Source organism: Plantactinospora sp. B24E8 (genome assembly GCF_039871735.1).
GTDB lineage: Bacteria > Actinomycetota > Actinomycetes > Mycobacteriales > Micromonosporaceae > Plantactinospora.
Genome location: NZ_JBDPMH010000002.1, coordinates 1 through 57,671, shown reverse-complemented (window position 1 = coordinate 57,671; position 57,671 = coordinate 1). Strand labels below are relative to the sequence as shown.

Annotated in this window: 55 protein-coding genes (1 of these 55 running past the window's edge); 10 read left to right on the top strand and 45 right to left on the bottom strand. The window is 70.0% G+C overall.

The window, feature by feature from the left end:
- The 7 genes from ABGB21_RS04255 to ABGB21_RS04225 all read left to right on the top strand — a co-directional run.
- Positions 1–1,259, top strand: partial view of an FAD-dependent oxidoreductase gene (locus tag ABGB21_RS04255; protein ID WP_347653209.1) — the 3' portion only. It extends 430 nt beyond the left edge of the window; only the last 1,259 of its 1,689 coding nucleotides appear in the window; its start codon lies off the left edge, out of view; the stop codon is at positions 1,257–1,259.
- A gap of 94 nt (positions 1,260–1,353) precedes the next feature.
- Positions 1,354–2,952 carry an FAD-dependent oxidoreductase gene (locus ABGB21_RS04250; RefSeq protein ID WP_347653210.1) on the top strand — a complete coding sequence of 533 codons (1,599 nt, stop codon included), beginning with the start codon at positions 1,354–1,356 and terminating at the stop codon, positions 2,950–2,952.
- Between the two features lie 10 nt (positions 2,953–2,962).
- Positions 2,963–6,643: a hypothetical protein gene (locus tag ABGB21_RS04245; protein ID WP_347676417.1), complete on the top strand. Its 3,681-nt coding sequence runs from the start codon at positions 2,963–2,965 to the stop codon at positions 6,641–6,643.
- Positions 6,625–8,238 (top strand): extracellular solute-binding protein, encoded by a 1,614-nt coding sequence (locus tag ABGB21_RS04240; protein ID WP_347676415.1) that lies wholly within the window; start codon positions 6,625–6,627, stop codon positions 8,236–8,238. The genes ABGB21_RS04245 and ABGB21_RS04240 overlap by 19 nt, the downstream gene beginning before the upstream one ends.
- A gap of 44 nt (positions 8,239–8,282) precedes the next feature.
- Positions 8,283–9,374, top strand: a complete 1,092-nt coding sequence (locus ABGB21_RS04235; RefSeq protein ID WP_347676413.1) for an ABC transporter permease subunit — start codon at positions 8,283–8,285, stop codon at positions 9,372–9,374.
- Entirely contained in the window at positions 9,368–10,300 is a 933-nt protein-coding gene (locus ABGB21_RS04230) for a carbohydrate ABC transporter permease (RefSeq protein WP_347676411.1), read from the top strand. Before ABGB21_RS04235 ends, ABGB21_RS04230 begins: the two co-directional genes overlap by 7 nt.
- 147 nt (positions 10,301–10,447) lie before the next feature.
- Positions 10,448–12,664 (top strand): ubiquitin-activating E1 FCCH domain-containing protein, encoded by a 2,217-nt coding sequence (locus ABGB21_RS04225; RefSeq protein ID WP_347653215.1) that lies wholly within the window; start codon positions 10,448–10,450, stop codon positions 12,662–12,664.
- Positions 12,665–12,731: 67 nt separating this feature from the next.
- On the opposite strand, the gene ABGB21_RS04220 is transcribed toward ABGB21_RS04225, so the two are convergent.
- The 6 genes from ABGB21_RS04220 to ABGB21_RS04195 form a co-directional block, all read right to left on the bottom strand.
- On the bottom strand, positions 12,732–12,947 hold the full coding sequence (locus ABGB21_RS04220; protein WP_347653216.1) for a LuxR C-terminal-related transcriptional regulator: 216 nt from the start codon (positions 12,945–12,947) through the stop codon (positions 12,732–12,734).
- 109 nt (positions 12,948–13,056) lie between these two features.
- Complete coding sequence (rhaS, locus tag ABGB21_RS04215; protein WP_347676409.1) at positions 13,057–14,115, bottom strand: rhamnose ABC transporter substrate-binding protein; 1,059 nt, start codon at positions 14,113–14,115, stop codon at positions 13,057–13,059.
- 125 nt (positions 14,116–14,240) lie between these two features.
- Positions 14,241–15,299 carry an ABC transporter permease gene (locus tag ABGB21_RS04210; protein ID WP_347676407.1) on the bottom strand — a complete coding sequence of 353 codons (1,059 nt, stop codon included), beginning with the start codon at positions 15,297–15,299 and terminating at the stop codon, positions 14,241–14,243.
- Positions 15,289–16,350 carry an ABC transporter permease gene (locus ABGB21_RS04205; protein WP_347676405.1) on the bottom strand — a complete coding sequence of 354 codons (1,062 nt, stop codon included), beginning with the start codon at positions 16,348–16,350 and terminating at the stop codon, positions 15,289–15,291. The genes ABGB21_RS04210 and ABGB21_RS04205 overlap by 11 nt, the downstream gene beginning before the upstream one ends.
- Positions 16,347–17,903 carry a sugar ABC transporter ATP-binding protein gene (locus ABGB21_RS04200; RefSeq protein ID WP_347676403.1) on the bottom strand — a complete coding sequence of 519 codons (1,557 nt, stop codon included), beginning with the start codon at positions 17,901–17,903 and terminating at the stop codon, positions 16,347–16,349. Before ABGB21_RS04200 ends, ABGB21_RS04205 begins: the two co-directional genes overlap by 4 nt.
- Before the next feature lie 257 nt (positions 17,904–18,160).
- A complete protein-coding gene (locus ABGB21_RS04195) occupies positions 18,161–20,950 on the bottom strand; it encodes a family 78 glycoside hydrolase catalytic domain (RefSeq protein ID WP_347653221.1) in 2,790 nt (929 codons plus the stop codon).
- A gap of 133 nt (positions 20,951–21,083) precedes the next feature.
- On the opposite strand from ABGB21_RS04195, the gene ABGB21_RS04190 reads away from it, so the two are divergent.
- Positions 21,084–21,671, top strand: coding sequence for a hypothetical protein (locus ABGB21_RS04190; protein ID WP_347653222.1), 588 nt, complete (start codon positions 21,084–21,086; stop codon positions 21,669–21,671).
- 31 nt (positions 21,672–21,702) lie between these two features.
- On the opposite strand, the gene ABGB21_RS04185 is transcribed toward ABGB21_RS04190, so the two are convergent.
- Complete coding sequence (locus ABGB21_RS04185; RefSeq protein ID WP_347653223.1) at positions 21,703–22,989, bottom strand: endo-1,4-beta-xylanase; 1,287 nt, start codon at positions 22,987–22,989, stop codon at positions 21,703–21,705.
- Positions 22,990–23,169: 180 nt separating this feature from the next.
- Here ABGB21_RS04185 and ABGB21_RS04180 point away from each other — a divergent pair, with 180 nt between their 5' ends.
- Complete coding sequence (locus tag ABGB21_RS04180; protein WP_347653224.1) at positions 23,170–26,238, top strand: S8 family peptidase; 3,069 nt, start codon at positions 23,170–23,172, stop codon at positions 26,236–26,238.
- A 97-nt stretch (positions 26,239–26,335) separates the two neighbouring features.
- Here ABGB21_RS04180 and rpsD read toward each other — a convergent pair whose 3' ends face one another.
- From rpsD to rpsL, 34 genes are all read right to left on the bottom strand, one after another.
- Positions 26,336–26,962, bottom strand: a complete 627-nt coding sequence (rpsD, locus tag ABGB21_RS04175; protein ID WP_347676401.1) for a 30S ribosomal protein S4 — start codon at positions 26,960–26,962, stop codon at positions 26,336–26,338.
- 16 nt (positions 26,963–26,978) lie between these two features.
- On the bottom strand, positions 26,979–27,386 hold the full coding sequence (rpsK, locus tag ABGB21_RS04170) for a 30S ribosomal protein S11 (RefSeq protein WP_030329919.1): 408 nt from the start codon (positions 27,384–27,386) through the stop codon (positions 26,979–26,981).
- A 208-nt stretch (positions 27,387–27,594) separates the two neighbouring features.
- Complete coding sequence (rpsM, locus tag ABGB21_RS04165) at positions 27,595–27,975, bottom strand: 30S ribosomal protein S13 (RefSeq protein ID WP_347653294.1); 381 nt, start codon at positions 27,973–27,975, stop codon at positions 27,595–27,597.
- 232 nt (positions 27,976–28,207) lie between these two features.
- Complete coding sequence (rpmJ, locus tag ABGB21_RS04160) at positions 28,208–28,321, bottom strand: 50S ribosomal protein L36 (RefSeq protein ID WP_012184307.1); 114 nt, start codon at positions 28,319–28,321, stop codon at positions 28,208–28,210.
- Positions 28,322–28,441: 120 nt separating this feature from the next.
- A complete protein-coding gene (gene infA, locus ABGB21_RS04155) occupies positions 28,442–28,663 on the bottom strand; it encodes a translation initiation factor IF-1 (RefSeq protein ID WP_123554963.1) in 222 nt (73 codons plus the stop codon).
- Positions 28,664–28,878: 215 nt separating this feature from the next.
- Complete coding sequence (locus tag ABGB21_RS04150; RefSeq protein WP_347676399.1) at positions 28,879–29,445, bottom strand: DUF1707 domain-containing protein; 567 nt, start codon at positions 29,443–29,445, stop codon at positions 28,879–28,881.
- A 130-nt stretch (positions 29,446–29,575) separates the two neighbouring features.
- Positions 29,576–30,430: a type I methionyl aminopeptidase gene (gene map, locus ABGB21_RS04145; RefSeq protein ID WP_347676397.1), complete on the bottom strand. Its 855-nt coding sequence runs from the start codon at positions 30,428–30,430 to the stop codon at positions 29,576–29,578.
- 9 nt (positions 30,431–30,439) lie between these two features.
- A complete protein-coding gene (locus ABGB21_RS04140) occupies positions 30,440–31,093 on the bottom strand; it encodes an adenylate kinase (protein ID WP_331215504.1) in 654 nt (217 codons plus the stop codon).
- Positions 31,094–32,425, bottom strand: a complete 1,332-nt coding sequence (gene secY / locus ABGB21_RS04135) for a preprotein translocase subunit SecY (RefSeq protein WP_347653291.1) — start codon at positions 32,423–32,425, stop codon at positions 31,094–31,096.
- Positions 32,426–32,659: 234 nt separating this feature from the next.
- A complete protein-coding gene (gene rplO / locus ABGB21_RS04130) occupies positions 32,660–33,103 on the bottom strand; it encodes a 50S ribosomal protein L15 (protein ID WP_347653290.1) in 444 nt (147 codons plus the stop codon).
- The gene (gene rpmD, locus ABGB21_RS04125; protein ID WP_331215502.1) at positions 33,103–33,285 is read right to left on the bottom strand and encodes a 50S ribosomal protein L30; all 183 of its coding nucleotides are present in this window, start codon (positions 33,283–33,285) and stop codon (positions 33,103–33,105) included. The genes rplO and rpmD overlap by 1 nt, the downstream gene beginning before the upstream one ends.
- Positions 33,285–33,899 carry a 30S ribosomal protein S5 gene (gene rpsE, locus ABGB21_RS04120; RefSeq protein WP_331215501.1) on the bottom strand — a complete coding sequence of 205 codons (615 nt, stop codon included), beginning with the start codon at positions 33,897–33,899 and terminating at the stop codon, positions 33,285–33,287. Before rpsE ends, rpmD begins: the two co-directional genes overlap by 1 nt.
- Before the next feature lie 30 nt (positions 33,900–33,929).
- Positions 33,930–34,319 (bottom strand): 50S ribosomal protein L18, encoded by a 390-nt coding sequence (gene rplR / locus ABGB21_RS04115; protein ID WP_347653289.1) that lies wholly within the window; start codon positions 34,317–34,319, stop codon positions 33,930–33,932.
- A gap of 64 nt (positions 34,320–34,383) precedes the next feature.
- Entirely contained in the window at positions 34,384–34,926 is a 543-nt protein-coding gene (gene rplF, locus ABGB21_RS04110; protein WP_347653288.1) for a 50S ribosomal protein L6, read from the bottom strand.
- Between the two features lie 13 nt (positions 34,927–34,939).
- Positions 34,940–35,347: a 30S ribosomal protein S8 gene (gene rpsH / locus ABGB21_RS04105; RefSeq protein WP_347653287.1), complete on the bottom strand. Its 408-nt coding sequence runs from the start codon at positions 35,345–35,347 to the stop codon at positions 34,940–34,942.
- Between the two features lie 139 nt (positions 35,348–35,486).
- The gene (locus ABGB21_RS04100; RefSeq protein WP_007073023.1) at positions 35,487–35,672 is read right to left on the bottom strand and encodes a type Z 30S ribosomal protein S14; all 186 of its coding nucleotides are present in this window, start codon (positions 35,670–35,672) and stop codon (positions 35,487–35,489) included.
- A gap of 4 nt (positions 35,673–35,676) precedes the next feature.
- Positions 35,677–36,243, bottom strand: coding sequence for a 50S ribosomal protein L5 (rplE, locus tag ABGB21_RS04095; protein WP_347653286.1), 567 nt, complete (start codon positions 36,241–36,243; stop codon positions 35,677–35,679).
- Positions 36,243–36,557 (bottom strand): 50S ribosomal protein L24, encoded by a 315-nt coding sequence (gene rplX / locus ABGB21_RS04090; protein WP_347653285.1) that lies wholly within the window; start codon positions 36,555–36,557, stop codon positions 36,243–36,245. The genes rplE and rplX overlap by 1 nt, the downstream gene beginning before the upstream one ends.
- A 2-nt stretch (positions 36,558–36,559) precedes the next feature.
- Positions 36,560–36,928 (bottom strand): 50S ribosomal protein L14, encoded by a 369-nt coding sequence (gene rplN, locus ABGB21_RS04085; RefSeq protein WP_007073026.1) that lies wholly within the window; start codon positions 36,926–36,928, stop codon positions 36,560–36,562.
- Positions 36,929–37,042: 114 nt separating this feature from the next.
- Positions 37,043–37,324, bottom strand: coding sequence for a 30S ribosomal protein S17 (gene rpsQ, locus ABGB21_RS04080; protein ID WP_347653284.1), 282 nt, complete (start codon positions 37,322–37,324; stop codon positions 37,043–37,045).
- Complete coding sequence (gene rpmC / locus ABGB21_RS04075) at positions 37,321–37,557, bottom strand: 50S ribosomal protein L29 (protein WP_331215496.1); 237 nt, start codon at positions 37,555–37,557, stop codon at positions 37,321–37,323. The genes rpsQ and rpmC overlap by 4 nt, the downstream gene beginning before the upstream one ends.
- A complete protein-coding gene (rplP, locus tag ABGB21_RS04070; RefSeq protein ID WP_347653283.1) occupies positions 37,557–37,982 on the bottom strand; it encodes a 50S ribosomal protein L16 in 426 nt (141 codons plus the stop codon). Before rplP ends, rpmC begins: the two co-directional genes overlap by 1 nt.
- 3 nt (positions 37,983–37,985) lie before the next feature.
- Positions 37,986–38,855: a 30S ribosomal protein S3 gene (gene rpsC, locus ABGB21_RS04065; protein ID WP_347653282.1), complete on the bottom strand. Its 870-nt coding sequence runs from the start codon at positions 38,853–38,855 to the stop codon at positions 37,986–37,988.
- Entirely contained in the window at positions 38,855–39,334 is a 480-nt protein-coding gene (gene rplV / locus ABGB21_RS04060) for a 50S ribosomal protein L22 (protein WP_347653281.1), read from the bottom strand. Before rplV ends, rpsC begins: the two co-directional genes overlap by 1 nt.
- Positions 39,335–39,371: 37 nt before the next feature.
- Positions 39,372–39,653 carry a 30S ribosomal protein S19 gene (gene rpsS, locus ABGB21_RS04055; RefSeq protein WP_091290357.1) on the bottom strand — a complete coding sequence of 94 codons (282 nt, stop codon included), beginning with the start codon at positions 39,651–39,653 and terminating at the stop codon, positions 39,372–39,374.
- Between the two features lie 12 nt (positions 39,654–39,665).
- Positions 39,666–40,505 (bottom strand): 50S ribosomal protein L2, encoded by an 840-nt coding sequence (gene rplB / locus ABGB21_RS04050; RefSeq protein ID WP_347653280.1) that lies wholly within the window; start codon positions 40,503–40,505, stop codon positions 39,666–39,668.
- 12 nt (positions 40,506–40,517) lie between these two features.
- Positions 40,518–40,820 carry a 50S ribosomal protein L23 gene (gene rplW / locus ABGB21_RS04045; RefSeq protein ID WP_347653279.1) on the bottom strand — a complete coding sequence of 101 codons (303 nt, stop codon included), beginning with the start codon at positions 40,818–40,820 and terminating at the stop codon, positions 40,518–40,520.
- The gene (gene rplD / locus ABGB21_RS04040) at positions 40,817–41,470 is read right to left on the bottom strand and encodes a 50S ribosomal protein L4 (protein WP_347653278.1); all 654 of its coding nucleotides are present in this window, start codon (positions 41,468–41,470) and stop codon (positions 40,817–40,819) included. Before rplD ends, rplW begins: the two co-directional genes overlap by 4 nt.
- On the bottom strand, positions 41,467–42,132 hold the full coding sequence (rplC, locus tag ABGB21_RS04035) for a 50S ribosomal protein L3 (RefSeq protein ID WP_347653277.1): 666 nt from the start codon (positions 42,130–42,132) through the stop codon (positions 41,467–41,469). The genes rplD and rplC overlap by 4 nt, the downstream gene beginning before the upstream one ends.
- Positions 42,133–42,143: 11 nt before the next feature.
- Positions 42,144–42,452: a 30S ribosomal protein S10 gene (gene rpsJ / locus ABGB21_RS04030; protein ID WP_007073037.1), complete on the bottom strand. Its 309-nt coding sequence runs from the start codon at positions 42,450–42,452 to the stop codon at positions 42,144–42,146.
- Between the two features lie 342 nt (positions 42,453–42,794).
- Positions 42,795–43,988: an elongation factor Tu gene (gene tuf / locus ABGB21_RS04025; protein ID WP_347653276.1), complete on the bottom strand. Its 1,194-nt coding sequence runs from the start codon at positions 43,986–43,988 to the stop codon at positions 42,795–42,797.
- A gap of 227 nt (positions 43,989–44,215) precedes the next feature.
- The gene (fusA, locus tag ABGB21_RS04020) at positions 44,216–46,321 is read right to left on the bottom strand and encodes an elongation factor G (RefSeq protein WP_347653275.1); all 2,106 of its coding nucleotides are present in this window, start codon (positions 46,319–46,321) and stop codon (positions 44,216–44,218) included.
- An 89-nt stretch (positions 46,322–46,410) separates the two neighbouring features.
- Complete coding sequence (rpsG, locus tag ABGB21_RS04015) at positions 46,411–46,881, bottom strand: 30S ribosomal protein S7 (RefSeq protein ID WP_347653274.1); 471 nt, start codon at positions 46,879–46,881, stop codon at positions 46,411–46,413.
- Position 46,882: 1 nt separating this feature from the next.
- Positions 46,883–47,257, bottom strand: a complete 375-nt coding sequence (rpsL, locus tag ABGB21_RS04010; protein WP_101368150.1) for a 30S ribosomal protein S12 — start codon at positions 47,255–47,257, stop codon at positions 46,883–46,885.
- A gap of 429 nt (positions 47,258–47,686) precedes the next feature.
- Here rpsL and ABGB21_RS04005 point away from each other — a divergent pair, with 429 nt between their 5' ends.
- Entirely contained in the window at positions 47,687–47,854 is a 168-nt protein-coding gene (locus tag ABGB21_RS04005; protein ID WP_347653273.1) for a hypothetical protein, read from the top strand.
- 45 nt (positions 47,855–47,899) lie between these two features.
- On the opposite strand, the gene ABGB21_RS04000 is transcribed toward ABGB21_RS04005, so the two are convergent.
- The 4 genes from ABGB21_RS04000 to ABGB21_RS03985 form a co-directional block, all read right to left on the bottom strand.
- Positions 47,900–48,865 (bottom strand): hypothetical protein, encoded by a 966-nt coding sequence (locus ABGB21_RS04000; RefSeq protein ID WP_347653272.1) that lies wholly within the window; start codon positions 48,863–48,865, stop codon positions 47,900–47,902.
- A 259-nt stretch (positions 48,866–49,124) separates the two neighbouring features.
- On the bottom strand, positions 49,125–49,478 hold the full coding sequence (locus ABGB21_RS03995; protein WP_347653413.1) for a hypothetical protein: 354 nt from the start codon (positions 49,476–49,478) through the stop codon (positions 49,125–49,127).
- A gap of 99 nt (positions 49,479–49,577) precedes the next feature.
- Positions 49,578–53,474 carry a DNA-directed RNA polymerase subunit beta' gene (locus ABGB21_RS03990; protein WP_347653271.1) on the bottom strand — a complete coding sequence of 1,299 codons (3,897 nt, stop codon included), beginning with the start codon at positions 53,472–53,474 and terminating at the stop codon, positions 49,578–49,580.
- A gap of 127 nt (positions 53,475–53,601) precedes the next feature.
- Positions 53,602–57,033 carry a DNA-directed RNA polymerase subunit beta gene (locus tag ABGB21_RS03985; RefSeq protein WP_347653270.1) on the bottom strand — a complete coding sequence of 1,144 codons (3,432 nt, stop codon included), beginning with the start codon at positions 57,031–57,033 and terminating at the stop codon, positions 53,602–53,604.
- Positions 57,034–57,671: the final 638 nt, after the last annotated feature.

Below are 57,671 nucleotides of genomic sequence, written 5' to 3'. Positions count from 1 at the left end.
ACGACGACCACGTCCGGGCCGTGACGTTGGCCGACCGCCGCACCGGCGGCGAGCGCACGGTCAGTGCCCCGTTTGTCGTCGACGCCACCGAACTGGGCGACCTGCTGGAACTCGCCGATGTGGAACACGTCGTCGGAGCCGAGGCGCAGGACGAGACCGGTGAGCCGTACGCCGCCCCGGTCGCCGACCCGTTCGACCAGCAGGCGATCACCTGGTGCTTCCCGCTGGAGTACCGGCCCGGCGAGGAGCACGTGGTCGACCGTCCGGCGTCGTACGACCACTGGAAGACCCACGTCGACCCGTTCTGGCCCGGCCCGCAGCTCTCCTGGGAGAAGATCGACATCCACACCATGAAGGGCCGGACCAACCGGATCTTCGAGGGCGACATGGACGCGGTACGGCTCCCGGACCTGTGGCACTTCCGGCGGATCCGGGCCCGTACCCAGTTCGACCCCGAACTGGTGGACACCGACATCAGTCTGGTGAACTGGCCGAACATCGACTACTGGGAAGCGCCGCTGGTCGGCCCCGGCGTCGACGAGGCCGCCCGGGATCTGGCCCTGCGCCGGTGCCGGGAGCTGTCGCTGTCGTACCTGCACTGGATGCAGACCGAGGCGCCCAGACCGGACGGCGGCCACGGCTACCCGGGCCTGCGGCTGCGGCCCGACCTCACCGGCACCGACGACGGGCTGGCGAAGACCGCGTACATCCGGGAGTCGCGGCGGATCCGGGCCCGGTTCACCGTGGTCGAGCAGCACGTCGCGGTGGTCGACCGGCCCGAGGGCGAGGGCGCGGTCCAGTTCGCCGACTCGGTCGGGATCGGCCACTACAACATCGACCTGCACCCGAGCACCGCCGGCATCAACTACGTCAACCTGGAGTGCTACCCGTTCCAGATCCCGCTCGGCGCACTCGTCCCGGTCCGGGTACGCAACCTGCTGCCGGCGAACAAGAACATCGGCACCACCCACATCACCAACGGGTGCTACCGGCTGCATCCGGTCGAGTGGAGCATCGGCGAGGCGGTCGGCGCACTGGCCGCGCTCTGCCTGAGCGGGGGGACCGAGCCACACGCGGTCGCCGATTCCCCGGAGCGGACCGGGGACCTGCAGCGACTGCTGACCGGCGCCCTCGGCATCCCGACCGCCTGGCCCGACGACATCCGGCGGACCCGCCCGTCCCAGGCCGCCAAGGGCGCCACCCCGGTGCTGGCCAAGCCACTGCCCCGGCCGCCGAGGAACCTGACCCGCACCAGCTGAGCCGCCCTGCCCCACAGGTCGGAGAGAGGCCCTTCCACAACAGAAGACGACCGGCAGGGTCCCTTCCTCACACCCCACCCCGAAAGGAACTCGGATGTCCTCCGCTGCGCCCGGTGCCGAAAGCAACGAGCACGCCGTCCGCGACGGGAACGAGTACGCCGTGCGCGACGACGGGTACGACGCCGTCGACGACGGGTACGACGTGATCATCTACGGTGCGACGCTCGCCGGGATCATGGCGGCGCTCCGGCTACGGTTGCGTGGTCTGCGCTCCCTGATCCTGGAGCCGACCGGTCACGTCGGCGGCATCGTCGCCGGAGGTCTGGTCAAGACCGACACCCCGAACATCGCGGCCGCCCTGGCCGGGCTCACCTACCAGCGCTTCTTCGTCGGCATCGGCGCCGAGTACGGCCTCGACGGCCCGGAGTACCGGTTCGAACCGAAGGTGGCCGAGCGGGTCGCCTGGCAGTTGCTGGACGAGGCGAAGGCGACCGTACTGCTGCACCACCGGATCCATGGGCCGGACGACGTCGACGTGACCGGCCGACGGATCCGGGGCGTCCGGACCACCGACGGATGGCGGCGGGCCCGGTTCTTCGTCGACGCGTCGTACGAGGGCGACCTGATGGCGGCGGCCGGAGTGCCGTACACGTTCGGCCGGGAACCCCGCTCCCGCTACGACGAGCCGTTCGCCGGCTTCCAGCCGGTGCAGGCGTACCGGAAGGGGCCGTTCACCCCGAACGACCGCTACCCGGTCCGCTCGGTGCCGGACCAGCAGGCCGGCGACGGGGACGCCAAGACGCAGGCGTACAACTTCCGGGGCGTGCTGTCGACGAACCCGGACCGGATCCCGTTCCCGAAGCCGGACGACTACGACCCGGGCCGCTACCACTACCTGGGTCAGCTGCTGCGCCAGCGCAACCTGCCCGGGCTCTCCTCGATCGTCACCCACACCGCGCTGCTGCCGAACGGCAAGTACCAGACGAACCAGGCGTTGTTCATCGGCTTCGACCTGCCCGGCGCCTCCTGGGACTACCCGGACGGCTCCTGGCGGCGCCGCGAGGAGGTGATCGCCGAGCACGTCCGCTGGCACCAGGGCATGCTGCACTGGCTGGCGAACGACCCGTCGCTGCCAGAGAGCTTCCGGGCCGACGCCCGGACCTTCGGCCTGCCGCCGGACGAGTTCGTGGACAGTCCGTACGGCCAGGGCTTCCCGCACGCCCTCTACATCCGGGAGGCCCGCCGGATGATCGGGGCGAAGGTCCTCACCCAGCACGACCTGCTCAAGCCGAACAACACCAAGCCGACCGCGGTCAGCTGCTGGAAGTACGGCATGGACAGCCACCTCGTGCAGTACTACCCCGAGGGCGACGACGTCATCGTCGGCGAGGGCACGCTCAGCGGCGACGAGACCAATCCGCCGGTGGACCTCTACCAGATGCCGGCCGAGGTCCTCTTCCCGGCGGCGGGCGGGATCGAGAACATCACCGTCGCGATCTGCTTCTCGGCCAGCCACGTCGGTTACACCTCACCCCGGATGGAGCCGAACTACGGCATGCTCGGCGAGGCGTGCGGGGAACTCGCCGCGCAGTCGCTGGCCACCGGCCGGCCGGTGCAGGAGTACGACTATCCGACGCTTGCCGCCGCGCTGCGCGAGCACGGGGCCGTCCTCAGCCTGCCCGAGCTGGACTGAGGTGACCGACGTGGCACCGCAGACCGAGCTGGCCGGAACGACAACCGAAACCGATGTGGCCGGGACGGCGGCCCGGACCGAACTGGCCGGGACGGCGGCGCTGGCCGAGGTCAGGGCCGGGGCGCTGCCGGTGGCTCTCGCCACTCCCGGTGTCGACCTGCCGGCCTTCCAGCCGGGGCCGTTGAACGCCTCCACCGGCTGGCGGCCGCACCGCGTCGAGCTGCCGGTGCGGATCGCTCCCGGTGCCGCGCCGGAACACGGCTACCTGCTGCGGCTGGAGTTCGCCGCCGGGCACGGCCCCTGCCCGGACCTGGAGATCGAACTCGACGGGCGGCACCGGGGACTGTTCCATCCGGCGGTCCGACGCGACGACCGTACCGAGGTGTACCGGCACGGGCCGATCGCCGGGGACGTACGGCTGGAGGTGCCACTGCCGGTCGACTGGCTGCCGCCCGGTGAGCACGTGATCGCGGTGACCACCACCCTGGACGAGGCGGCGGCGGTCGGCCCGGTACGACCGCCCGACGGCGAACGCCGCCGGCACCGGGAGCAGTTCGGCAACCACTTCGGCAGCGGCCTCACCTGGCACCGGCTCACCCTGGACGCGGCACCCACTCCCCCGACGGTGCCGCTACCGTCGGCGATGCCGTCGACACCGGCGGCGCCGGCGGCCGGGGCGCTGGCCGTCGACCTCGTCGCGACACCGCTCTTCCTGGACGGGCCGGACGGGCCGCGGGAACTCGTCGAGTTGACGGTTTCGGTTCCGGCCGGCACGCCGGCCTGGCCCCGCCGGGCCGTGGTCCGGCTGGACGGCCGGAGGTTTCCGGTCGAACTGGCCCGCCCGGACCGCCGGTTCGGGCAGGTACGGGTCCGGTTCGCCGTGCCGGAGTTCCCCGCGCACAGCACCGCCGAGGTGCTGGTGGACGACACTCCGGTCCGGACGATCCGACTGTCGCCGGCCCGGAGGTGGACCCTGCACTTCATTCCGCACGTCCACCTCGACGTCGGCTACACCGACGTGCAGGGCAAGGTCCTCGAACTGCACAGCCGGAACCTGGACCGGGCGCTGGACGCGCTGGACCGGGACCCGGGATTCGCCTTCTCGGTCGACGGCTCGCTCGTCGTCGACCAGTACCTGGCGACCCGGTCGCCGGAGCGGGCCGAGCGGCTGCTCGCCGCGCTGCGCTCCGGCCGGCTGGCGGTGAACGCCTTCCACAGCCTCTTCCTGTCCGGGGTGACCAGCCTGGAGGAGACCTACCGGGCGGCGTACCAGGCGGCCCGGCTGCGAGACCGGTACGGCGTACCGGTGAGCTACGCCAACCTCACCGACGTGCCGTCGTACAGCGCGGCGGTTCCGTCGATGCTGCGGGCGTTGGGCATCGACGCGTTCGTCGGGATCGAGAACCACCACCGGGGCGGCAACGCCGACAGCGACGCCCAGCACCTGGCCAGCCCGGTGATGTGGGAGGGGACGGACGGGTTCCGGGTGCTGACCCACTTCTCCGACACGTACTCCCAGCTGCGGTTCATGCTCGGTGACCCGCAGACGGTCGTCGGTGGCGCGCACGCGTTCTGTCGGCTGCTGGCCCGGTACGACCGCCCCGACTACCTGCCCGCCGACCTCGCGGTGATCGGCACCCACGCCGACAACGAGGACCTGGCCGACGGCGACGCCGGCTTCGCGGCACGGTGGAACGCGGTCTACGCGTACCCCCGGATCGTGGTCTCGACGATGGCCGACTACCTGGCTGCCGTCCGGCCGTTGGCGGACCGGCTGCCGGTGTGGCGCGGTGACGGCGGCAGCTACTGGGAGGACGGTGTCGGGACCGGCGCCGCCGTGGTCGCCGAGCACCGTCGGGTGCAGAGCGCGCTGCCGGCGGCGGAGGGGCTGGCGGCGCTGGTCTCCTGGACCGACGACCGCTACCGACCGAACCGGACGGCGCTGGACGCCGCCTGGGAGGGCGCGCTGTACGGCTGTGAGCACACCTGGACCTGGGCGCACGGTACGGCCCACCCGCACGGCCACCAGGTCGAGGACCAACTCGACTGGAAACGGGACCAGGTGCACCACGCACACCGCGGCGCCCTGGACGAGCTCCGGCGGGCGTCGAGCCAGCTCGGCGAACTGGTCAGCACGTCCGGTCCGACCCTGCTGGTGCACAACCCACTCGGCTGGACCCGGGACATCGAGGTCGAGGTCGAGACCCTGCGGGGCGTCCCGTCCGGGGCCGACGGTGCGGAACTGCCCGCCGAGGTGCTGACCGACTGCAACGGTCTGCGGACCGTCCGGCTGACCGTGCCCGGGGTACCCGGCTTCGGCTACCGGGCCGTACCGGTCGGCGAACCCCGGACCCTGGCCCCGGGCGCCGAGGACGGGGCCGGAGCCGGGGCCGGAGCCGGCGACGGCGGCACGGCCGGCACCGGCGACGGTGACGCGGATCCGCAGGGCTGGCGGCCGGTGCCGGCGACGCTGGAGACCGCACGATGGCGGCTCACCCTGGACCCGGCGACCGGGGCGGTGACCGGGCTGCGCCACCGGCCGACCGGCCGGGAGCTGCTGGAGCGCTCCGGACCCCACCTCGGCCAGGTTCTGCACGTGGTCAACGGGCCGGAGTCGCTGACCCGGGGCGAGCACCTCGCGCACAGCGGCGTACCGCACCAGCACGACCCGTACCCACGCAGCACGCTGCTCGGCCGCCGCCCGGTCGCGGACCCGCCGGAGCTGACCGTCGTGCCGGCGCGGATGCGGGCGGTCGGGCTGCGCCGGACGTACGACGGCTGGCGGCTGCGGACCGTCGGCACGGCGCCGAGCCTGCCCCGGATCGAGGTCGACGTGCTGCTACGCGACGACAGTGACCGGGTCGACGTCCTGGTGGAGTTCGAGAAGCGGAAGGTGCTCGCCAAGGAGGCGGTCTACGTCGCCTTCCCGTTCGCCGCCGCCGAACCGACCATCCGTTACGACCGGCAGCAGGGCTGGATCGACCCCGCCCGCGACCACGCGCCGGGAGCCTGCCACGACTGGTTCACCACCCAGTACGGCGTGGTGGTCTCCGACCGGCCGGACGGTCCCGCCGTCTGCTGGACCTCGGCCGACGCCCCGCTGTTCACGGTCGGCGACATCGTCCGCGGTTCCTGGTTCGAGCGGTTCGCCCCGGCCTCCGGCGCCCTCTACTCGTGGGTGCTGAACAACTACTGGCCGACCAACACCCCGCCGGAGCAGGACGGGACGCTGCGCCTGCGGTACGCCTTCACCCCGCTGGCCGCCTTCGACCCGGTAACCGCCGGCCGGTTCGGCCGCGAGGTACGGGCGGCGGACACCGTCTCCGAGGTGACCCGGCTGGACAAGTTCGACGTCGCGCCCCGACCGCTGCCCGGAGCCGGCCATGCACTGGTCGACCTGGGGCTGCCGGCCTCGGTGCACGCCACCGTCGCCACCCCCCGGGACGGTGCGGGGCTGCTGGTCCGGCTGCAGGACCTGTCCGGACAGCCCGGCCGGTTCCGGCTGCGGCATCCGGCCGGACCGGGTGGACGGGCCGTACTCTGCCACGCCGACGAACGCGAGATCACCGAGCGGGAGGTGGACGAAGCCGGCGAGGTCGTGGTGGAACTCGATGCCTGGCAGGTCGTCTCGCTGATCCTGCGCCAACCCGAACACCGAGGGGAGAGTGGAAGATGCGTAACACCGTCATAAACCGGCGCCGGTTCCTGACCCTGACCGGAGGTGCCGCCCTGGCCGCCGGCACCGGTCTGCTGACCGGGTGCGGATCCTCGTCGACGCCGACCGGGCGGGGCGGCGCGGGCAGCGTCACCCTGCCGGACTACATCCCGTCCCAGCTCGTCAAGCCGGACCTGCCGCCGACCGCCGAGGGCGTGATGGCCGGCTACTACCAGTATCCGAGGAACCTGGTCACCGGGGTCACCGGCAAACCCGGCGAAGGGCTCGGCGACGTCTCGGTCCTCACCAACATGTTCAACCCGGTACCACCGGCGGTCGGCGCCAACCGCTACTGGCAGGAGCTGAACAACCGGCTCGGCGCCAACCTGAACATCACCATGACCCCGTCCGCCGACTACCTGAACAAGCTCTCCACCGTCATCGCCAGTGGCGACCTGCCGGACATGATGCTGATCTCCGCGCGGCTCGCCCGCCGGGCCGACGTACTGACCCGGCTCTGCGCCGACCTGTCGGAGTTCGTCTCCGGTTCGGCCGTCGCCAGGTTCCCGTTCCTGGCCAACATTCCGCGCGACCCGTGGTTGGCCACCGCGTACGGGGGCGGCATCTACGCGGTGCCGATCCCCCGGGCGATCGTGGGGCGGATCATGTTCGCCCGGGCGGACCTCCTCCGGCAGCGTGGGCTCAACCCGGCACCGGCGAGTTACGCCGAGTTCCTGGAACTGGCCCGGGGCCTGACCGACGCCCGGCAGAACCGGTGGGCGTTCGCCAGCGCCAAGGGCGTGATCATCCTGGTCAGCGACATGCTCGGGGTACCGAACGTGTGGCAGGAGCAGGGTGGGAAGTTCGTCGCCGAGGTGGAGTCGCCACAGCGTAAGGAGGCGGTCGCCCGGGTCGCCGAGATGTACCAGGCCGGGCTCTTCCACCCGGACACGATCGGTGGTCGGCTGCAGCTACGGGACCTGTTCGGCAACGGGACCGTCGCACTGAACTCGGACGGCTACGCGGCCTGGGACGTCCTGGCCGACACGTACAAGGTGGAGGTCGGCGGGATCGTCGCCCCGGGTTACGACGCCGGCACCCGACCGGTACACCGCTCCGGTGCCCCGTCCTTCGCGTTGACCGCGTTCAGGAAGGCCGACAAGGGACGGATCGAGAAGCTGCTGGCGATCTGTGACTGGCTCGCCGCACCGCTCGGGACCAGCGAGTACATGTTCCGCAAGTTCGGCGTCGAGGGCACGCACTGGAACTGGCAGGGTGACGTGCCGGTCCGTACCGACCTCGGCAACGTCGAGGCGAAGCTGCCGCTGGAGTACATCAGCGAGTCCCCGCACGTGCTCGGTCCGGCCGACCGGACCCGGGTGGACGCGCAGCGGGCGTTCCAGGAGAAGGCGATCCCCCACCTGCTGCGCAACCCGGCCGAGGGGCTCTATTCGGAGACCTCGTTGAGCAAGTCGGGCGAGCTGACGAAGATCATCGACACGGCGGAACTCGACATCGTCTTCGGCCGCAAGCCGATCAGTGCCTGGGACGACGCCGTCCGGCAGTGGCGGGCGGCCGGCGGCGACCAGATCCGTGGCGAGTACGAGAAGGCTTTCGCCGAGCAGCAGTGAGGGCGCGGGCGCCGCGACCCATCGGAGAGATCGGAGGTACGAGGATGGCTTCCAGCGGAACGCCCGGGTCGGCCGGCGAGGCGACCCGGGCCGCACCCGCCGCCGTCACCACCGGCCCGGACGTCGGTGAACCTCCGGTGCCCGGGACGGACGCGGCGCCCGTACCCGCCCGACCCGAGGTCGGGGCGGCGGAGGTACGACCCGGTCCGCCGCGACCGCGTCGGCTGTCCCACTGGCAGCGACTCAGGCGCGACCGCTTCCTGCTGCTGCTCAGTGTGCCCGGGGTGGCGCTGGTCCTGCTCTTCCAGTACGTGCCGCTGCTGGGCAACGTGATCGCGTTCAAGGACTACCAGCCGTACCTGACGATCTGGGAGTCGCCCTGGGTCGGGTTCCAGAACTTCGACGTGATCTTCAATGGTGACCCGGCGTTCCTCAACGCCCTCAAGAACACCCTGATCATCTCGTTCCTGCAGATCGTCGTGGTGTTCCCGGTGCCGATCGCGCTCGCCCTGCTGCTCAACAGCCTGCTCAGCGAGCGGATCAAACGGGTGGTCCAGTCGATCCTGTACCTGCCGCACTTCATGTCCTGGGTCATCATCGTCGCGCTGTTCCAGCACATGCTCGGCAACGCCGGCATCTACAACAACTGGGCGCGGCAGCACGGCTTCCCGCTGCTGAACATCATCGGCGACCCGGACCTGTTCTTCACGCTGATCACCTCGCAGGTGATCTGGAAGGACGCCGGCTGGGGCACCATCATCTTCCTGGCCGCGATCTCCCGGGTCGACCTGGAGCTGTACGAGGCCGTGGCGGTGGACGGCGGCGGCCGACTGCGCCAACTGTGGCACGTCACACTGCCGGCGATCCGGTCGGTCATCGTGCTGCTGCTCATCCTCAAGCTGGGCGACGTGCTCAGCGTCGGCTTCGAGCAGATCATCCTGCAACAGGGGCCGGTGGGCCTGGAACGCTCCGAGGTGCTGGACACCTACGTCTACAACTACGGCATCGTCGGCGGCAACTGGGGAGTGTCGGCCGCGGTGGGGCTGGTCAAGGGCCTGATCGGCGCGATCCTCGTGCTGGGCGCCAACAAGGTGGCGCATCTGTTCGGGGAGAGAGGAATCTACGCGAAATGGTGACCGCGACCGGATCCCGACCGACCCCGACCCGGCCCCCGGTACGCCGGCCCCGCACCGTCAACGGCGCACCCGTGCCGAACGTGGCGGTACGCGGCCTGAAGGGCGTCGTCCTGTTCCTCTGCTGTGCCGTGGTGGTGCTGCCGTTCGTGGCGGTCATCTCCACCTCGCTGGCCGGCCAGGAGCAGATCACCGCCGCCGGCGGTTACGTGCTCTGGCCGCAGCATCCGTCGTTCGACGCGTACGCGGCGATCTTCCGGGGTGGTGTGGTCACCCGGGCGACCCTGGTCTCGATCGGCATCACCCTGGTCGGCTCGCTGCTGTCGGTGACGGTGGTGGCGCTGCTGGCGTACTCACTGTCCCGACCGGGCAGTTGGGGCCACCGGCCGATCCTGGTGCTGGTGCTGCTCACCATGCTGTTCAACGCCGGCATGATCCCGAACTACCTGCTGGTCAAGGAACTCGGCCTGATCGACTCGTACTGGGCGCTGATCCTGCCCGGCCTGGCCTCGGCCTTCCAGGTCATCATCATGCGGGCCTTCTTCCTGGAGGTCCCCCGGGAGATCGTCGACGCGGCCCGGATCGACGGCGCGAGTGAGCTGCAGATCCTCACCCGGATCATGATCCCGCTCTCCAGGGCGGTGATCGCGGTCATCGCGCTGTTCAACGCGGTCGCCTACTGGAGCGCGTTCTTCAACGCCGTCCTCTACATCAACTCGACCGAGAAGTGGCCGCTGCAACTGGTGCTCCGGACGTACGTCGTGGACAACACCCAGGTCGGCACGGATCTGCCGGGTGAGGTCGTACCACCACAGCAGTCGTTGCAGATGGCCATCCTCGTCGTGTCGCTGGTGCCGATCTGCCTGGTCTACCCGTTGCTCCAGCGGCACTTCGCCAAGGGCATGGTGATCGGCGCGGTGAAGGGCTGACCGCCCGCACCACACCGGCACCGGCCACCGGCACCACCCGTTCCACAGCTCCACCGCTCGGCACGGTCATCCGTCCCACCACCCCGCCCTGGCACCGGCCGCACCGCCGCTGCCGTGCCGGAGGCTGCCCGAGAGCAGGAGTAACCGATGGACAGCACCTCCCGCCGGTCGTCGTCCGACCGGCCGCACGACCGCTACCCGGACGACCGGTCACCCGGTCGCCATCCGGACGCGTCGTCACCCGACCGCCACCCGGACGACCGGTCACCCGACCGCCACCCGGACGCCCCGTCGCGCCGCCGGGCCCTGGCCGCGCTCGGGCTGGCCGGGATGGCGGTCGGCGCGTCGACGCTCACCCCCGGCACCGCCCAGGCCAGGCCGGCGACCGACCACCGCCGACGAGCCGCCGAGCTGCCCTCGGTGACGTCCGTCGCCGACCTGCGCGGCACCGCCGGCACCAGCCACGGCGAGCAGGTGTACCTGCGCGGCTACCACGCCGACCGGCCGGGACTCGGCGGTGGTGTCCTGTACTGGGACGCCACCGCCACCGAGGCGGACAACGGCGGCACGATCCTCGCGGTCACCGGCCAGGCCACCGGACGGTGGCGGCGACCCGTCGGGTCCCGGGTCGACCTGGCCTGGTTCGGCTGGACCGGCGACGGTACGGAGAACGACTCCCCCAGGGTCCAGGCCGCGGTCGACGCACTGCCGACCGGCGGCACCGTCGAGGCCGGTCCGGGCAGGGTACGACTGGAACAGACCATCCGGGTCACCCGGGTACCGGTCATCTTCCAGGGGGCCGGGGTCTCCGACAACGACGAGTACTCCACCCAGTACATCGTCGCCACCGGCGCGGCGGACGGCTTCCGGCTCGCCGGCGTACGCGGCGGCGGCCTGCGTGACCTGCAGGTCCGGGGCAGCGGGTTGACCGGCGGCAGCATGGTCGCCACCGAACGGGACGGCACCGACGGCAACTACATGCTGAGCTTTGCCAACGTCCGGTTCAAGGACGGCTACAACGGCCTCACCCTGCGCGGCTGCAACACCGTCCGGTTCGTCAACTGCGTCTGGAACGGCTTCACCGGGCAGCAGGTGATCCTGCTCAACGGGGTGAACAACGACTCCCGGGCCGACCCGGTGGAGTTCGTCCAGTGCGGCATCTCCGCCGGCACCGCCAACCACGGCACCGACAACCTGGTGATCGACGGACTCGGCGGGTCGATCAAGTTCATCGCCACCGCGATCCTGTTCGGCCGGCACGGGATCTGGCTGAAGAACACCACCGGTGGGTCGTACCCGAAGTTCCTGTACTTCGAGGGCGGCGGCTTCGAGAACGCCCGAGGGGTGCCGGTACTGCTCGAGGCCGGGGCGCAGACGCACTTCACCAACACCTACATCTCGGCGGACAACGACGACGACGCGGTCCGGATCGGTGCCGGCTTCACCGGTAGTGCCACGTTCAGCAACAGCGTCATCCGGGGCTGCGGCCGGCACGGACTGGACATCGGCTCGACCCGGGTCACCGTCACCGGCTGCCTGATCGGCAACAACGGTCGCACCGCGCACCCGTCGTTCGCCCGTACGGTCACCGCGGCGACCGCGAACGGTGCCGGCCGGGTACGGCTGACCACCAGCGACGCCCACGGTTGGGAGACCGGGGACCGGATCTCGGTGCAGGACGTCGCCGGCACCACCGAGGCGAACGGGAAGTGGCGGATCGAGGTGGTCAGCCCGACCCAGTTCGACCTGCCGGAGGTGACCCACACGCACGGCTACACCGGGGGTGGCACCGCCTTCCGCAACGCGGCCGGGATCAACATCCGCTCCTCGGCGAGCCGGGTGGTGGTCGTGGGTAACGCGATCGGTGCGCTCGCCGACGGTATCTCCCGGCAGGACTACGGCGTCGTCTGCGCCGCCACCGACGTGCTGGTGGCCGACAACGACCTGGCCGGCAACACCGCCGGCCCGTACCAGTTGGTCACCGCGCCGACCGCGCAGACCCGGTTCACCGGCAACAAGGGGGTCGAGCAGGTCGACGGCTGGCTGACCGCGCGGATTCCGGGGGCGGTCACCGACGGGTCGTACGACTTCGGCAACCTGCTCTATCTCGACGGACAGCGGATCACCGTGGTGAAGGTGACCCGCCGGCTGGCCGAGGGCGGCTGCCAGGTCCGGTTGGACGCCGACGGGGCCAGTGCGGGCGGCGCCGCGGTCGCCGCGACCACCGCGGTGCAGACCACCCGGCTGGCCGCACCGTTCACCGTCGACGGGGTGGGTGGCGCCCGCCGCCTCCAGCTCCGGGTGCTCGGCACCGCCGCCGCCGCCGGGCTGGAGGTGCAGTTCGGCTACCAGGTCGTGAGCTGACCAGGGCCGCTCCCGGCCACCCTCGTCCGCCGACCGGGGGCGAGGGTGGCCGCCCGCACGCCGCCGATCAGAGCAGACCCCGGCGGACCGCCCAGACCACCGCCGAGATCGGCGCCGGCACCCCGAGCCGGTCGCAGATCGCCCGGACCCGCCGTCGGACGGTCCGTTCCGACGTACCGAGCCGCCGGGCGACCGCCTCGGACGAGAGTCCGTCGGCCAGCAGCCGGAGCAGGATGAGTTCCTGGTCGTCCAGGGCTTGACGTCGCACGGTCGGTACGGTCACGGCCCACTCCTCACTCTCGGCCCGGCGGCCGGGCGGACGACGACGGCCGGTCCGGGTGCCACCCGCCGTCCGTTCTCCGGCGACGGACGGGTCGCACCCGGACCGACGGTCAGAAGTTGAACTGGTCGATGTTGGCGGAGTCGAAGACCGTCGGCGGGCCGAGGACCACCACGCCGTCCGGGCCGACCGTGTACTCGCCGAGCTTGCCGGCGGTGAACTTCTCGCCCTCCTTGCCGGTGATGATCCCGGAGGCGAGCGCGGCACCGGCGTAGGCGGCCAGGTAGCCGAGGTCGGCCGGGTTCCACAGCGCGAAGCTTTTGACGGTGCCGTCCTTGACGAAGTCCCGCATCTGGTTCGGGGTGCCGAGGCCGGTCAGCGCGACCTTGCCCTTGTACTCCGAACCGGAGAGGTAGCGGGCCGCCGCCGCCACTCCGACGGTGGTCGGCGAGATGATCCCCTTCAGGTCCGGGTACGACGCCAGCAGTCCCTGGGTCTCCTGGAACGACTTCTGGTCGTCGTCGTTGCCGTAGACCGTGGTGACCAGTTCGATCTTGCTGTACTCGGGCTTTTTCAGCTCGGTTTTCATCAGCTCGATCCAGGCGTTCTGGTTGGTCGCGTTCGCGGTCGCGGAGAGGATCGCGACCTTGCCCGCACCGCCGATCGCCTCGGAAATCAGCTTGACCTGGTTCTCCGCGATGCCCTGCCCGGTCACCTGGTTGACGAACAGGTCGCGGCAGTCCTTGTTGGTGTCCGAGTCGAAGGTGACCACCTTGGCACCGCCCTGCCGGGCCTGGTTGACCGCGCCGCAGATGGCGTTCGGGTCGTTGGCCGACACCACGATCACGTCGCTGCCCTGCTGGCTGAGCGTGTTCAGGTAGCTGACCTGCGAGGAGGCGCTCGCCTCCGACGGGCCGACCTCCTTGTACTCGCCCCTGAACTCCTCCACCGCCGTCTTGCCGCCGTTGTCGGAGACGGTGAAGTACGGGTTGTTCACCTGCTTGGGCAGGAACGCGACGTTCAGGCCCTCCTTGATGGTGGTGCCGCCACCACCGGTGGAGCCACCCGCGGTGGAGCCCTCGTCGCTCGCGCAGCCGGCGCTCAGCAGCAGCGCCGTGCACGTGGCCAGGGTGACGCCGAGGCGGAGAGCCGGGGATCGTCTGACAGTCATCGCGGGTCCTTTCTCGACGGACCGCCGCGCCCTCGCGGGTCGTACGGTCCGGCGTACGGAGAAGGTGCTGGCTGGGTGGGGCGGGGTGGGGCGTACCGGCGTGGGTGGCCGGAGGCGGCGTGGGGTCAGGCGCCTGGCGCGCCGGTGACCGGGGTCGGAGCGGATCGGGACGGGGTGGCCCGGGGTGCGTCGGGTCGTCGACGGCGGAGCCGGGCCCGCAGCATCGCCGCCGCGTTCGGGCCGACGACGGAGAGGATGAGCAGGGTCCCGGTGACCACGGTCAGGGTGTCGGCCGGTACGTCGGCGAGCTGCAGCGCGCTGCGCAGGGTCATCAGCAGCAGCACCCCGGCGACCACACCGACCAGGGTGCCCCGGCCGCCGAAGATGGAGACCCCGCCGAGCAGCACCGCCGCCACCACCGTGAGTTCGAGGCCGGCCCCGTTGTCGGCGCGGGCGCTGGCGTACCGCATGGTCCAGAAGACGCCGGCCAGGGCGGCGACCGCGCCGGTCAGCACGTACAGCCAGAATGTGGTCCGGGCCACCGCGATGCCGGAGAAGCGGGCGGCCTGCTCGTTGTTGCCCATCGCGTACAGGCCACGTCCGATCGGGGTGGCGTGCAGCAGCACGGCGAACCCGACGGCGAGTACGGCGAGCACCAACACCACCCACGGCACCGTGGTGCCGGGCAGTGGTCGGATGGCGCCGCCGGTCCAGCCGAACGGGAAGTCGGCGACGGCCCGGTCGCCGAGCACCACGTAGGCGAGGCCGCGGTAGAGCGCCAGCGTGCCGATCGTCACCGCCAGCGACGGCAGCCCGAAGCCGGCGATGAACAGCCCGTTCACCGCGCCCAGCAACGCGCCGAGCAGTACCACGAGCGGCAGGATCAGCGGCAGCGGCAGCCCGGTGAGCCAGAGCTGGCCGAGTACCGCGCTGGCCAGGCCGAGCACGCTGGCCACCGAGAGGTCGATCTCCCCGGTGATGACGACCAGGGTCATCGGCAGGGCGATCAGCAGGATCGGTACGACGTCGAGCAGCAGGAAGCCCCAGAAGCGCGCCGTGGCGAACCCCTCGACGAGTACCGACGCGCCGACGACAACCAGTGCCAGGAGCACGACCACCAGGACGTCCCAGTTGCCGAACGCGGAGAACCAGCGGGCCGGCCGGCCCGCCCGGTCATGCGCCACGGGCTCTCCTTCCCCGAAGACGGTGGGCGATTCGCGCGGCGAGCGCCCGGTCCATGCCGATCGCGGCCAGGATCAGCGCGCCGACCACGGCCTGCTGCCAGAACGGGTCGATCCGCAGCACCGGCAGCGCGCTGCCGATGGTGCTCAGCAGGACGGCGCCGAGCGCGGCCCCGTACACCGAGCCGCTGCCGCCGAAGATCGCCACGCCGCCGACCACCACGGCGGCGACCACGTTCAGCTCGATGCCGGTGCCGGCCGCCGCGTCGAGGGTGCCGAACCGGGCCGCGTACAGCACCCCGGCCAGTCCGGCGAGCCCGCCGCTGACCACCAGCGCGCCGAAGACCCGTCGGCCGACCGGGATTCCGTGCAGCCGGGCCGCCGCCGGGTCGGAACCGATCGCGTACAGTTCCCGGCCGCTGCGGTACGACCGCAGGTAGAAGCCGGCGGCCAGCAGCACCGCGACGGCGAACAGGGCGAGCACCGGTATCCCGAGCAGCGTGGCGGTGCCCAAACTCTTGAAGCCCCGGGGCAGGTCGGCGGCGTTGATCTGCTGGCCGGCCGCCCAGGAGTAGTCGACGCCCCGGAAGACGTAGAGGGTGCCGAGGGTCACCACCAGCGCGGGTACCCGGGCGACCGCGATCAGGGCCCCGTTGACCACCCCGCAGAGCAGACCGACGCCGACCCCGGCGAACAGGGCGAGGACGATCGGGGCGTCCGGCATCGCCAGGAAGAGCTTGCCGGTGGCGAACGCGGAGAGTCCGAGCACCGAGCCGACCGAGAGGTCCACGTTCCGGGTGACGATGACGATCGCCTGTCCGACCGCCAGCACGACCAGGATGGTGGCGCCGAGCAGCAGGTCCTTGCGGCCCTGCCCGGAGACGAAGCGCGGGTTGACCGCGGTGGTCGCCGCGACCAGCAGCACCAGGGCGAGGCCGATGCCGAGTTCCCGGGCCATGAAGATCCGGTGGGCGGCCGAGCTGCCGTCGCGTGGCGGTTCCGATGGCCGGGGCGGCGTCTCCGGCGTCGCACCGGAGGTGGTCGTGGCGGTCACGCCGCTCCTCCCCGCCGGTCGGTGCTGATGCCGGTGGCCGGCGCCCCGGTGGTGCCGGTGGCGGCCAGCATCACGGACTCCTCGTCGGCGGCGTCCCGGGTCAGTTCCCGGACCAGCCGTCCCTCGTGCATCACCAGGACCCGGTCGGCCATGCCGAGCACCTCCGGCAGTTCACTGGAGACCATCAACACCGCGACGCCGTCGGCGGCGAGCCGGGACATCAGCCGGTGCACCTCGGCCTTGGTCCCGACGTCGATGCCCCGGGTCGGTTCGTCGACGATCAGCACCCGGGGCTCGGTGGCGAGCCACTTGGCCAGCACCACCTTCTGCTGGTTGCCGCCGGAGAGCGTGGAGACCGGATCGGTCAGCCGGCCCGCCTTCACCTGGAGCCGGTCCGCCCAGGTCCGGGCCGCGTCCCGTTCGGCACGTCGGCCGAGCAGCCCGAACCGGGCCAGCGGCCAGCGTCGGGTCAGGGTCGCGTTCCGTTCGACCGACAGTTCCATCACCAGGCCCTGCTGCCGCCGGTCCTCCGGCACCAGGGCGAGGCCGGCGGCGAGCGCCGCGGCCGGTCGGCCCCGGGGCAGGCGTACGCCGTCGACCCGCACCTCACCCGCGTCGTACGGGTCGAGGCCGAACAGGGCCCGGACGACCTCGCTGCGGCCGGCACCGACCAGTCCGGCGAGCGCGACGATCTCGCCCCGGTGTACCTCGAAGCTGACGTCGGAGAAGACCCCGGTCCGGGTGAGGCCCCGGACGCCGAGCACGGTCTCCCCGACCGACGTCTCCTGTTTCGGGAAGAGCTGGGAGATCTCCCGGCCGACCATCCGGCGGACCACCTGGGCGGTATCCAGCGCCTCGACCGGGTCGGTGGAGACCCACCGGCCGTCCCGCAGCACGGTGATCCGGGCGGCGAGCGCGAAGACCTCCTCGAAGCGGTGCGAGATGAACAGGATGGCGGCGCCGGCCTCGCGCAACGAGCGGACCACCGCGAACAGCCGTTCCACCTCGACCCCGGAGAGCGCGGCGGTCGGTTCGTCCATCACCAGCACCCGGGCGTCGAAGGAGAGCGCCTTGGCGATCTCCACCAACTGCTGGTCGGCGATGGAAAGTCCGCGCGCGGGACGGTCCGGGTCGAGGTGTACGCCGAGTCGCCGGAACAGGTCGGCGGCGCGCCGGCGCATCAGCGCGGTGTCGATCCGGCGGAGCCCGCGCAGCGGTTGCCGGCCCATGAAGATGTTCTCCGCGACCGACAGGTCGGGGAAGAGCGTCGGCTCCTGGTAGATCACCGCGATGCCGGCGGCGCGGGCGTCAGCGGGCCCGGTCAGCCGCAGTGGCTGACCGTCCAGGGTCAGTACGCCGTCGTCGGGTTCGTGCACCCCGGCCAGGATCTTGACCAGGGTGGACTTGCCGGCGCCGTTCTCGCCGACCAGCGCGTGCACCTCGCCGGCCCGCAGTTCCAGACGTACGTCGACCAGGGCGTGCACCGCGCCGAACGACTTCCGTACGTCCGACATGGTCAGCAGCACCGGAGCGTCTTCTTCCCGTTCGGGCACCGAGCCCTCCAGCCTGAAACGTTTCAGTCCACTGTGATGAAGACGGTAAATCGCCGTTTCGGGACCGGTCAAGCGTTTCGGCTCGATTACCCAATCGTTACCTGCCGGACTCTCGCGAGATCCGAAACCGGAAGAGCCCTTCCGGTGCGCAACGACGCGCACCGGAAGGGCCCTGGTCAGGATCCCGGCCGCCAGCCCGCAACGGCGGCGGTCAGGATCCCCGCCACCGAACCGCGACGGCGGCGGCCGGCGTCCGACTACCGGGGTTGGAAGGTCGACCGGCCGGAGCCGACCTCGAAGACCGCCCGCCCGTCCCGGACCCCGAGGTAGCTCGCCCGCCCCGGACCGGACACCCGGTACGACGTACCGGCGGTGACCGGGAGGGCGACCCGGGCGGTGACGTTGACCGGCACCTCGACCTCGATCCGCAGGCCGCCGCCGGTCCGCCGCCAGTCGACGGAGACCGGGCCACGCTGGGTCGGCACCGTGCCGGCGGCCCGGCCCAGCCCGGTCGCCGGGGGCACGACGTCGACCCGGGCCGCTCCCGGGCTGGCCACCCGGACCCCGAGCAGCGTCTGCTGCACGTCGACCAGGGCCTGCGCGCCCCAGCCGTGCGACTGACTGAAGTTGCTGCCCGGGTCGAGGGTCCACGCCTCCCAGGTGAAGGTGCCGCCCTGGGCCAGGATGTTCGCCCAGCCCAGGTCATCCGGGTTCGTCAACAGCTCCAGTACGGCGTCCGGCCGGCCCGCGTCGGTCAACGCCTGCAGCAGCCAGTGCGCGGTCATCGGGCCCTGCCGCATCCCCAGCCCGGCGAGGTACGCCGCCAGCGCCGGCCGGTCCGCCGCCGGCGCCACCCCGTGCGCGATCGCGTACGACGTGCTGTGCTGCCCCGCGTGCCCGCTCTGCTCCCCGGTCACGGAGAGTCCGTCCACGTAGACCCCGTCGGCCCGACGCAGCCGCTGGTTCATCGTCTCGACCAGCGCGTCGGCCCGGTCGGCGTACCCGGCCACCTCGGCGGCCGGTCGGCCGAGCGCCTGGCCCACCCACGCCACGGTGCGCAGCACGTCCACACCCTGGGCGTTGATGCTGGTCCGGGCGGCGGCGGTCATGTCGTAGCCGAACCGGCCGGGCTCCGGCCAGTCGACGATCCCGTACTGGTAGGCGCCGCTGCCCCCGGAGAGCTGGGTGACCAGGCCGGCGGTCGGTCCGGAGGCCGGGATGTGTCGCAGCACGTAGTCGGCGGTGTTCCGGATCGCCGGGTACGCCTCGGCGAGCAGTCCGGCGTCCCCGGTCTCCTGGTAGTACCGCCACACCCAGTCCACGAACATCAACGAGTAGTCCGGGATGTCCCGCTTGCCGTCGCCGTTCGGATAGACCGCGTTGTACCGGCCGAGATCGTTGCCGGTGGTCCAGAACCGTTCGGCGGAGCGCAGGAACTCCCGGATCGCCTGCTGGGTGGCGTCCCGCTCGCCGAAGCCGCTCATCGTCGCGTACGAGATGTCGGCGGCGTCGCCGAGGAACTGCCCCTTCTCCCGGGTCGGGGTGTCGACGAACGCCTCCTGCACGGAGTAGATCGCCGACCGCTTGAGCAGCTCCCAGACCGCGTCGAGGGTCCGGTCCGAGCTGCGGAACGTCGCCTCCCGACCGGTCGGGACGTCGGTGTGCACCAGCACCGCCGAGACGTCGTCCCGGCCGATCGGCTCTCCCGCGCCGGGAATCTCGAGGTAGCGGAAGCCGAGATGGGTGAAGGCCCGGAACTCCTGCGGTCCGTCCTTCTGCAGGTACGGGAAGCTCAGGTCGGTGCCCTGGGAGAGCAGGGTGTCGGTGGCCACCCGACCCGCCCCGGTCAGGTTGTAGCCGGCCCGGATCGCCACCTCCCGGCCGGCGACCCCGGCGTCGAACCGGACCACCGGGCGGGCCGGGATCACCACGCCGAAGTCGGCGACCACGGTGCCGTCGGCGGCGGTGGTCAGCGCCACCGGTCGCACCGTCGTCTCGGCGAGCCGGGTCTCCTGCCCGATCAGGTGCGGGTACGTCGCGACCGGATGTGCGCCCAGCACCTCGGCCGGGGCCCACGGCGCGGCGCTGTCGTCGTAGCCGGGTCGGGTCCAGCCGACCACCTCGGCCCGGGCGTCCTGCCGCTCGACCCGGTCACCCTCACCGTTGCGCCGGGCGGCGCCGTTGACGAACAGGGTGTCCCGGTTAACCCGCCACGTCCCGTCGGTGCCGAAGACCTCCCGGGAGCCGTCCGCGTGTTCGACGACCAGCTTGAGCAGCAGACCCCGGGCGCCGGCCGGGCGGCCCTGTCCGCTGCCGTACCAGTGGTAGCGGACCGCGATCGCGAGCGGCTCGCCGGCCTCCACCAGTCCGGTGACGTCGGCGGCCTGGTAGTAGTCCTCGCCGGGGTAGCCGAACGAGGTGCCCCGGTCGGCGCGCCGGCCGTTCAGGTACAGCTCGTAGGTGTGGTCGGCGGCGGTGTAGACCCTGGCCCGGACCACCCGGCCGCGTGCGGGGCGGACCTCGGTGCGGGCCAGGGTGTAGTCGTCGGCGTCGCTGGTGGTGCGCCGGATCCAGCTGGCGCCCTCCCACTCGCTGTCGGAGATGCCGGTCTCGAAGGCGCCGCTGGCCGGCGGGGAAACCTGGCCGGTGCGGTCCCAGGTCCGGACCGTCCACCGGTACGCGCTGCCGGAGCGCAGAGCCGGGCCGCCGTACGGCACGTACGACTGCTGTCCGGAGCGGACCTTGCCGGAGTCCCAGACCAGCCGACCGGCCGCCTCGGCGACGGTGATCCGGTAAGCGGTCTGCGTCTCGTCCGGGTCACGGTCCCGGGGCAGCCAGCCGAACCGGGGTGTCCCCTCGACGTTCAACGGGTGGTCCCGGTCGTCGACGGTGAGGTCGGCGGGGGCCAGCGGCGCGTGACCCCGCCGGTCCGGGATGTGGGCGCCGCCGGCCGCCGCCGGGGGTACGCCGGTGAGAACGGTCCCGGCGACGAGTACGCCGGTGACGACAACTGCGGTCCGGAGGCGTGCGGATCGTCGGCGTGTCATGTCGCTCCTCGCGCTCGACCTGCCTGAATCGTTTCAGGCAGGTTACGTCCGAGGTGGACGACCGGGAAGCCGATCGACGTGACCGAATCCGGCGCGGCACGGAACCTTGCCGGTGCCGGTTACCGTCGTCCTCGTGATCCGGTCCAGCGTCGTACGGGGGACGGCCCTCGCCGCGGCACTCACCCTGTTGCTCGTCCCCGCCCTGCTCGGCTGCTCGGCTGGACGATCCGGTCCGCCGGAGCCGCCCGCCGAACCGACGACACCGTCCGAACCCGTACCGGTCGAATTCGACGTGCCGAGCGGCTTCACCGACACCGACGACTACCGGATCGCCGTACCGCTGCACCCGGTACGGACCACCCGATGGGTGGTGCCGGCCGGCACCCGGGGTCTCGACGTCATCGCGGTCACCTCGTACCTGCTCGACGCCGACGTCTCCGTCGAACCGGACGACCGGTTCCCGGCCCGGCTCGCCGGCTACGCCGACAAGGTCGCGGCGATCAGCGCCACGCCGCCGGTCCGGACCACCGTCGCCGGCCATCCCGCCTGGCAGCAGAGCATCGTCCAGCCGGACGACCGGGAGCCGTTCCGCTACGACGCCACCTTCGTCTTCGCCGGACACTTCATGGTCCAGGTGATCTGCCAGTACGACCAGCGGCCAGAACAGATCAGTGCCGCATGTCAGGAGGTCCTCGACACGCTCCGACTGGTCTTCGTCTGAACCGCCCGACCGACCGGGCACGCCGCCCGCCTCACAGTGACACGTCGAGGCGCACCTCACCGGGGGTGTCGAGCCGGAAGGTCGCGGACCGACCGGCGGCGCCGACCTCGTACTCGCCGAGGAAGCCGGTGAGCCGTACCCGGCCGTCGGCGTCGGTACGCAGTGTGGTCGGCGGCAGCCACCAGTCCCCCTTGACCAGTGCGCGCAGCGCGTCGTACGACGGTTTCGGGCTGCCGTCGGCGCGGACGAACCCGCCGGGTGCGCCGAGCCAGCCGCCGTCCGCGATCCCCCAGTACGTCATCGCCTCGACCGAGGGGTGTGCCAGCAGGGTCCGGTAGTGCCGGACGATCTCGTCCGCCTGCCGTTCCTCCCCCTCCGGGGTGCTCGGCCACTCGTCGACCTGGTGGTCGTTGAGGTCGACGATGTCGGCCGGCATCAGCTCGCCGGAGAGGATGGTGGTCTCGGTGAAGTGGATCGGCAGGCCGTACCGGGAGAACCGGTCGAGGATGGCGAGGGTCTTCTCCTCACCCCAGTAGCCCTGGTGCATGTGGCTCTGCAGGCCCAGCGCGTCGATTTTGATGCCCGCCTCCAGCACGCCCTCGATCAGGCACTCGTACGCGGCGGACATGTCGAAGTCGTTGAGCAGCAGGGTGGCGCCGGGGTTCGCCTCCCGGGCGGCGTCGAAGACGGTCCGGATCAGCGGGATGCGTCCCATCTCGCGGCAGATCCGGGTGAGGCCGTTGTCGTACTTGTCGAAGATCGGCATGATCACGACCTCGTTGATCACGTCCCACATGTCGATCACACCGGCGAAGTCGGTGACCTCACGGCGGACCCGGTCCACCTGCGCCCGGACGATCTCCTCGTTGGAGAGGTCCAGCAGCCAGTCGGCGCTGACCGTGTGCCAGGCGAGCGGGTGCCCCTTGACCGGGCAGCCCCGCTCGGTGAACCAGCGGGCGGTGTTCCGGACCCGCTCGGTGTCCGGCCGGCCGCGATCCGGCTCGAACCGTCCCCAGTAGAACGGCAGGGTCGCGAAGTTGAACAGGTCGAACCAGAGTTCGGCGAGCCGTTCGACCGGCGCCGCGTCCGCCTCGCCCAGCGAGCCCTGCCCACCGCCCGGCCCGACACCCGGCGTCGCGGTCAGTTCGCCGTTGGCGAGCGGGATGAACTCGAACCCGGTGCAGCCGAAGAGAAATCGGTGGTCGCGCTGCGCCACCACCACGTCCTGGTCGGCGAGCGGAACCCCGCCCGAGGTCACGGTCAGCGTGGCGTCCGCGGCACGGGTCCGGCGGATCGCCGGGTCAGATTCGGAGAACATCGAGGAATCCTCGCACGATCGCCCCGGGCCGGGCGAGGGCAGCGACTGTCGGACCGTAACCGGTGTTCAACGGGCTTGTGATCCAGGTAACGAGTGCTTCTCAGCGGTCCGTAGTTGATCTTACATTTCGGCGGCCGCCACCACCTGTGACTGTCGGCCTCGACTGTGGAGGACAACCACGTGCCACCCCTGACAACAACCCAACCCGGCCGAGCAGCACGGGGGCGGGTCAGCATCCTGGCCACCACGGCCCTGCTCGCGGCGGGTCTGGTCGGCGCATCGGCGGCGAACGCCGCGGCGGCGCCCCCGACCAGCAACGGGCCGGTCGCCCGTTACCTCGTCCAACTCGACGAGGAGCCACTGGCCACCTACCCCGGAGGACTACCGGGGCTGCCGGGGACCCGGGCGGCGGAGGGCGGCCGGCTCAACCGCGGCTCCGGCGACGCCCGGGCGTACCAGGAGCACCTGCGGCAGAGGCGGGACGCGGTGCTGACCGGCGTCGGGGTACCCGCCGACCAGGTCAAGGGCACCTTCGACACCGCCTTCAACGGCTTCGCCGCACGCCTGTCCCCCGCCCAGGTGGTCCGGCTGCGGGCCACTCCCGGCGTACGTGCCGTCTACGAGGACGTCCAGGTGCACACCCACGCCTCGTACACGCCGGACTATCTCGGGCTGACCGGCGGAACGGGTGTCTGGGAGCGCCAGTTCGGCGACGCCCGGCACGCTGGCGAGGGCATGATCATCGGGGTGATCGACAGCGGCTTCTGGCCGGAGAGCGCCAGCTTCGCCCCGCTGCCCACCCCGCGCCCGGACCAGGCGGTCATCGACGCGAAGTGGAAGGGCACCTGCGACGTCGGCATCGAGGCGCCGATCACCTGCAACAACAAGGTGATCGGCGCCCGCTGGTACGCCGGGCTCGCCGACGCCTTCCCCGACGAGTACTCCTCACCCCGGGACCGCAACGGACACGGCACCCACACGGCGAGCACCGCGGCCGGCAACCACGGGGTGCCGGCCTCGGTCGCCGGCCAGTCCCTGGGCGAGATCTCCGGCGTGGCGCCGGCCGCCCGGTTGGCGATCTACAAGGCGCTGTACGACACCGGCGCCGGCTCGGCGACCGGCAGCTCGACCGACATCGTCCAGGCCATCGACGACGCGGTCGCCGACGGTGTGGACGTCATCAACTACTCGATCGGTGACGACAACGAGCGGTACACCGCGATCGAGCAGGCGTTCTTCAACGCCGCCGCGGCCGGCGTCTTCGTGGCGGCGGCGGGCGGGAACGCCGGCCCCGAGGCGAGCACCATCGACAACTCCGTGCCCTGGGTGACCACGGTGGCGGCGAGCACCATCGACCGGCAGCACAGCCGCACGCTCACCCTCGGCAACGGCAGGCAGGTCACCGGCGTGGGTATCGGAGCGGCCGCTGCCGGCCCGGCACCGCTGGTCTCGGGCAGGGCGAGCGCCCTGCACCCGGACAACCCCGGCGACGCCGAACTCTGTGTGGACGGCGCGCTCGACCCGGCCAAGGTCCGCGGCGCGATCGTGTTCTGCCTGCGCGGGGTCGTCGACCGGGTCGCGAAGAGCGCCGCGGTGGCGAAGGCCGGCGGCATCGGCATGGTGCTCTACAACGACGGGGTGAACTCGCTGGACGCCGACACCCACTCGGTGCCCACCGTGCACATCCTCGACACCGACGCGCCACCGGTCGCCGCGTACATCGCACAGGGTGGGGCGACCGCGACGATCTCGGCGGGACACCTGACCACGGTCGAGGCTCCCCAGGTCGCCGGCTTCTCCTCGGCGGGTCCGTCCCTCTTCAACCGCAGCGACCTGCTCAAGCCGGACATCAGCGCGCCCGGCATGGCGGTCGCCGCCGCGTTCTCCCCGGCGACCGGCGGGCAGGACTTCGCCCTCGAGTCGGGCACGTCGATGGCGGCCCCGCACATCGCCGGCCTCGCCGCCCTGCTCCGGGCCAAGCACCCGACCTGGTCACCGTCGGCGATCCGCTCGGCGATGATGACCACCGCCGTGGACACCACGGACCGGGGCAACCGGATCAAGCTCGGGGACGCCCCGGCGACGCCGTTCAACTACGGCGCCGGCGAGGTCCAACCGGGTGACGTCTTCGATCCCGGGCTGGTCTACGACTCCACCGAGCAGGACTGGCGCAAGTACCTGTGCGGGCTGGCCGCGAAGGGGGAGTTTGTCCCGACCGACGGCTGTGACACCACCGGCGCGATCGCGACGAACCAGCTCAACTACCCGTCGATCTCGATGGGCAACATGGTGGGCACCCAGACCGTGACCCGTACCGTCACCAACGTCAGCGACCGGGCCGGCACCTACACCTCCGACGTGCGGGCCCCTGCCGGTTACGCGGTGAAGGTCACCCCGGCGACGTTGCACGTGCCGGCAGGGCGGACCGCGACCTTCGAGGTGGAGATCACCAACCGGTCCGGCGCCTTCGGCACCTGGGCGGACGGTGCGCTGACCTGGCGTGACAAGTCCGGCCACCAGGTCAGGATCCCGCTGGTCGTCCACAACACCGGGCTGATCACACCCGACCAGATCACCGGCACCGGCACGGCCGGCAGCTTCCCGATGACCGCCCAGGTCGGCTACCGGGGCACGCTGGCCGCCCAGGTGATCGGCCTGACCGACGGCACCGCCACCACGACCACCCTGCACGGCGACGCGCCGATCTGGGACTCCCGGTCGCCGGAGAACCTGCCGGTGCCGCTGCCGGCGTCGATCCACCGGAGCACGGTGCACGTACCGGCGGGCACGGTGAACCCGCAGATCATGGTGACCGGTCAGGCTCCGGGCTGCACCGAGATCGACTGGGGCGCCGACCCGCTGCCGCCCTGCGCCGACTACATCGTCGACGTGTACGACCACACCAACACGGTCGTCGCCACCAGGTACGGCAGCCGGGACGGCGCCATCGTGGCCCTACCCGGGGTCGGGGACTACACACTGGTCGTCGAGCAGCTGTACACCCTCAACATGCCGGCCGGCCAGGAGGACAACACCTACACCGTCACCACCCTGCTGCCCGGCCAGCCCGGCAGCTCGGACGGCAGGCTGACCATCGATCCGAAGAAGCGCACGGTGATGGCGGGCGCCACCGCGAACCTGACGCTGCGCTGGGCCGGGCTCACCCCGGGCCGGCTCTACGTCGGCGCACTGGTGGTAGGCGACGGCAAGGACACGCTCAAGACCCTGCCGATCACGGTGCGGTCGTAACCTGACCCTGCCCCGCGACGTCCGGACCCACCCACGGGCGGTTCGGGGCGGCGCGGGGGGGGGGCCGCCGCGGCCCCCACCACCGGGTGCCCAGAAACTACTTCGAGTAGAGCTCGACGATCAGCTGCTCCTGGACCTGGGTGTCGATGACCCCACGGGCCGGAAGCGTGTGCACGAGCACCTTCATCTGGCTGGGGATGGCCTCCAGCCAGGCCGGCACCGTCTTCGAGCCGGCCTCGGCCTGTGCGACCAGGAACGGGGTCAGCTCCTTGGACTTGCCCCGGACCTCGACGATGTCGTGCTCCTTGACCCGGTACGACGGGATGTCGACCTTCTTGCCGTTCACCGTCAGGTGACCGTGCTTCACGAGCTGACGCGCGTGGTCACGGGACTTGGCCAGGCCGGCCCGGTAGACGACGTTGTCGAGCCGCGACTCGAGGATCTGCAGGAGGATCTCGCCGGTCTTGCCCTTCTTGGCGACGGCCTCCTCGTAGTACCCGCGGAACTGCTTCTCCAGCACGCCGTACACCCGGCGGGCCTTCTGCTTCTCACGCAGCTGCAGCAGGTACTCGGTCTCCTTGGTACGACCCCGGCCGTGCTGTCCGGGCGGGAACGGCCGGGACTCGAACGGGCACTTCGGGCCATCGCACTTGCTGCCCTTGAGGAACAGCTTCATCTTCTCCCGACGGCAGCGACGGCAGTCGGGACCGGTGTAACGAGCCATCTTTGTCTACTACCTCTCAGACCCGACGACGCTTCGGCGGACGGCACCCGTTGTGCGGCTGTGGCGTGACGTCGGCGATCTGGCCGACCTCCAGACCCACAGCCTGCAGCGAACGGATGGCGGTCTCCCGGCCGGAGCCGGGGCCCTTGACGAACACGTCGACCTTGCGCATGCCGTGCTCCATCGCCCGTCGCGCGGCGGCCTCGGCGGCCAGCTGGGCGGCGAACGGGGTCGACTTGCGGGATCCCTTGAAGCCGACCTGGCCAGCGGAGGCCCAGGAGATGACGGCACCGGTCGGGTCCGTGATCGAGACGATGGTGTTGTTGAACGTGCTCTTGATGTGCGCCTGCCCGTGGGCGACGTTCTTGCGTTCCTTGCGCCGGACCTTCTTGACGGCGGCCCCGGCGCGAGCCTTCGGTGGCATAAGTCTGTGCGCTCCTAGTTGACTTCCCGGTGCGGGTAGGAGTCCGGACGACCTCGACGGACGCCGACCCGGATTCCGGTTCACTCTCCGGTACGGGTAGGAGTCCGGACGACCTCGACGGACGCCGACCCGGATTCCGGTTAACTCTCCGGTACGGGTAGGAGTCCGGACGACCTCGACGGACGCCGACCCGGATTCCGGTTAAGTTTTACTTCTTGCCGGGCTTCTTCTTGCCGGCGACGGTCCGCTTCGGGCCCTTCCGGGTCCGGGCGTTGGTACGGGTCCGCTGACCACGGACGGGCAGGCCCCGGCGGTGCCGGATGCCCTCGTAGCAGCCGATCTCGACCTTGCGGCGGATGTCCGCGGCGACCTCGCGGCGCAGGTCACCTTCTACCTTGAAGTTCGCCTCGATGTGGTTCCGGAGCTGCAGCAGCTCCTCGTCCGTGAGGTCCTTGGCGCGCTTGTCCGGGGAGATGCCGGTGGCGGCGAGCGTCTCGAGCGCCCGGGTCCGTCCGACCCCGAAAATGTAGGTGAGCGCGATCTCCATCCGCTTGTCGCGGGGGAGGTCGACGCCGACTAGCCGTGCCATGTGCGGGCGTACTCCTCGTGGTGTTCGCGGAGGTCTGGACCCGCCCCACCCCGCCTGCCCCGACGGGCCCCGGCCTCCGACCGGGGGTCAGCCACGACTCGCGTTCTCGCCAGGCGTTCTCGCCAGACGTTCTCGCTGCTCGCGGCTGGGACGAGCTTGTGTTGTTGTGCGGGATCTACGACCCGGGTGACCACGACGCGCCGCCGGCGGCGTGCCGGCCGGCGACCGTGGTTCAGCCCTGGCGCTGCTTGTGGCGCGGGTCGGTGCAGATGACCATGACCCGGCCGTGCCGGCGGATCACCCGGCACTTGTTGCAGATCCTCTTGACGCTCGGCTTGACCTTCACGGTTGCCTTACTTCCCATCTAGTACCCGGCAGCGCGACGCCGTCGAGTCGTGAGGACGGACACGGATGTCCGGTCGTCGTCAGGCGAACCCCTCCGGACCGGCGAGCGGTCCGGTGACGTTCACTTGTAGCGGTAGACGATCCGCCCGCGGCTCAGGTCGTACGGCGAGAGTTCGACGACAACCCGGTCCTCGGGCAGGATGCGGATGTAGTGCTGCCGCATCTTGCCGCTGATGTGAGCCAGCACCTTGTGGCCGTTGGCGAGCTCGACCCGGAACATCGCGTTCGGGAGTGGCTCGATGACCCGGCCTTCCATCTCGATGGCTCCGTCTTTTTTCGGCATGTCCTCCGCTGTCCTGACGTCGGTTACTCCGGACGGCTCACAACGTCTTCCTGGATGATGGCCATCCAGGCCAGCCGCGGACCCCGGCTCCCACCGAAGCGCGGGTGGGCATGCCGGAGTGGACGCTGTGCGCCGATCAGCCAGTGTACGCGCGCACGTGCAGCAGCGCCAACCCGAGGTGGCTCGGGTTGGCTGATCGGACGAATCCGACTATATCAGGCGGCCTCCCCGTCACCCGGCCGCTCGGTCCGACGGCGCTCCCGGCGCTCGGCCCTGGCCCGCTCCCGAGCCGCCCGGCGGGCGGCCCGGCGCTGCGGCGCACCGTTGGCCAGACCCGAGACCGTCACCACCAGCAACACCACTCCCCAGGGCCCGGCGACCCAGCCCGGCCAGAAGTAGTTGATATCGCCGGCCATCACGCAGATGACCGCCCAGATCCCGACGACCACCGCGACCGTGCTGAAGTAGGGACCCCAGGTTTCCCGCAGCCAGTCCCGTACCACGGTGCCGGGAGAGGACGGCGTAGGTCCGGTCGAACCGCCCGGGACGGCCACCCCTCCGGTTCCGGTCGGCGCCAGCCGTGACCGCTCCTCCGGCGCCGGGGCGGGCAGGTCGGCGAGCAACCCGTCCAGGTCACCGTACGTCTTCGCCGCGTACGTCCGCTGGAGTCGGTTGTCGTACTCGTTCAGGTCGAGCCGACCCTCGTCCAGGGCGCGACGGAGCCGGTCGGCGACCGCCGCCCGGTCCGAGTCCGCGGCACGCATCCGGTCCCGCTGCTCCATGACTCAAAGTTTGCCATCACCGGGCCACCGGGCACAGCAGTGCATGATCGGCCTGCTGCTTCCGCAGAACCGGAACCGGGCTCGCCCCGGCCCGGCACCCGGCGCGAGCGGCGCCCCAGCCCGGCGGAACTCAGCCCGCCGGGGCGGAAGGAGCCGGTTCGCGGGCGGTCACCAGGTCACCGAGCCGGGCACGGCCACCGTCCGGCGCGGTCAACACCCAGACCCCGTCGTCGAGCAACGCCATCGAATGCTCGACGTGCGCCGCGATCGAACCGTCCCGGGTGACCACCGTCCAGCCGTCGGCCAACTCCACGCTCCGCGGCGAACCCATCGTGATCATCGGCTCGATCGCCAGCGCCATTCCGGGGACCAGGCGCGGCCCGCGTCCCGGCCGACCATGGTTGAGGACGTGCGGGTCCTGGTGCATCTCCGTACCGATGCCGTGCCCGCCGTAACCCTCGACAATGCCGTACCGGCCGGCGGCCCGGACCGCCCGCTCCACCGCGAACGAGATGTCGGTGAGCCGGCCCCGGCGGTTGAGCATGCCCCGGGCGGCGGCGGCGATCCCGGCCCACATCGCGTCCTCCGCGACCTCGGCCATCCGGAGCAACTCCGGGCGCACCTCGCCGACGCCGACGGTGATCGCCGCGTCGCCGTGCCAGCCGTCGAGTACGGCGCCGCAGTCGATCGAGATCAGGTCCCCCTCCCGGAGCACCTGGTCGGCGGCGGGGATCGCGTGCACGATCTGCTCGTTCACCGAGGAGCAGATCGTCGCCGGGAAGCCGTGGTAGCCCTTGAACGAGGGAACCGCGCCGGCGCCGCGGATCACCGACTCGGCGATCGCGTCGAGGTCGGCGGTGGAGACCCCGGGCGCGACCGCGGCCCGCATCCGGGCCAGCGCGTCCGCGACGACCAGCCCGGCCGCCCGCATCTTCTCGATCTGCTCCGGGGTCTTCAGCTGGATGTCCAGCTGGTGACGACGCATGGAACCAGCCTATCCGCCGTACGAGCGCAGGGCGTCGATCGCCCGGACGGTGACGTCCTCCACCGGCCCGGTCGCGTCGATCCCGACGAGCTTGCCCTGCGCGCCGTAGTAGTCGATCAGCGGAGCGGTCTTGCTCGCGTACTCCCGGAGCCGCTCGGCGATGGTCTCCGCCTTGTCGTCGTCGCGCTGGAAGAGCTCGCCGCCGCACCGGTCACAGATCCCCGGCGTGGTGGTCGGGTCGAACTCGACGTGCCAGATCTTCTGGCAGCCCCGGCAGGTACGCCGACCGGAGAGCCGCCGGATCACCTCGTCGTCGTCGACCACCAGCTCCAGGACCAGATCCAGGGCGGTGCCCAGGTCGGCCAGGAGCTTGTCCAGCGCAGCGGCCTGCGGAGTCGTCCGGGGAAAGCCGTCGAGCAGGAAGCCCTCGGCGGCGTCCGGCTCGGCGAGCCGGTCCCGGACCATGTTGATCGTCACCTCGTCGGGCACCAGCTTGCCGGCGTCCATGTACCGCTTCGCCTCGACCCCGAGCGGGGTCCCCTGGCTGACGTTCGCCCGGAAGATGTCCCCGGTCGAGATCTTCGGCACGGCGAGGTGGGCGGCGATGAACTCGGCCTGGGTCCCCTTGCCCGCCCCGGGGGGACCGACCAGAACGAGTCGCATCTACCGCAGGAACCCTTCGTAGTTCCGCTGCATGAGCTGGCTCTCGATCTGCTTCACCGTCTCCAGGCCGACGCCGACCATGATCAGAACGGCCGTGCCACCGAACGGGAAGTTCTGGAACTGCTGGTTGTCCAGCCAGATGAAGAAGAAGTTCGGCAGGACGGCCACGAGACCCAGGTAGAGCGAGCCCGGCAGGGTGATCCGGCTCAGGATGAAGTCGAGGTAGTCAGCGGTGGGCTTGCCCGGCCGGATACCCGGCACGAACCCGCCGTACTTCTTCATGTTGTCCGCGACCTCGGTCGGGTTGAACGTGATCGAGACGTAGAAGTACGTGAAGAAGATGATCAGCAGGAAGTAGACGATGATGTACGTCGGGCTGTCCGGCTGCACCAGGTGGTTCTGCACCCAGGTCTGCCAACCGTTCAGGTTGTTCTGGTCGAAGAACTGGAGCAGCAGCGTCGGCAGGTAGAGCAGCGACGAGGCGAAGATGACCGGGATGACACCGGCCTGGTTCACCTTCAGCGGGATGTACGTGGAGGTGCCGCCGTACATCCGCCGGCCGATCATGCGCTTCGCGTACTGGACCGGGATCCGCCGCTGCGCCTGCTCGATGAAGACCACCAGGGTGATGACGACCAGGACCAGGACCAGAACCAGGGCGAACATCCCCCAGCCCTTGTTGTTCTTGATCGTCCAACCCTCGCTGGGCAGCCGCGCCGCGATCGAGGTGAAGATCAGCACGGACATGCCGTTGCCGACGCCCCGGTCGGTGATCAGCTCGCCCAGCCACATCACCACACCGGTGCCCGCAGTCATCGTGATGACCAGGACAGTGACGGTCAGCCAGCTCGGCAGCCCGGTCCCCTCGGGGATGATCGGGAACTCCTGGCACATGCCGTTGAAGAGCTGCCCGGAGCGGGCCAGCGCCACGAACGCGGACGCCTGCAGGACGCCGAGGCCGAGAGTCAGGTAACGGGTGTACTGCGTGATCTTCGCCTGACCCGCCTGGCCCTCCTTGCGGAGCTGCTCCAACCGGGGAATGACCACGGTGAGCAGCTGAAGGATGATCGAGGCGGTGATGTAGGGCATGATGCCCAGCGCGAAGACCGACAGCGACAGCAGCGCGCCACCGGAGAAGAGGTTGAGGAGGTTGAAGACCCCGTTACCCTCCCCCGTCTCCATGGTCTGGATGCACTTCTGCACGTTGCCGTACGAGACACCCGGACTGGGCAGGGTCGCGCCGAGCCGGTAGACCGCGATGATGGCTACTGTAAACAGCAGCTTCTTGCGCAGGTCAGGCGTGCGGAACGCACTGAGAAAGGCGGAGAGCAACTTCTTCCTCCTGCGCGAGGCGGGCCGCCGCTGGTGCGTGGCGGGACGGGGTGGTGTCGGGCGATCGGCCCGAAACCCATGCTGGGATCGGACTCTAACAGTCCGGCGCGCTCTCGGGCAGATCCACCCGGGAGCATTCACCGGCTCCGATATTAGCGGGGCGAACGAGCCCCCCAGTAGACCGGGGCGCCCGCCAGTTGCTCAAGAACTGGACGAGCGCCACGACCCGTCGTCTTACAGCTCGGTGACCGAGCCACCGGCAGCGGTGACCTTCTCCTTGGCCGACGCGCTGAACGCGTGCGCCGACAGCTGGAGAGAGACGCCACCCAGGTCCCCGGTACCGAGGACCTTCACCGGCTGACCCTTGCGGACGGCGCCGGCCTCGACCAGCTCCGCCGGCCCGACCTGGCCGCCCTGCGGGAACAGCTCGGCCAGCCGGTCCAGGTTGACCACCTGGTACACGACCTTGAACTTGTTCTTGAAGCCCTTCAGCTTCGGCAGCCGCATGTGGATGGGCATCTGCCCACCCTCGAACGCCGCCGAGATGTTCTTCCGGGCCTTGGAACCCTTGGTACCTCGACCGGCGGTCTTGCCCTTGGAGCCCTCACCGCGACCCACCCGGGTCTTCGCGGTCTTGGCGCCGGGAGCCGGACGCAGGTGGTGGACCTTGATCGTCATTAGTCGACCTCCTCGACCTTCACGAGGTGGCTCACGGTGAAGATCATGCCCCGGATCTCGGGACGGTCCTCCTTGACCACCACGTCGTTGATCCGCTTGAGACCGAGCGACCGCAGCGACTCACGCTGGTTGTGCTTGGTCCCGATGCCGGACCGGACCTGGGTGACCTTCAGGCGCGCCATCAGGACGTCACCCCCGCCTGGGTCGCGAGCATGGCGGCCGGCGCCACGTCCTCGACCGGCAGACCCCGCCGCTTCGCGACCGCCTCCGGCGACTCCAGCCCCTTCAGGGCCGCGACGGTGGCGTGCACGATGTTGATCGGGTTGGACGAACCGAGGCTCTTGGAGAGCACGTCGTGGATACCCGCGCACTCCAGGACGGCACGCACCGGACCACCGGCGATGACACCCGTACCGGCGCTGGCCGGCTTGAGCAGCACCACGCCGGCGGCGTCCTCGCCCTGCACCGGGTGCGGGATCGTGGAGGCGATGCGCGGCACCTTGAAGAAGTGCTTCTTGGCCTCCTCGACACCCTTGGCGATCGCCGCGGGCACCTCCTTGGCCTTCCCGTAGCCGACCCCGACCGTACCGTCGCCGTCGCCCACGATCACCAGGGCGGTGAAGCTGAAGCGACGACCACCCTTCACGACCTTCGCGACCCGGTTGATGGCGACGACCCGCTCAAGATGCGGCGTCTTCTCGGCGGGCGCGTTTCCGCGACCGCCCTCACGGCGGTTGTCGCGGCGACCACCCTCGTTGCCACCGGACCCGCCGCCACGGCGCTGTTGACCTGGCATCAGCAGCCTTCCTCTCTCTTCGTGACGGGGTTAGAACTCGAGCCCGGCTTCACGGGCAGCGTCGGCCAGCGCGGCGATCCGCCCCGCGTACTTGTTACCTCCGCGGTCGAAGACGACCTTGGAGATACCCGCGGCCTTGGCCCGCTCGGCGAGCAGCGTCCCGACCTTGCCGGCCAGGGCGCTCTTGTCGCCCTCGGCGCCACGGATCGAGGCGTCCAGGGTCGAGGCCGACACCAGGGTGTGCCCCCGGTTGTCGTCCACGATCTGGGCCACGATGTGCCGCAGCGAACGGGTGACGACCAGACGCGGCCGCTCGGCGCTGCCGAACACGGTCTTGCGGACCCGGAAGTGCCGACGCGCCCGCCCGACGGCGCGCTGGGCGGCGACGCCGCGACGGCGCTTGAGCAGCGTGGCGGTCACTTCTTACCTGCCTTTCTCCCGGCCTCGCGGCCGGCGGATGCCCTCGCCCTGGCGTTCGTGGCGGTCACTTCTTGCCCGCCTTTCCAGCCTTGCGGCGGATGACCTCGCCCTGGTACTTGACGCCCTTGCCCTTGTACGGCTCCGGCGGGCGGATCTTCCGGATGTTGGCGGCTACCTCGCCGACCTGCTGCTTGTCGATCCCGCTCACGTGGAACAACGTGGGCCGCTCGACGGTGAAGGTGATCCCGTCCGGGGCCTTCACCTGCACCGGGTGCGAGAACCCGAGCGCGAACTCGAGGTCGCTGCCCTTGGCGGTCACCCGGTAACCGGTGCCGGCGATCTCGAGGGTCTTGCGGTACCCCTCGGTCACGCCGACGATCATGTTGGCCACCAGGGTCCGGCTCAGGCCGTGCAGCTCCTTGGCGCGCCGCTCGTCGTTCGGCCGGCTGACGTGCAGCTGGCCGTCCTCGCCCCGCTCCGCCGTGATCGGCTCGGCCAGGGTGTGCGACAGCTCGCCCTTCGGGCCCTTGACCTTGACGGTCGCACCGTCGATGGTCACCTCGACACCGGTCGGCACCGGGATCGACTTACGTCCAATACGCGACATTTCTCTTCTCCCGTTACCAGACGAAGGCGAGGACTTCCCCGCCAACGCTCCGCTTGCGGGCCTGCCGGTCGGTCAGCAGCCCCTGGGACGTCGAAATGATCGCCACGCCCAGTCCGCCGAGCACCCGGGGGAGCCCGTCCGACTTGGCGTACACCCGCAGACCGGGCTTGGACACGCGCTTGATGCCGGCCAGGCTCCGCTCCCGGTTCTGGCCGTACTTCAGCTCGACGACCAGTCGCTTGCCGACGGTGCCCTCTTCGGGCTCCTCGACCGACCAGGTGGCGATGTAACCCTCGGCCTTGAGGACCTCGGCGATGTTCGCCTTGATCTTCGAGTAGGGCATCGTCACCCGGTCGTGGTACGCCTGGTTGGCGTTACGCAGACGCGTCAGCATGTCTGCGATCGGGTCGGTCATCGTCATGGATCTCGTCAGCCTTTCTCGCCGGGGTTCCCGGGGCGTTGGCCCGGGCCTACGGCGTTGCGATCCTCGCCCCGACCTTCAGTCGGGACGCGGCTGGGCCCTACCAGGGCGCTCCACCGGAATCGGGTGGGGCGCAGCGTCACCAGGAAGCCTTCGACACACCGGGCAGCTCGCCCCGGTGGGCCATCTCCCGGATGCACACCCGGCAGAGGCCGAACTTGCGGTAGACCGCCTTCGGCCGCCCGCACCGCTGGCAGCGGGTGTACGCGCGAACCGAGAACTTCGGCTTCGCGGCCGCCTTGAGGATCAGCGCCTTCTTCGCCATTCGCTCAGTTCTCCTTGAACGGGAAGCCCAGGAGCTTGAGCAGCGCCCGGCCCTCGTCGTCGGTCGTGGCCGTGGTGACCACCGTGATGTCCATGCCCCGTACCCGATCGATCCGGTCCTGGTCGATCTCGTGGAACACCGACTGCTCGGTCAACCCGAACGTGTAGTTGCCGTGCCCGTCGAGCTTGCGCCCGTCCAGGCCGCGGAAGTCACGGATACGCGGCAGCGCGATCGACAGCAGCCGGTCCAGGAACTCCCACATCCGGTCGCCCCGCAGGGTGACCTTCGCGCCGATCGGCATGCCCTCGCGGAGCTTGAACTGCGCGATCGACTTCCGGGCCCGCCGCACCTGCGGCTTCTGCCCGGAGATGGTGGCCAGGTCCCGGACGGCGCCGTCGATCAGCTTCGCGTCCCGGGCGGCCTCGCCGACGCCCATGTTGATGACGATCTTCACCAGGCCGGGTACCTGCATGGGGTTCCCGTAGCCGAACTGCTCACGCAGCTGCCCGGCGATCTCGTTGCGGTACCGCTCCTTGAGCCGCGGCATCGTCTTCGTTTCGGTTGCCGTCATCACAGGTCCTTACCGGTGCTGCGCGCGATGCGGACCTTCTGGCCGTTGTCGTCGATCCGGTACCCGACCCGGGTCGGGTTGCCGTCGGAGTCCAGGACCTGCACGTTCGAGACGTGGATCGGGGCCTCCTGGGTGACGATGCCACCGGTCTTCGCACCGCGTTGGGTGGTGGTCACACGGGTGTGCTTCTTGATCCGGTTCACGCCCTCGACCAGAACCTTGTCCTGCCGCGGGTAGGCCGCGATGACCTTGCCCTTGGCGCCCTTGTCCTTGCCGGCGATGACGACGACCGTGTCGCCCTTCTTCACCTTCACGGCTACAACACCTCCGGGGCGAGCGAGATGATCTTCATGAACCGCTTGTCCCGCAGCTCCCGGCCGACCGGGCCGAAGATACGGGTACCACGCGGGTCGCCACCGTCCTTGATGATCACGGCGGCGTTCTCGTCGAACCGGATGTACGAGCCGTCCGGCCGCCGCTTCTCCTTCGCGGTACGGACGACAACCGCCTTGACGACGTCGCCCTTCTTCACGCCCGCGCCGGGGATGGCGTCCTTGACCGTGGCCACGATGACGTCGCCGATGCTCGCGTACCGCCGACCGGAGCCACCGAGCACCCGGATGCACAGGATCTCCCGGGCACCCGTGTTGTCGGCGACACGCAGTCGCGACTCCTGCTGAATCACGTCAATCTCCTATGTCTGCCAGTTCTCAGCCGGCGGCCTCCCCGACCGCACCTCCCGGACACGGGAGGGAGGGCCGGCTGAGCTTGGCGGAACCCTGAGCCTGCGGTACGGCTCTTACTTGGCCTTCTCGAGGATCTCCACGACCCGCCACCGCTTGGTGGCGGAGAGCGGACGGGTCTCCATGAGCAGCACCCGGTCGCCCACGCCGCACGCGTTCTGCTCGTCGTGCGCCTTCAGCTTGCTGGTGCGGCGCATGACCTTGCCGTACAGCGCGTGCTTGACCCGGTCCTCAACCTCGACGACCACGGTCTTGTCCATCTTGTCGCTGACCACGAGTCCCTCGCGAACCTTGCGCTGGGCCCGCGGCGTCGCGGTGGTGGTGGTCTCTTCACTCATGATGCAGTCACCTCAGTCGGCGCGGCCGAAAGCCCCAGTTCGCGCTCACGCATGATCGTGTAGATCCGGGCGATCTCCCGACGGATGACCTGCAGCCGGCGGTTGTTGTCCAGCTGCCCGGTCGCCGCCTGGACGCGCAGGTTGAACAGCTCCGCCTTGGCCTCCCGCAACCTGCTGACCAGCTCCTCTTCGGAGAGTTCACGCAGCTCGCCGGCCTTCACGCCCGCGGCCATCAGCTTTCACCCACTTCGCGCGTAACAATGCGGCACTTCATCGGGAGCTTGTGGATCGCGCGACGCATCGCCTCTCGCGCGACCTGCTCGTTGGGGAAGGACATCTCGAAGAGCACCCGCCCCGGCTTCACGTTGGCGACCCACCACTCGGGCGAGCCCTTACCGGAACCCATCCGGGTCTCGGCGGGCTTCTTGGTCAGGGCCTGGTCCGGGAAGACCGTGATCCAGACCTTGCCACCACGCTTGATGTGCCGGGTCATCGCGATACGGGCCGACTCGATCTGCCGGTTCGTCACGTACGCGGGCTCGAGCGCCTGGATTCCGAACTCGCCGAACACCACCCGGTTGCCGCCCTTCGACGCGCCACTGCGGTCGGGGTGGTGCGGCTTGCGGAAGCCCTTCGGGGGCTTACGCGGCATCAGCATCTGTCAGCCCTCCTGCGCTGAGCTGTCCGTTCCGGCGGAGCCCGCCGGAGTCGCCGCGGCGGAACCCGCTGCGGCGCTGTCGTTCGTGGCCTCGGCGGAGATCTCCGCCTGGGCCGCCCGGCCGGCCTCGGTCCCGCCGGGAGTGGTGCCGGACGAGCCGGACCGACCACGACGCGGCCGGTCGGGACGGTCGCCCCGCTCCCGGCGCGGACGCGCCGGACCCGCCTCGGCCGGAGCCTCCCGGCCCGGTACGGCGTCGCCCTTGTAGATCCAGACCTTCACGCCGATCCGGCCGAAGGTGGTCCGGGCCTCGAAGAAGCCGTACTCGATGTTGGCCCGCAGCGTGTGCAGCGGTACCCGACCCTCACGGTAGAACTCGGTCCGGCTCATCTCCGCGCCGCCGAGACGGCCGGAGACCTGCACCCGGATGCCCCGCACGATCGGGTTCTTCATCGCCGACTGCATGGCCTTGCGCATCGCCCGCCGGAAGCTGACCCGGCTGGAGAGCTGCTCGGCCACGCCCTGCGCGACCAGCTGCGCGTCCGACTCCGGGCTCTTCACCTCGAGGATGTTGAGCTGCACCTGCTTGCCGGTGAGCTTCTCGAGCCGACCCCGGATCTTGTCGGCCTCCGCACCCTTACGGCCGATGACGATGCCCGGCCGGGCGGTGTGGATGTCGACCCGGACCCGGTCGCGGGTCCGCTCGATGTCGACCTTGGAAATACCCGCGCGCTCCAGACCGGTCGACATCATCCGACGGATCTTGACGTCCTCGGCGATGTAGTCCTTGTAGAGCTTGTCCGCGTACCACCGGGACTTCCAGTCGGTCGAGATGCCGAGCCGGAACCCGTGCGGGTGAACCTTCTGCCCCATTACTCGGCACCCTCCGTCTTGCTCTGCTGCGTCTCGGCGGCTCCGGTCTCGGCCGCCGGAGCGGTCGACTTGGCCGGGGCGGCCTTCTTCGCGGCCCGCCGGGCCGGCGTCGCCGGCGCCACGGCCTCGACCACGATGGTGATGTGACAGGTCCGCTTGCGGATCCGGTACGCCCGGCCCTGGGCCCGCGGCTGGAACCGCTTCATCGTCGGGCCCTCGTCCACGAACGCCTCGCTGACGAGCAGCGCGTCGGGGTCCAGCCGCTCGTTGTTCTCCGCGTTGGCGATCGCGCTCGCGAGCACCTTGTAGACCTGCTCACTCGCCGCCTGCGGCGCGAACTGCAGCACCGTGAGCGCCTCCTTCGCGGGCAGACCGCGGACGAGGTTGATCACCCGGCGCGCCTTGGTCGGCGAGATGCGCACGTGTCGCGCAACCGCCCGCGCGCCCGGAAGCACCGGAGCGTCGCCCTTTACTGGCATCGCTGAAACCCCTTGATCCTTTATCCGTGGTCGGCGCTCAGCGCCGGCGGCTCTTCCGGTCGTCCTTCTCGTGACCCTTGAACGTGCGGGTCAGCGCAAACTCGCCGAGCTTGTGCCCGACCATCGCCTCGGTGACGAACACCGGGACGTGCTTGCGCCCGTCGTGCACGGCGATCGTGTGCCCCAGCATCTCGGGGATGATCGTCGAACGGCGCGACCAGGTCTTGATGACGTTCTTCGAGCCCTTCTCGTTCTGCGTCTCCACCTTCTTGAGCAGGTGGTCGTCGACGAACGGGCCCTTCTTCAGGCTGCGAGGCATGTCTTATCTCCCTTAGCCGCGCTTACGGGTGGCGTAGCGGCGGCGGACGATGAGACGGTCGCTCGCCTTGCCCTTACGACGGGTGCGGCCCTCGGGCTTACCCTGCGGGTTCACCGGGTGGCGACCACCGGAGGTCTTGCCCTCACCACCACCGTGCGGGTGGTCGACCGGGTTCATCGCCACACCACGGACGGTCGGGCGCTTGCCCTTCCACCGCATCCGGCCGGCCTTGCCCCAGTTGATGTTGGACTGGTCGGCGTTGCCGATCTCGCCGATCGTCGCCCGGCAACGGACGTCGACCCGCCGGATCTCGCCGGAGGGCATCCGCAGGGTGGCGTACGCCCCCTCGCGGCCCAGCAGCTGGATGCCGACGCCGGCCGACCTGGCCAGCTTGGCGCCACCGCCCGGGCGCAGCTCCACCGCGTGGATGGTGGAACCGACCGGGATGTTGCGCAGCGGCAGGTTGTTGCCGGGCTTGATGTCGGCACCCGGACCGGACTCGACCGGGTCACCCTGCTTGAGGTCCTTCGGCGCGATGATGTAGCGCTTCTCGCCGTCGGCGTAGTGCAGCAGTGCGATCCGCGCGGTGCGGTTCGGGTCGTACTCGATGTGCGCGACCTTCGCCGGCACGCCGTCCTTGTCGACCCGCTTGAAGTCGATCAGGCGGTACTGGCGCTTGTGCCCGCCGCCGTGGTGCCGCGTGGTGATCCGGCCGTGGGCGTTACGCCCGCCCTTCTTCGGCAACGGAGCCAGCAGCGACTTCTCCGGGGTCGACCGGGTGATCTCAGCGAAGTCGGCGACGCTGGAGCCACGCCGGCCCGGCGTCGTCGGCTTGTACTTACGGATAGCCATTGTCTATACCCCTCAGCTGACCGGCCCGCCGAAGGCCTCGATGCGGTCACCGTCGGCCAGCTTCACCATCGCCCGCTTGGTGTCCTTGCGCTTCCCGAACCCGGTACGGGTCCGCTTGCGCTTGCCCTCACGGTTGAGCGTGTTGACCGTGATGACCCGGACGTTGAAGATCTGCTGGATCGCGATCTTGATCGCGGTCTTGTTGGCGTCCGGGTGCACCAGGAAGGTGTACCAGTTCTTGTTGAGCTCGCTGTAGCTCTTCTCCGAGACGACCGGCGCGATGATGATGTCCCGCGGGTCGGCGATCGTGGTCACTTGTCGCTCTCCTCACCCTGCGCCCCACCGCGGCGACCCAGGAACTCGTCCAGGGCGTCCCGGGTGAAGACCACGTCGTCGGCGACCAGCACGTCGTACGTGTTGAGCTGGCCGGCCTCCAGCAGATGCACGCTCACCTCGTTGCGCAGCGACAGCCAGTTCAGCTCGTCGGTGCTGCTGAGCACGACCAGCACCCGCCTGGCCTGGCTGACCTTGCGCAGCGTGGCGACGGCGCCCTTCGTCGACGGCTTGTCACCGCTGACGAAGGTCTCCACCACGTGCAACTGGCCGTTGCGGGCCCGGTCGGAGAGGGCACCGCGCAGCGCGGCCGCCTTCATCTTCTTCGGGGTCCGCTGGCTGTAGTCCCGCGGGACCGGCCCGTGCACGACGCCACCGCCGGCGAACTGCGGCGCGCGGATCGAACCCTGCCGGGCCCGACCGGTGCCCTTCTGCTTGTACGGCTTCTTGCCGCCACCCGCGACCTCGCCCCGGGTCTTGACCTTGTGCGTGCCCTGCCGCGCGGCGGCAAGCTGCGCAACCACGACCTGGTGCATCAGCGGGATGTTGGCCTGCACGTCGAAGACCTCGGCGGGCAGCTCGACCGAGCCGCTCTTGGTGCCCTCGGCGGTCAGTACGTCAACCGTGCTCACTTCGCCTCTCCGCCCTTCTTCGCGGCGGCCTTGGCCGCCGAGCGGACCAGCACCAGCGCGCCCTTGGGACCGGGGATGGCACCGCGAACCAGCAGCAGGTTGTTCTCCGGGTCGACCGCCTGGACGGTCAGGTTCTGGGTGGTGAACCGCACGCCACCCATCCGACCGGCCATCCGGACGCCCTTGAAGACGCGACCCGGGGTGGCGCAGGCGCCGATGGAGCCCGGCGAGCGGTGCTTACGCTCGACACCGTGACCCGCGCCCAGACCGCGGAAGCCGTGCCGCTTCATGACACCGGCGAAGCCCTTGCCCTTGGTCCGGCCGGTGACGTCGATCGTCGTGCCAGCGGCGAACGTCTCGACGTTCACCTCCTGGCCCAGCTCGTACTCGGCGGCGTCGGTGGTGCGCAGCTCGACGATGTGCCGGCGCGGCGCCACGTTGGCCTTGGCGTAGTGGCCGCTGACCGGCTTCTTGACCTTGCGCGGGTTGATCGCGCCGTACGCCAGCTGGACCGCGGAGTAGCCGTCCTTGTCAGCGGTGCGGATCTGGGTCACGACACACGGCCCGGCCTGCACCACCGTCACCGGGACAACACGGTTGTTGTCCCAGACCTGGGTCATGCCGAGCTTGGCGCCCAGGATGCCCTTCACTTGCCTGTCCATTAGTCCGGTCCCTACAGCTTGATCTCGATGTCGACGCCAGCCGGCAGGTCGAGGCGCATGAGCGAGTCGACCGTCTTGGGGGTCGGGTCGATGATGTCGATCAGACGCTTGTGCGTGCGCATCTCGAAGTGCTCGCGCGAGTCCTTGTACTTGTGCGGCGAACGGATCACGCAGAAACGGTTGATCTCCGTGGGCAGCGGCACCGGGCCCGCGACCTGAGCCCCGGTACGCGTCACCGTCTCAACGATCTTGCGCGCCGAGGAGTCGACCACCTCGTGGTCGTACGCCTTGAGCCGGATGCGGATCTTCTGTCCCGCCATGGTGGCCTCTGTTCCTTCTCTCGCCTTGTCCGTCCCGCCCGGTTGCTACCACGGAGCTCACCCCCGGGAAGCGGGATGTTCCATGCCGGGCTCGGGCGCTGCCCAACTCCCGTGCTTTCCGACCCCCGCGGTCGGGCGTGTCGCGCCCTGGGGCCAGGCTCCGCCCCGGAAAACCGGAGCGGTCCCCGCCCGTGCGGGAAGTTCGGGGGCGCCGGGAGTGGATCGCCACGCCCCGGACACCCAGCGAGGGTGGCTGACTATCGGGCAGCCAGCCACCCCGCCGGTACGCAACCTGACCAGTATGCCGTACCACCGCACGGCAATGCTAATCGGGGTTACTGTTTACTTGATGATCTTCGTGACGAAGCCCGCGCCGACCGTACGGCCACCCTCACGAATCGCGAACTTGAGGTTCTCCTCCATCGCGATCGGCTGGATCAGCTTCACGGTCATCGTGGTGTTGTCACCCGGCATGACCATCTCGGTGCCCTCGGGCAGCGTGACGACGCCGGTAACGTCCGTGGTCCGGAAGTAGAACTGCGGACGGTAGTTCTGGAAGAACGGGGTGTGCCGGCCACCCTCCTCCTTGGAGAGGATGTAGACGGTCGCCTCGAACTCGGTGTGCGGGGTGGTGGTGCCGGGCTTGACCACCACCATGCCGCGCTCGACGTCCTCGCGCTTGATACCCCGCAGCAGCAGACCGACGTTCTCACCCGCGCGGGCCTCGTCGAGCAGCTTGCGGAACATCTCGATACCGGTGCAGACCGTCTTCTGCGACTTCTCGCGGATACCGACGATCTCCACCTCCTCGTTCGGCTTGAGCACGCCACGCTCGGCGCGGCCGGTGACCACGGTGCCACGACCGGTGATCGTGAAGACGTCCTCGATCGGCATGAGGAACGGCTTGTCGGTCTCCCGCTCCGGCTGAGGAATCGCGGTGTCGACCGCGTTCATCAGGTCCATGAGCTTGGAGGTCCACTCCGGGTCGCCCTCGAGCGCCTTCAGCGCGGAGACCCGGACGACCGGCAGGTCGTCACCCGGGTACTCCTGCGACGAGAGCAGCTCACGGACCTCGAGCTCGACGAGCTCCAGGAGCTCCTCGTCGTCGACCATGTCGCTCTTGTTCAGCGCCACGACGATGTACGGCACGCCGACCTGACGGGCCAGCAGCACGTGCTCGCGGGTCTGCGGCATCGGGCCGTCGGTCGCCGCCACCACCAGGATCGCGCCGTCCATCTGCGCGGCACCGGTGATCATGTTCTTGATGTAGTCGGCGTGACCCGGGCAGTCCACGTGCGCGTAGTGCCGCGCCGCGGTCTGGTACTCGACGTGCGCGATCGAGATCGTGATACCGCGGGCCTTCTCCTCCGGCGCCTTGTCGATCTCGTCGAACGGCGTGTACGGGTTCAGGTCCGGGAACTCGTCGTGCAGAACCTTGGTAATGGCCGCCGTCAGCGTCGTCTTACCGTGGTCGATGTGACCAATGGTGCCGATGTTGACGTGCGGCTTAGTCCGCTCGAACTTCGCCTTCGCCACTGGTGTCCTCCTGTGGACTTCTTGGTTCGTACGCCCGGCGCGCCATTCGGCGCTTAGGACTCTGTCGACAGCCTTTCCGGCCGGAAGTTTCCCGGTCGGGAAGTCGTGGGTCTTGCGGCGGTGAAACCTTCAGGCCCGGTCTCGCAGCCCGGCCCGTGGACGCCGCGGGCGAGATTACCCGTCCGCGGCGCTCGCGGTATCACCGGCCCGGCGTCAGCCGAGTGAGGTCACTCGCCCGTCGCCTTCGCGATGATCTCCTTCGCCACGTTCGCGGGAACCTCGGCGTAGGAGTCGAACTGCATGCTGTAGCTAGCCCGGCCCTGGGTCTTCGACCGCAGGTCGCCGACATAGCCGAACATCTCCGACAGCGGCACCAGGGCGCGGACGACGCGGGCTCCGCCGCGCTCCTCCATCGCCTGGATGATGCCCCGGCGGGAGTTGAGGTCGCCGATCACGTCACCCATGTTCTCCTCGGGAGTGGTGACCTCGACGGACATCATCGGTTCGAGCAGCGCGGGGTCGGCCTTGCGGGCCGCGTCCTTGAGCACCATCGAACCGGCGATCTTGAACGCCATCTCGGACGAGTCGACCTCGTGGGCCTGACCGTCGAGCAGCGTCAGCTTCAGGCCGACCAGCGGGTAGCCGGCGAGTACGCCGTACTGCATCGCGTCCTGGGCACCGGCGTCGACCGAGGGGATGAACTCTCTCGGCACCCGGCCACCGGTGACGGCGTTGCTGAACTCGTACGTCGGCGAGTCGTTGGTCAGCGGCAGCGGCTCGACGCTGACGATGACCCGCGCGTACTGGCCGGAACCACCGGTCTGCTTCTTGTGGGTGTACTCGACCTTCTCCACCTTGCGGCGGATGGTCTCGCGGTACGCCACCTGCGGCTTGCCGATGTTCGCCTCGACGTTGAACTCGCGGCGCATCCGGTCGACCAGGATGTCCAGGTGCAGCTCGCCCATGCCGGCGATGACCGTCTGGCCGGTCTCCTCGTCGAGGCTGACCCGGAACGTCGGGTCCTCCTCGGCGAGCCGCTGGATGGCGGTGCCGAGCTTCTCCTGGTCGGACTTGGTCTTCGGCTCGATCGCCACCTGGATGACCGGCTCGGGGAAGGTCATCGACTCCAGGATGACCGCGTTCGCCGGGTCGCAGAGCGTGTCGCCGGTGGTGGTCTGCTTCAGACCCTGCACCGCGATGATGTCGCCAGCCTGGGCCGAGCTGCGCTCTTCCCGCTTGTTGGCGTGCATCTGGTAGATCTTGCCGATCCGCTCCTTGCGGTCCTTGGTGGAGTTGATCACCTGCGAACCGGACTCCACCTTGCCGGAGTAGACCCGCACGTAGGTCAGCTTGCCCAGGTGCTTGTCAGTCTGGATCTTGAAGGCCAGCGCGGAGAACGGCTCGCTCGGGTCCGGCTTGCGCTGCAGCGGGGTCTCGCCGTCGGTCGCGGTGCCCTCGATCGCCGGGATGTCCAGCGGCGACGGCAGGTACTCGACCACCGCGTCCAGCATCGGCTGGATGCCCTTGTTCTTGAAGGCCGAGCCGCAGAGCACCGGGTTGGCCTTGCCGGCGATGGTGGCCCGGCGGATGGCGGCCCGGATCTCCTCGACGGAGAGCTCGCCACCGTCCAGCGACTCGAGGTACTTCTCGGTGAACTCGTCGTCGACGCTGGAGAGCGTGTCGAGCAGCTTCTCCCGCCACTCGGCGGCGGAGTCGGCGAGGTCGGCCGGGACGTCCTCGATCGCGTAGTCCTCGCCCTTCTGGGTCTCGCCACGCCAGGTCAGCGCGCGCATCCCGATCAGGTCGACGACACCGATGTGGTCGCCCTCGAGGCCGATCGGGATCTGCAGCACCAGCGGGGTGGCGTTGAGCCGGTCGACCATCATCTGCACGCAGCGGAAGAAGTCCGCGCCGGTGCGGTCCAGCTTGTTGACGAAGCACATCCGGGGAACGTTGTACTTGTCGGCCTGACGCCAGACGTTCTCGGTCTGCGGCTCGACACCGGCGACCCCGTCGTACACGGCCACCGCACCGTCGAGGACCCGCAGCGACCGCTCGACCTCGACCGTGAAGTCGACGTGGCCGGGCGTGTCGATGATCTGGACTGTGTGGCCCTTCCACTCACACTTGGTGGCGGCGGAGGTGATGGTGATCCCCCGCTCCTGCTCCTGCTCCATCCAGTCCATGACGGCGGCGCCCTCGTGGACCTCACCGATCTTGTACGTGATACCGGTGTAGAACAGGATCCGCTCGGTGGTCGTGGTCTTACCAGCATCGATGTGCGCCATGATGCCGATGTTGCGTACCTTGGCGAGCGCGTCTGCGGCGGCCACTTCAATCCCTACTTATCGTCGTCTCGTCGGCGTAATCGCGACCGGTACCGGGCCCGGCGCGGCGGACCGCGCCGGACCCCGATCGGTCGTTACCAGCGGTAGTGCGCGAAGGCCTTGTTGGACTCGGCCATCTTGTGGGTGTCCTCGCGCCGCTTGACGGCGGCACCAAGACCGTTGCTCGCGTCGAGCAGCTCGTTCATCAGGCGCTCGACCATGGTCTTCTCCCGACGGGCCCGGGAGTACGTGACCAGCCAGCGCAGCCCGAGCGTGGTGGCCCGCTGCGGCTTGACCTCGACCGGCACCTGGTAGGTCGCGCCACCGACACGGCGGCTGCGGACCTCGAGGGTCGGCTTCACGTTGTCCATCGCCCGCTTCAGGATGACCACTGGGTCGGTGCCGGCCTTCTCGCGGCAACCCTCGAGGGCCTCGTAGACGATGCGCTCGGCCAGCTGACGCTTGCCGCGCAGGAGGATCTTGTTCACCAGCTGGGTCACCAGCGGCGAGTTGTACACCGGGTCCGCGACAAGCGGCCGACGCGGAGCAGGGCCCTTACGCGGCATGTCAGCTCTTCTCCTTCTTCGCGCCGTAGCGGCTACGCGCCTGCTTGCGGTTGCGGACACCCTGGGTGTCCAGCGAGCCGCGGACGATCTTGTAGCGCACGCCCGGGAGGTCCTTCACCCGGCCACCGCGAACCAGCACGAGGGAGTGCTCCTGCAGGTTGTGCCCGACGCCCGGGATGTAGGCCGTGACCTCGATCTGGCTGCTGAGCTTCACACGAGCGACCTTGCGCAGCGCGGAGTTCGGCTTCTTCGGGGTGGTGGTGTACACGCGCGTGCACACGCCGCGCCGCTGAGGGCTCCCCTTCAGCGCGGGCGTCTTGGTCTTACTCGTCTTGGCTTGGCGGCCCTTGCGGACCAACTGCTGGATCGTGGGCACCGGGTTTCTCCGCTCCCTTCGGCCGCCTAAATGCGACCGCGCGTGTCGTAGCCGCCCTCGCGAGTGGCTCTCCTACATTCCGACCAGGGCCGTCCGGTGACGGTCCCGGTACCCGCGGTCGGGCGTGTCGCCCGCTCGCGGTTTCCCGACGTCGTTGACCGGCGCCGGATTCCAGCCCATCGGCACGCTGGCGCGTCCCGACCTGTTCGACTTTGTCGTGCCACCGCTCGATGACCGCATGACGGCTCGGGCGCACGCACGAGTTGCCCGGGCATGCCCGGGCACGAGAGGAAAGAGTACCTACCCCGGGTAGGCACGTCAAAACAGGCCCCCGAAGGTCCTTGCCAGGGAGGTCCTTGACAACCTCACTGTCGACAGCCCTCGGGTCGGGGTCCGGCTCGTCGTGTCACCCGCAGCGGGCACTACCAGATGTCAGTGTACCGGCTGCCCCCGCCACCCCGCTCGGCGGGCCGCCAACCGGTCCGGGCCCGCCTTCCCCAGGTCCGGGCCGCCCTCGACAACCCGCTCCGGGCCGCCCTCGACAACCCGCTCCGGGCCGCCCTCGGCAACCGGCCGGGCCCGCCCACCGGGCCGTGACCGGGAACCCGGCCGCGCCCGTCCGTAGCCGGCGCGGCCGGACGGTCAGGCCTGGAGCAGCAGCGCCAGCGCGAGGGTGAGCAGGGTCAGCCCGAGTCCCACGGCACCGCAGCTGATCCCGGCCACGGCCACCCCCCGACCGCTGAACCGCACCGCCGACGCCCCCGTACCCGGCCGGCCGGCTCCCGGCGGTCCCGCCGACCACGGTGTGCCCGGACCGGACCGACCGATCTGCCGCTGCCCGAACACCCCGAGCAGCACGCCGGCGAGACCGAGCAGACCGGCCAGCACCGCGAACGCGCCGGCCGCCCAGCCGCCCCAGGTCGTGCCGGCCCCGGTCAACCCGAGACAGCCGACCACCCCCGCCACGAGGATCGAGGCGATGCCGACGACCAGCGCCGCGACCGCCGGCCCCGAGGTGATCGGCGGCACCTCGAGCTGGACGACGCCGAACGGCGTACCCGGCACCGGGTCGACCCGGCGCGGTGCGTGCCAGGACTCGCGGGGCGGCGCCGGCACCGGCCGGGCCAGCGGCCCGCCGGCCCCCGGCGGCCCCATCGGCGGTCCGACCCGCCCCGGGTACGCGGGCGCGGGATACCCGCCGCCCGACGACGGCACACCGGAGGGGTACGAGGTGACCGGCGACCCTGGCACCGCCGGCTGGTACGGCCCGCCCGGAGCGACCGCCCCCGGGCGCAGCGGTACGCCGGACGGTGCCGGTGGCAGCGGTACGGCGGAGGGTGCCGGAGCCGACGGCGGCACGGTCGACGGAACCGGAGCCGGCGGCAGCCAGGCGGGGTTCACCGGCGGCGCGGCGGGCTCCGGCGCGGTCGGCCGGGCCCACTCGCTGAGCGGCTCGGCCGGCCGCTCCACCCGTTCGGTGACCGGCTCGCCCGGCCGCTCACCGGACAGCGTGTACGAGGGCTGGAGGTAACGGGGTTCGTATCCGGGGGCGCCCGGCGGCGTCTCCGCTGCGCGGTCCGCAGCCGGTGGCTGCTCCTCCTGCGTCACGCCCAACCCCCCTGACCACCCGGACCGGCTCGGAGCGTACCGCCCGGCACCGGTCCGTCGCCGCCCGAATCTCCGCGTCGTGTCAGGCGCCAGGCTACCGCCGGGCCACCAGCCGTCCGGCGCGGGTGAACCGAACCGTCCCGACGCCGGGGCGCCGCGGTCACGGCACTCAGCGGCCCGGTGCCGGCGCCAGGCGGGCGACCACCACCCGCACCGGAGGACGGCCGGCGTCGGGCGGCCAGCCGCCGGCCGAGGGCCGTCAGTCGATCCCCGGGGCGAAGTCGTGACCGACCGGCGTGTCCGCGAGATGCAGCACCCCGATCACGGCCAGGGCGACCAGCGTGGTCAGCGCCAACACGAATCCGGCCCAGGCCAGCCGCTCGCCCCGGCGCAGCCAGGCCGCCCCGGTGAGGTAGCCGCCCGAGGCGTACGCCTCACGGCGGGCCTCCCGGGCCAACAGCATGGTGATGGTCGCTGGCACGATGCCGCCGACGAGCGGGCCGGTCAAGAGGGCGACCAGGCCGAGGGCGAAGACCGCGCGGGACTTGGTCGACCGCACCGGGTCGGGGTCGCGCGGATGGCGCAGCGCCGGGCCGGCGTCCACGACCGGCATCGTCTCCACCCGACCAGCCTACAAACCCGACCGCCCGTCAGACGCACGGTGCCCCCCACGTCGTCGGTGGACGACGTGGGGGGCACCGGAACCTCCTGCCTAGCGGTACGACCCGAAGTCGAAGTCGTCCAGCGGCACCGCCTGGCCGCTGGCCGGCCCGAACCCGTAGTCGGTCTCCGGGTACCCGGTCATCGAGTAGACCTTGGCCTTCGCCTCCTCGGTCGGCTCGACCCGGATGTTGCGGTACTTGCTGATGCCGGTACCGGCCGGGATGAGCTTACCGATGATCACGTTCTCCTTGAGGCCGATCAGCGAGTCGCTGCGCGCGTTGATCGCCGCATCGGTCAGCACCCGGGTGGTCTCCTGGAAGGAGGCCGCCGAGAGCCAGGAGTCGGTGGCCAGCGAAGCCTTGGTGATACCCATCAGCACCGGACGACCGGCCGCGGGCTCGCCACCCTCGGACACCAGCCGGCGGTTCTCCGACTCGAAGACCGCCCGGTCGACCAGCACACCCGGCAGGAACTCGGTGGAGCCCGAGTCGATCACCGTGACCCGCTTGAGCATCTGCCGGATGATGATCTCGATGTGCTTGTCGTGGATGAGCACACCCTGCGAGCGGTAGACCTCCTGGACCTCCTGGGTCAGGTGGACCTGGACCGCCCGCGGGCCGAGGATCCGGAGCAGCTCGTGCGGGTCGATGGTGCCCTCGGTGAGCTTCTCGCCGACCTCGACGTGACCGCCGTCGTGGACGTTCGGACGCAGCTTCACACGCTTCGAGATCTTGTCGTACACGATCTCGTCGCTGCCGTCGTCCGGGATGACGATGATCTTCCGGGACCGCTCGCCGTCCTCGATCCGGATCCGGCCGGGGGTGTCGGCGATCGGCGCCTTGCCCTTCGGGACCCGGGCCTCGAAGATCTCCTGGACACGCGGCAGACCCTGGGTGATGTCCTCACCCGCGACACCACCGGTGTGGAAGGTACGCATCGTCAGCTGGGTACCCGGCTCACCGATCGACTGGGCGGCGATGATGCCGACCGCCTCACCGATGTCGACCGACTTGCCCGTCGGCAGCGACCGGCCGTAGCAGGCCGCGCAGACCCCGAGCTTCGACTCGCAGGTCAGCACGCTGCGGACCCGAACCACGTCCACGCCGGCCGCGACGATCTTGTCGACCAGGATCGAGTTGAGGTCCGCGCCCCGCTCCGCGACCAGGTTGCCGTCGGCGCCCTTGACGTCGTCGGCCAGGGTACGGGCGTGCACCCCGGTCTCGGCGTGCGTGTGCACCACCAGCTTGCCGTCGGCACCCGTCTCGCCCACCTGCATGGTGATCGCCCGGTCGGTGCCGCAGTCCTCCTCGCGGATGATGACGTCCTGCGACACGTCCACCAGACGACGGGTCAGGTAACCCGAGTCGGCGGTACGCAGCGCGGTGTCCGCGAGACCCTTCCGGGCACCGTGCGTGGAGATGAAGTACTCCAGCACGGAGAGACCCTCCCGGTAGCTGGCCTTGATCGGCCGCGGGATGATCTCACCCTTCGGGTTGGCCACCAGACCACGGATCGCGGCGATCTGGCGGAGCTGGAGCAGGTTACCGCGGGCACCCGAGTTGATCATCTTCCACAGCGGGTTCTCCTGCGGCAGCGCCGTCTCCATCTCCTTGGCGACCTCGTTGGTCGCCTTGGTCCAGATCTCGATCAGCTCGAGGCGCCGCTCCTCCACGGTCATCAGACCGCGCTGGTACTGCTTGTCGATCTGCTCGGCCTGCTTCTCGTACTGCTCGAGGATCTCCCGCTTGCGCGGCGGCGCGATGACGTCCTCCATGCCGATCGTCACGCCGGACCAGGTGGCCCAGTGGAAGCCGGCCTCCTTGAGCCCGTCGAGCGTCGCAGCCAGCGCCACCTTCGGGAACCGCTCGGCGAGATCGTTGACGATCGCGGAGAGCTGACCCTTGCGGATCTCGTAGTTCACGAAGCGGTAGCCCTGCGGCAGGGTCTCGTTGAACAGCACTCGACCGAGGGTCGTCTCCACGGTCAGCGGCTCACCCGGAACCCAGCCCTCCGGCGAGGTCCAGCGCGCCGAGGCCGGGCCGTTGTCGACCTCGACGACGCCCCGCAGCCGGATCTTCACCGGGGTCTGCAGGTGCAGCTCACCGTTGTCGAAGGCCATCCGGGCCTCGGCGTCCGAGCTGAACACCCGGCCCTCGCCCACCTCACCCGGGGTCAGGTGGGTCAGGTGGTACAGGCCGATGACCATGTCCTGGGTGGGCATGGTGACCGGCTTGCCGTCGGCCGGCTTGAGGATGTTGTTCGACGACAGCATCAGGATCCGCGCCTCGGCCTGGGCCTCGGCCGACAGCGGTACGTGCACCGCCATCTGGTCACCATCGAAGTCCGCGTTGAACGCGGTGCAGACGAGCGGGTGGATCTGGATCGCCTTGCCCTCGACCAGCTGCGGCTCGAAGGCCTGGATGCCCAGCCGGTGCAGGGTCGGCGCCCGGTTCAGCAGAACCGGGTGCTCGCCGATGACCTCCTCCAGCACGTCCCAGACGACCGGCCGCTGCCGCTCGACCATCCGCTTCGCGGACTTGATGTTCTGCGCGTGGTTCAGGTCGACCAGCCGCTTCATCACGAACGGCTTGAACAGCTCCAGCGCCATCTGCTTCGGCAGGCCGCACTGGTGCAGCTTGAGCTGCGGACCCACCACGATGACCGAACGACCCGAGTAGTCGACCCGCTTGCCGAGCAGGTTCTGCCGGAACCGGCCCTGCTTGCCCTTGAGCATGTCGGAGAGCGACTTCAGCGGACGGTTACCCGGACCGGTGACCGGCCGGCCGCGGCGGCCGTTGTCGAACAGCGCGTCGACGGCCTCCTGCAGCATCCGCTTCTCGTTGTTGACGATGATCTCGGGCGCGCCCAGGTCGATCAGCCGCTTGAGCCGGTTGTTCCGGTTGATCACACGGCGGTAGAGGTCGTTCAGGTCCGAGGTCGCGAACCGGCCACCGTCGAGCTGCACCATCGGGCGCAGGTCCGGCGGGATCACCGGGACGCAGTCCAGCACCATGCCGAGCGGCGAGTTACGGGTGTTGAGGAACGCCGCGACGACCTTGAGCCGCTTCAGCGCCCGGATCTTCCGCTGCCCCTTGCCGCTACGGATGGTCTCGCGGAGGTTCTCCGCCTCGGCGTCCAGGTCCATGTTCTGGACCAGCGCCTTGATCGCCTCGGCGCCCATGCCGCCGGTGAAGTACTCACCGAACCGGTCGCGCAGCTCGCGGTAGAGCAGCTCGTCGGTGACCAGCTGCTTCGGCTCCAGCTTGCGGAAGGTGTCGAGGACCTCGTCCAGACGGTCGATCTCGCGCTGGGCCCGGTCGCGGATCTGGCGCATCTCGCGCTCTCCGCCCTCCTTGACCTTGCGCCGGACGTCCGCCTTGGCACCCTCGGCCTCCAGCTCGGCCAGGTCGGCCTCGAGCTTGGCGGCCCGCTTCTCGATCTCGGAGTCGCGGCTGTTCTCGGCCTGCCGCTTCTCGGCGAGGATCTCGTTCTCGATGGTGGAGAGGTCACGGTGCCGCGCCTCGGTGTCCACCCCGGTCACCACGTACGACGCGAAGTAGATGATCTTCTCGAGATCCTTCGGCGCCAGGTCCAGCAGGTAGCCGAGCCGGCTCGGCACACCCTTGAAGTACCAGATGTGCGTCACGGAGGCGGCCAGCTCGATGTGTCCCATCCGCTCACGCCGTACCTTGGAGCGGGTCACCTCGACCCCGCAGCGCTCGCAGATGATGCCCTTGAACCGGACCCGCTTGTACTTACCGCAGTAGCACTCCCAGTCCCGCTGCGGACCGAAGATCTTCTCGCAGAAGAGCCCGTCCTTTTCCGGCTTCAGGGTGCGGTAGTTGATCGTCTCAGGCTTCTTGACCTCGCCGTGCGACCACTGACGGATGTCGTCGGCGGTGGCCAGGCCAATCCGCAACTCGTCGAAGAAGTTGACGTCGAGCACGTTTATGTATCCCTCGTGTCGTGTCGTAACTGTTGCTAGCCCTCTGGGTCAGGGTCCGGGCGGCTCAACCCGCGGAGGGATCAAGCCTGACCGCCCAGAGCGGGTTGAGCCGCCCGGACCCCCTACCTCACACCTCTTCGACCGAGCTCGGCTCGCGCCGGGACAGGTCGATGCCGAGTTCCTCCGCGGCCCGGAAGACCTCGTCGTCGGTCTCGCGCATCTCCAGGGCCACACCGTCGCTGGAGAGCACCTCAACGTTGAGGCACAGCGACTGCAGCTCCTTGAGCAGCACCTTGAAGGACTCCGGGATGCCCGGTTCCGGAATGTTCTCGCCCTTGACGATCGCCTCGTAGACCTTGACCCGGCCCAGGACGTCGTCGGACTTGATCGTCAGCAGCTCCTGCAGGGCGTACGCGGCGCCGTACGCCTGCATCGCCCAGCACTCCATCTCGCCGAACCGCTGGCCACCGAACTGCGCCTTACCACCCAGCGGCTGCTGCGTGATCATCGAGTACGGGCCGGTCGACCGAGCGTGGATCTTGTCGTCGACCAGGTGGTTCAGCTTCAGGATGTAGATGTAGCCGACCGCGATCGGGTCCGGCAGCGGTTCGCCGGAGCGACCGTCGAAGAGCTGCGCCTTCCCGCTCGCGCCGATCAGCTGCTTGCCGTCCCGGTTGGGCAGGGTCGACGAGAGCAGACCGGAGATCTCCTCCTCCTTGGCGCCGTCGAAGACCGGCGTCGCCACGTTGGTGTCCGGCTCCGACTCGTGCGCGTCGATCGACCGCAGCGCCCGCTTCCAGTCGGCGTCGTCACCGTCGATCTTCCAGCCGGTCTTGGCCACCCAGCCGAGGTGTGTCTCCAGCACCTGGCCGATGTTCATCCGGCTCGGCACACCGAGCGGGTTGAGCACGATGTCGACCGGGGTCCCGTCCTCCAGGAACGGCATGTCCTCGACCGGCAGGATCTTGGAGATGACACCCTTGTTGCCGTGCCGGCCGGCGAGCTTGTCGCCGTCCTGGATCTTCCGCTTCTGTGCCACGTAGACCCGGACCAGCTCGTTGACTCCCGGCGGCAGCTCGTCGCCGTCCTCCCGGGAGAAGGTCCGTACGCCGATGACCGTGCCGGTCTCGCCGTGCGGCACCTTCAGCGAGGTGTCCCGGACCTCACGCGCCTTCTCGCCGAAGATCGCGCGGAGCAGCCGCTCCTCCGGGGTCAGCTCGGTCTCGCCCTTGGGCGTGACCTTGCCGACCAGGATGTCCCCGGTCACCACCTCGGCACCGATCCGGATGATGCCGCGCTCGTCGAGGTCGGCGAGCATCTCCTCGCTGACGTTCGGGATGTCGCGGGTGATCTCCTCCGGACCGAGCTTGGTGTCCCGGGCGTCGACCTCGTGCTCCTCGATGTGGATCGAGGTGAGCGCGTCCTGCTGGACGAGGCGCTGCGACAGGATGATCGCGTCCTCGTAGTTGTGACCCTCCCAGGGCATGAAGGCGACGAGCAGGTTCCGCCCGAGCGCCATCTCACCCTCGTCGGTGCACGGCCCGTCGGCGATGACCTGGCCGGCCTCGACCCGGTCACCCTCGAACACGACCGGCTTCTGGTTGACGCAGGAGCCGGCGTTCGACCGACGGAACTTGTGCAGCAGGTACGTCCGCCGGTGGCCGTCGTCCTGGTGCACCGTCACGTAGTCGGCGCAGAGGTCCTCGACCACACCGCCGACCTCGGCGACGACCACGTCACCGGCGTCGACCGCGGCCCGGTACTCCATGCCGGTACCGACCAGCGGCGACTCCGCCTTGATCAGCGGCACCGCCTGACGCTGCATGTTCGCGCCCATCAGGGCCCGGTTGGCGTCGTCGTGCTCGAGGAACGGGATCATCGCGGTCGCGACCGAGACCATCTGCCGCGGCGAGACGTCCATGTAGTCGACCGCGGTCGGCGCGACGAAGTCGACCTCGCCACCCTTGCGGCGGACCAGGACCCGGTCCTCGGCGAACTCGCCGTCGCTCTTCAGCGGGGCGTTCGCCTGGGCCAGGACGAACCGGTCCTCCTCGTCCGCGGTCAGGTAGTCGATCTGGTCGGTGACCCGGCCGTCGACGACCTTCCGGTACGGCGTCTCGATGAACCCGAACGGGTTGACCCGTCCGAAGGTCGAGAGCGCGCCGATCAGACCGATGTTCGGGCCTTCGGGCGTCTCGATCGGGCACATCCGGCCGTAGTGCGACGGGTGCACGTCCCGGACCTCGAAGCCGGCCCGCTCCCGGGACAGACCACCCGGGCCGAGCGCGCTCAGCCGGCGCCGGTGGGTCAGGCCCGCCAGCGGGTTGGTCTGGTCCATGAACTGGGACAGCTGCGACGTACCGAAGAACTCCTTGATCGCCGCCACCACCGGGCGGATGTTGATCAGGGTCTGCGGCGTGATCGCCTCGACGTCCTGGGTGGTCATCCGCTCGCGGACGACCCGCTCCATCCGGGAGAGACCGACCCGGACCTGGTTCTGGATGAGTTCGCCCACGGTACGCAGGCGCCGGTTGCCGAAGTGGTCGATGTCGTCGGCCTCGTAGCCCTCCTCACCGGCGTGCAGCCGGCAGAGGTACTCCACGGTGGCGACGATGTCGTCCTCGGTCAGCGTGCCGGTGGTGATCGGCACGGAGACTTCGAGCTTCTTGTTGAACTTGTACCGACCGACCTTGGCGACGTCGTACCGCTTCGGGTTGAAGAAGAGGTTGTCGAGCAGGGTCTGGGCGTTCTCCCGCGTCGGCGGCTCACCCGGCCGCAGCTTGCGGTAGATGTCGAGCAGCGCCTCGTCCACCCCGGCGATGTGGTCCTTCTCCAGGGTGGTCATCATCAGCTCGGACCAGCCGAACCGCTCGCGGATCTGCTCGTTGCTCCAACCGATCGCCTTGAGCAGGACGGTGACCGCCTGCCGGCGCTTACGGTCGATACGGACACCGACGGTGTCGCGCTTGTCGATATCAAACTCCAGCCAGGCACCCCGGCTCGGGATGACCTTGACGCTGGACAGGTCGCGGTCGGAGGTCTTGTCCGGCTGCTTGTCGAAGTAGACGCCCGGGGACCGGACGAGCTGGCTGACCACGACGCGCTCGGTGCCGTTGATGATGAAGGTGCCCTTCGGCGTCATCATCGGGAAGTCACCCATGAACACCGTCTGGCTCTTGATCTCGCCGGTGGTGTTGTTGGTGAACTCCGCGGTCACGAAGAGCGGCGCGCAGTAGGTCAGGTCCTTCTCCTTGCACTCCTCGATCGAGGCCTTGACCTCGTCGAAGCGCGGCGCGGAGAACGACAGCGACATGGTGCCGGAGAAGTCCTCAATGGGACTGATCTCGTCGAGGATCTCAGCGAGACCCGATCGGGCGTGCGGGTCGTCGGCCGACCGGCCCTGCCAAGCCTCGTTGCCGACCAGCCAGTCGAAGGACTCGTTCTGGATGGCAAGGAGGTTGGGGACCTCGAGGTGTTCGGTGATCCTGCCGAAGGAGATTCGGCGGGGCGCGAAAGCGCTCGACGTACGACTGGTCTTCGCAGGGCGGGAAGCTGCCAAGATGCGTCCTTCCGAGGACCGGTGCTGCAGAACGGCTGTTACGCGTGCACTCCAATGGCCCCACTAGAAACACCCAAAATCGGGCATTCCGAGCAGGGGTCAAGTCGGAAGGCAGCGCAAACTAGCAGTGTAGCCGAGCGGCTAACCGCTGTCCAGCCCACCACGGCAGGGCGTCGGAAAACGTGTCGCCGGCCCTCGGTCGGCAGCGCTCAACACGCCTCACACGTCCCGTACGCATCCCGCTAGGCCACAAGACCGGCGGCTGATGGTGCTGCCGCCGTCTTACCCAGGTGTCGGCCGTCGCAAGCGCGGAAGGTCTTGCTGATGTCAGCGTGCCTGCCGGTTCGTGCCGCGTCAAGGCCTGATGCCCGGGTCGGGTAACGACTTTACCGGGGTCGCCGCGTCGCACCGGCCGTCCGTCGGCCGCCGGGTCAGCCCTCCGGCGGGCCAAAGCCCTGATCATCGACGGTCGCAGGCTGTCAGCAGACGGAGACGGGCGGCGATCCGGTTCGTGTAGATCTCGGTGGTCGCCGTATCATTAAAAACCGGGTGGGGGGGGGGGGGGGGGGGGGGGGGGGGGTGGGGGGGGGGGGGGGGGGGGGGGGGGGGGGGGGGGGGGGGGGGGGGGGGGGGGGGGG

Excerpts from the sequence above, each read along its gene's own strand:
- rplC (WP_347653277.1), bottom strand. The coding sequence starts at position 42,132 with ATGGACAGGCAAGTGAAGGGCATCCTGGGCGCCAAGCTCGGCATGACC.
- rpmC (WP_331215496.1), bottom strand. The coding sequence starts at position 37,557 with ATGGCCGCGGGCGTGAAGGCCGGCGAGCTGCGTGAACTCTCCGAAGAG.
- rpsD (WP_347676401.1), bottom strand. The coding sequence starts at position 26,962 with ATGGCTCGTTACACCGGTCCCGACTGCCGTCGCTGCCGTCGGGAGAAG.
- ABGB21_RS04150 (WP_347676399.1), bottom strand. The coding sequence starts at position 29,445 with ATGGAGCAGCGGGACCGGATGCGTGCCGCGGACTCGGACCGGGCGGCG.
- rpsQ (WP_347653284.1), bottom strand. The coding sequence starts at position 37,324 with ATGAGTGAAGAGACCACCACCACCGCGACGCCGCGGGCCCAGCGCAAG.
- rpsJ (WP_007073037.1), bottom strand. The coding sequence starts at position 42,452 with ATGGCGGGACAGAAGATCCGCATCCGGCTCAAGGCGTACGACCACGAG.
- ABGB21_RS04250 (WP_347653210.1), top strand. The coding sequence starts at position 1,354 with ATGTCCTCCGCTGCGCCCGGTGCCGAAAGCAACGAGCACGCCGTCCGC.
- rpsC (WP_347653282.1), bottom strand. The coding sequence starts at position 38,855 with ATGGGGCAGAAGGTTCACCCGCACGGGTTCCGGCTCGGCATCTCGACC.
- rpmD (WP_331215502.1), bottom strand. The coding sequence starts at position 33,285 with ATGGCGCGCCTGAAGGTCACCCAGGTCCGGTCCGGCATCGGGACCAAG.
- ABGB21_RS04185 (WP_347653223.1), bottom strand. The coding sequence starts at position 22,989 with ATGTTCTCCGAATCTGACCCGGCGATCCGCCGGACCCGTGCCGCGGAC.
- rplF (WP_347653288.1), bottom strand. The coding sequence starts at position 34,926 with ATGTCGCGTATTGGACGTAAGTCGATCCCGGTGCCGACCGGTGTCGAG.
- ABGB21_RS04100 (WP_007073023.1), bottom strand. The coding sequence starts at position 35,672 with ATGGCGAAGAAGGCGCTGATCCTCAAGGCGGCCGCGAAGCCGAAGTTC.
- infA (WP_123554963.1), bottom strand. The coding sequence starts at position 28,663 with ATGCCGAAAAAAGACGGAGCCATCGAGATGGAAGGCCGGGTCATCGAG.
- rpsG (WP_347653274.1), bottom strand. The coding sequence starts at position 46,881 with ATGCCGCGTAAGGGCCCTGCTCCGCGTCGGCCGCTTGTCGCGGACCCG.
- rpsE (WP_331215501.1), bottom strand. The coding sequence starts at position 33,899 with ATGCCAGGTCAACAGCGCCGTGGCGGCGGGTCCGGTGGCAACGAGGGT.
- rpsH (WP_347653287.1), bottom strand. The coding sequence starts at position 35,347 with ATGACGATGACCGACCCGATCGCAGACATGCTGACGCGTCTGCGTAAC.
- ABGB21_RS04225 (WP_347653215.1), top strand. The coding sequence starts at position 10,448 with ATGGACAGCACCTCCCGCCGGTCGTCGTCCGACCGGCCGCACGACCGC.
- ABGB21_RS03995 (WP_347653413.1), bottom strand. The coding sequence starts at position 49,478 with ATGCCGGTCGTGGACGCCGGCCCGGCGCTGCGCCATCCGCGCGACCCC.
- ABGB21_RS04235 (WP_347676413.1), top strand. The coding sequence starts at position 8,283 with ATGGCTTCCAGCGGAACGCCCGGGTCGGCCGGCGAGGCGACCCGGGCC.
- ABGB21_RS04005 (WP_347653273.1), top strand. The coding sequence starts at position 47,687 with ATGTCAGTGTACCGGCTGCCCCCGCCACCCCGCTCGGCGGGCCGCCAA.
- ABGB21_RS04140 (WP_331215504.1), bottom strand. The coding sequence starts at position 31,093 with ATGCGACTCGTTCTGGTCGGTCCCCCCGGGGCGGGCAAGGGGACCCAG.
- ABGB21_RS04240 (WP_347676415.1), top strand. The coding sequence starts at position 6,625 with ATGCGTAACACCGTCATAAACCGGCGCCGGTTCCTGACCCTGACCGGA.
- rplV (WP_347653281.1), bottom strand. The coding sequence starts at position 39,334 with ATGCCAGTAAAGGGCGACGCTCCGGTGCTTCCGGGCGCGCGGGCGGTT.
- rplP (WP_347653283.1), bottom strand. The coding sequence starts at position 37,982 with ATGCTGATGCCGCGTAAGCCCCCGAAGGGCTTCCGCAAGCCGCACCAC.
- rpsK (WP_030329919.1), bottom strand. The coding sequence starts at position 27,386 with ATGCCACCGAAGGCTCGCGCCGGGGCCGCCGTCAAGAAGGTCCGGCGC.
- rhaS (WP_347676409.1), bottom strand. The coding sequence starts at position 14,115 with ATGACTGTCAGACGATCCCCGGCTCTCCGCCTCGGCGTCACCCTGGCC.
- map (WP_347676397.1), bottom strand. The coding sequence starts at position 30,430 with ATGCGTCGTCACCAGCTGGACATCCAGCTGAAGACCCCGGAGCAGATC.
- ABGB21_RS04195 (WP_347653221.1), bottom strand. The coding sequence starts at position 20,950 with ATGACACGCCGACGATCCGCACGCCTCCGGACCGCAGTTGTCGTCACC.
- rpsM (WP_347653294.1), bottom strand. The coding sequence starts at position 27,975 with ATGGCACGGCTAGTCGGCGTCGACCTCCCCCGCGACAAGCGGATGGAG.
- rplB (WP_347653280.1), bottom strand. The coding sequence starts at position 40,505 with ATGGCTATCCGTAAGTACAAGCCGACGACGCCGGGCCGGCGTGGCTCC.
- rplE (WP_347653286.1), bottom strand. The coding sequence starts at position 36,243 with ATGACGGCAACCGAAACGAAGACGATGCCGCGGCTCAAGGAGCGGTAC.
- ABGB21_RS04230 (WP_347676411.1), top strand. The coding sequence starts at position 9,368 with ATGGTGACCGCGACCGGATCCCGACCGACCCCGACCCGGCCCCCGGTA.
- rplO (WP_347653290.1), bottom strand. The coding sequence starts at position 33,103 with ATGACGATCAAGGTCCACCACCTGCGTCCGGCTCCCGGCGCCAAGACC.
- rpsS (WP_091290357.1), bottom strand. The coding sequence starts at position 39,653 with ATGCCTCGCAGCCTGAAGAAGGGCCCGTTCGTCGACGACCACCTGCTC.